The organism is Shewanella sp. 10N.286.45.A1 (assembly GCF_041470405.1).
GTDB lineage: Bacteria > Pseudomonadota > Gammaproteobacteria > Enterobacterales > Shewanellaceae > Shewanella.
In genome coordinates, this window is sequence record NZ_JBFRMK010000012.1 from 1 (window position 1) to 55,144 (window position 55,144).

General features: G+C 43.4%; 47 protein-coding genes and 1 other annotated feature. Of the genes, 23 read left to right on the plus strand and 24 right to left on the minus strand.

Going from position 1 to position 55,144, the window contains the following annotated elements; genetic code table 11:
- Positions 1-214 precede the first annotated feature (214 nt).
- A complete protein-coding gene (locus AB4238_RS00760) occupies positions 215-529 on the minus strand; it encodes a metalloregulator ArsR/SmtB family transcription factor (RefSeq protein ID WP_020913760.1) in 315 nt (104 codons plus the stop codon).
- A gap of 135 nt (positions 530-664) precedes the next feature.
- Between AB4238_RS00760 and AB4238_RS00765 the strand changes: the two genes are divergently transcribed.
- A complete protein-coding gene (locus tag AB4238_RS00765) occupies positions 665-2,068 on the plus strand; it encodes a M20/M25/M40 family metallo-hydrolase (RefSeq protein ID WP_372030646.1) in 1,404 nt (467 codons plus the stop codon).
- Positions 2,069-2,276: 208 nt separating this feature from the next.
- Here the strand turns inward: AB4238_RS00765 and AB4238_RS00770 are convergent, their stop codons facing one another.
- Positions 2,277-3,020 (minus strand): FadR/GntR family transcriptional regulator, encoded by a 744-nt coding sequence (locus tag AB4238_RS00770; RefSeq protein WP_372030647.1) that lies wholly within the window; start codon positions 3,018-3,020, stop codon positions 2,277-2,279.
- 400 nt (positions 3,021-3,420) lie between these two features.
- Between AB4238_RS00770 and AB4238_RS00775 the strand changes: the two genes are divergently transcribed.
- The 7 genes from AB4238_RS00775 (at position 3,421) to AB4238_RS00805 (ending at position 15,526) form a co-directional block, all read left to right on the plus strand.
- Entirely contained in the window at positions 3,421-5,733 is a 2,313-nt protein-coding gene (locus AB4238_RS00775) for a chondroitinase-B domain-containing protein (protein WP_372030648.1), read from the plus strand.
- A 5-nt stretch (positions 5,734-5,738) separates the two neighbouring features.
- Complete coding sequence (locus AB4238_RS00780; protein WP_372030649.1) at positions 5,739-8,021, plus strand: heparinase II/III family protein; 2,283 nt, start codon at positions 5,739-5,741, stop codon at positions 8,019-8,021.
- Positions 8,018-8,365: a cupin domain-containing protein gene (locus AB4238_RS00785; protein ID WP_372030650.1), complete on the plus strand. Its 348-nt coding sequence runs from the start codon at positions 8,018-8,020 to the stop codon at positions 8,363-8,365. Before AB4238_RS00780 ends, AB4238_RS00785 begins: the two co-directional genes overlap by 4 nt.
- Positions 8,362-9,654, plus strand: coding sequence for an MFS transporter (locus AB4238_RS00790; protein WP_372030651.1), 1,293 nt, complete (start codon positions 8,362-8,364; stop codon positions 9,652-9,654). The genes AB4238_RS00785 and AB4238_RS00790 overlap by 4 nt, the downstream gene beginning before the upstream one ends.
- 63 nt (positions 9,655-9,717) lie before the next feature.
- Positions 9,718-10,659: a sugar kinase gene (locus tag AB4238_RS00795; RefSeq protein ID WP_372030652.1), complete on the plus strand. Its 942-nt coding sequence runs from the start codon at positions 9,718-9,720 to the stop codon at positions 10,657-10,659.
- A gap of 708 nt (positions 10,660-11,367) precedes the next feature.
- Entirely contained in the window at positions 11,368-14,352 is a 2,985-nt protein-coding gene (locus tag AB4238_RS00800) for a TonB-dependent receptor (RefSeq protein WP_372030653.1), read from the plus strand.
- A 295-nt stretch (positions 14,353-14,647) separates the two neighbouring features.
- Positions 14,648-15,526, plus strand: coding sequence for an NAD(P)-dependent oxidoreductase (locus AB4238_RS00805; protein ID WP_372030654.1), 879 nt, complete (start codon positions 14,648-14,650; stop codon positions 15,524-15,526).
- 154 nt (positions 15,527-15,680) lie between these two features.
- Here the strand turns inward: AB4238_RS00805 and yaaA are convergent, their stop codons facing one another.
- Both yaaA and AB4238_RS00815 read right to left on the minus strand, forming a co-directional pair.
- Positions 15,681-16,454 (minus strand): peroxide stress protein YaaA, encoded by a 774-nt coding sequence (gene yaaA / locus AB4238_RS00810; RefSeq protein WP_372030655.1) that lies wholly within the window; start codon positions 16,452-16,454, stop codon positions 15,681-15,683.
- Positions 16,455-16,585: 131 nt separating this feature from the next.
- The gene (locus tag AB4238_RS00815) at positions 16,586-18,028 is read right to left on the minus strand and encodes an alanine/glycine:cation symporter family protein (RefSeq protein ID WP_372030656.1); all 1,443 of its coding nucleotides are present in this window, start codon (positions 18,026-18,028) and stop codon (positions 16,586-16,588) included.
- A gap of 425 nt (positions 18,029-18,453) precedes the next feature.
- Here AB4238_RS00815 and AB4238_RS00820 point away from each other — a divergent pair, with 425 nt between their 5' ends.
- The 5 genes from AB4238_RS00820 (at position 18,454) to AB4238_RS00840 (ending at position 25,536) form a co-directional block, all read left to right on the plus strand.
- On the plus strand, positions 18,454-20,820 hold the full coding sequence (locus tag AB4238_RS00820) for a phosphoketolase family protein (RefSeq protein ID WP_372030657.1): 2,367 nt from the start codon (positions 18,454-18,456) through the stop codon (positions 20,818-20,820).
- Between the two features lie 224 nt (positions 20,821-21,044).
- On the plus strand, positions 21,045-22,139 hold the full coding sequence (locus tag AB4238_RS00825) for an OmpA family protein (RefSeq protein WP_372030658.1): 1,095 nt from the start codon (positions 21,045-21,047) through the stop codon (positions 22,137-22,139).
- 364 nt (positions 22,140-22,503) lie between these two features.
- A complete protein-coding gene (tal, locus tag AB4238_RS00830) occupies positions 22,504-23,460 on the plus strand; it encodes a transaldolase (protein ID WP_372030659.1) in 957 nt (318 codons plus the stop codon).
- Positions 23,461-23,478: 18 nt separating this feature from the next.
- Complete coding sequence (gene pgi / locus AB4238_RS00835; RefSeq protein WP_372030660.1) at positions 23,479-25,116, plus strand: glucose-6-phosphate isomerase; 1,638 nt, start codon at positions 23,479-23,481, stop codon at positions 25,114-25,116.
- A 234-nt stretch (positions 25,117-25,350) separates the two neighbouring features.
- Positions 25,351-25,536, plus strand: coding sequence for a DUF3545 family protein (locus AB4238_RS00840; RefSeq protein WP_020913769.1), 186 nt, complete (start codon positions 25,351-25,353; stop codon positions 25,534-25,536).
- A 67-nt stretch (positions 25,537-25,603) separates the two neighbouring features.
- On the opposite strand, the gene AB4238_RS00845 is transcribed toward AB4238_RS00840, so the two are convergent.
- A complete protein-coding gene (locus tag AB4238_RS00845) occupies positions 25,604-26,143 on the minus strand; it encodes a hemerythrin domain-containing protein (RefSeq protein WP_372030661.1) in 540 nt (179 codons plus the stop codon).
- 227 nt (positions 26,144-26,370) lie between these two features.
- On the opposite strand from AB4238_RS00845, the gene nfo reads away from it, so the two are divergent.
- Positions 26,371-27,225: a deoxyribonuclease IV gene (gene nfo / locus AB4238_RS00850; protein ID WP_372030662.1), complete on the plus strand. Its 855-nt coding sequence runs from the start codon at positions 26,371-26,373 to the stop codon at positions 27,223-27,225.
- 20 nt (positions 27,226-27,245) lie between these two features.
- Here nfo and AB4238_RS00855 read toward each other — a convergent pair whose 3' ends face one another.
- The 4 genes from AB4238_RS00855 to thrA all read right to left on the minus strand — a co-directional run bounded on the left by AB4238_RS00855 (position 27,246) and on the right by thrA (position 32,543).
- Positions 27,246-27,536 (minus strand): hypothetical protein, encoded by a 291-nt coding sequence (locus AB4238_RS00855; protein ID WP_372030663.1) that lies wholly within the window; start codon positions 27,534-27,536, stop codon positions 27,246-27,248.
- Between the two features lie 258 nt (positions 27,537-27,794).
- Positions 27,795-29,078, minus strand: coding sequence for a threonine synthase (thrC, locus tag AB4238_RS00860; protein WP_372030664.1), 1,284 nt, complete (start codon positions 29,076-29,078; stop codon positions 27,795-27,797).
- Positions 29,079-29,148: 70 nt separating this feature from the next.
- A complete protein-coding gene (gene thrB, locus AB4238_RS00865; protein ID WP_372030665.1) occupies positions 29,149-30,081 on the minus strand; it encodes a homoserine kinase in 933 nt (310 codons plus the stop codon).
- The gene (gene thrA, locus AB4238_RS00870; RefSeq protein ID WP_372030666.1) at positions 30,078-32,543 is read right to left on the minus strand and encodes a bifunctional aspartate kinase/homoserine dehydrogenase I; all 2,466 of its coding nucleotides are present in this window, start codon (positions 32,541-32,543) and stop codon (positions 30,078-30,080) included. Before thrA ends, thrB begins: the two co-directional genes overlap by 4 nt.
- Positions 32,544-33,256: 713 nt before the next feature.
- Here thrA and slyD point away from each other — a divergent pair.
- Both slyD and AB4238_RS00880 read left to right on the plus strand, forming a co-directional pair.
- The gene (slyD, locus tag AB4238_RS00875) at positions 33,257-33,874 is read left to right on the plus strand and encodes a peptidylprolyl isomerase (protein WP_372030667.1); all 618 of its coding nucleotides are present in this window, start codon (positions 33,257-33,259) and stop codon (positions 33,872-33,874) included.
- Between the two features lie 110 nt (positions 33,875-33,984).
- Positions 33,985-34,359, plus strand: a complete 375-nt coding sequence (locus AB4238_RS00880) for a hypothetical protein (RefSeq protein ID WP_372030668.1) — start codon at positions 33,985-33,987, stop codon at positions 34,357-34,359.
- A gap of 7 nt (positions 34,360-34,366) precedes the next feature.
- Here the strand turns inward: AB4238_RS00880 and trpR are convergent, their stop codons facing one another.
- Complete coding sequence (gene trpR / locus AB4238_RS00885; RefSeq protein WP_372030669.1) at positions 34,367-34,642, minus strand: trp operon repressor; 276 nt, start codon at positions 34,640-34,642, stop codon at positions 34,367-34,369.
- 231 nt (positions 34,643-34,873) lie between these two features.
- Between trpR and AB4238_RS00890 the strand changes: the two genes are divergently transcribed.
- Positions 34,874-35,317: a cytochrome c gene (locus AB4238_RS00890; RefSeq protein ID WP_372030684.1), complete on the plus strand. Its 444-nt coding sequence runs from the start codon at positions 34,874-34,876 to the stop codon at positions 35,315-35,317.
- A 64-nt stretch (positions 35,318-35,381) separates the two neighbouring features.
- Here AB4238_RS00890 and AB4238_RS00895 read toward each other — a convergent pair whose 3' ends face one another.
- Positions 35,382-36,059 carry a cytochrome b/b6 domain-containing protein gene (locus tag AB4238_RS00895; RefSeq protein WP_372030670.1) on the minus strand — a complete coding sequence of 226 codons (678 nt, stop codon included), beginning with the start codon at positions 36,057-36,059 and terminating at the stop codon, positions 35,382-35,384.
- 309 nt (positions 36,060-36,368) lie between these two features.
- Here AB4238_RS00895 and hpf point away from each other — a divergent pair, with 309 nt between their 5' ends.
- Entirely contained in the window at positions 36,369-36,731 is a 363-nt protein-coding gene (hpf, locus tag AB4238_RS00900; RefSeq protein ID WP_372030671.1) for a ribosome hibernation-promoting factor, HPF/YfiA family, read from the plus strand.
- Positions 36,732-36,850: 119 nt separating this feature from the next.
- Positions 36,851-36,969: a sequence feature (Phe leader region), on the plus strand.
- A gap of 33 nt (positions 36,970-37,002) precedes the next feature.
- Positions 37,003-38,979: a prephenate dehydratase gene (gene pheA / locus AB4238_RS00905; protein ID WP_372030672.1), complete on the plus strand. Its 1,977-nt coding sequence runs from the start codon at positions 37,003-37,005 to the stop codon at positions 38,977-38,979.
- A 52-nt stretch (positions 38,980-39,031) separates the two neighbouring features.
- Here the strand turns inward: pheA and AB4238_RS00910 are convergent, their stop codons facing one another.
- The 11 genes from AB4238_RS00910 to ffh all read right to left on the minus strand — a co-directional run bounded on the left by AB4238_RS00910 (position 39,032) and on the right by ffh (position 50,231).
- Positions 39,032-40,312, minus strand: a complete 1,281-nt coding sequence (locus AB4238_RS00910) for a cation:proton antiporter (protein WP_372030673.1) — start codon at positions 40,310-40,312, stop codon at positions 39,032-39,034.
- Between the two features lie 38 nt (positions 40,313-40,350).
- Positions 40,351-40,689, minus strand: coding sequence for a hypothetical protein (locus AB4238_RS00915; RefSeq protein WP_371989301.1), 339 nt, complete (start codon positions 40,687-40,689; stop codon positions 40,351-40,353).
- A gap of 138 nt (positions 40,690-40,827) precedes the next feature.
- Positions 40,828-41,925 carry an FAD-binding oxidoreductase gene (locus tag AB4238_RS00920; protein WP_372030674.1) on the minus strand — a complete coding sequence of 366 codons (1,098 nt, stop codon included), beginning with the start codon at positions 41,923-41,925 and terminating at the stop codon, positions 40,828-40,830.
- An 89-nt stretch (positions 41,926-42,014) separates the two neighbouring features.
- A complete protein-coding gene (gene hcp / locus AB4238_RS00925) occupies positions 42,015-43,679 on the minus strand; it encodes a hydroxylamine reductase (RefSeq protein ID WP_372030675.1) in 1,665 nt (554 codons plus the stop codon).
- A gap of 423 nt (positions 43,680-44,102) precedes the next feature.
- Positions 44,103-45,242, minus strand: a complete 1,140-nt coding sequence (tyrA, locus tag AB4238_RS00930) for a bifunctional chorismate mutase/prephenate dehydrogenase (protein WP_372030676.1) — start codon at positions 45,240-45,242, stop codon at positions 44,103-44,105.
- A 14-nt stretch (positions 45,243-45,256) separates the two neighbouring features.
- A complete protein-coding gene (locus AB4238_RS00935; RefSeq protein ID WP_372030677.1) occupies positions 45,257-46,348 on the minus strand; it encodes a 3-deoxy-7-phosphoheptulonate synthase in 1,092 nt (363 codons plus the stop codon).
- Between the two features lie 336 nt (positions 46,349-46,684).
- A complete protein-coding gene (rplS, locus tag AB4238_RS00940; protein WP_020913791.1) occupies positions 46,685-47,038 on the minus strand; it encodes a 50S ribosomal protein L19 in 354 nt (117 codons plus the stop codon).
- A 36-nt stretch (positions 47,039-47,074) separates the two neighbouring features.
- A complete protein-coding gene (gene trmD, locus AB4238_RS00945; RefSeq protein ID WP_371989311.1) occupies positions 47,075-47,821 on the minus strand; it encodes a tRNA (guanosine(37)-N1)-methyltransferase TrmD in 747 nt (248 codons plus the stop codon).
- A gap of 15 nt (positions 47,822-47,836) precedes the next feature.
- Positions 47,837-48,367 carry a ribosome maturation factor RimM gene (rimM, locus tag AB4238_RS00950; RefSeq protein WP_020913793.1) on the minus strand — a complete coding sequence of 177 codons (531 nt, stop codon included), beginning with the start codon at positions 48,365-48,367 and terminating at the stop codon, positions 47,837-47,839.
- 20 nt (positions 48,368-48,387) lie between these two features.
- Entirely contained in the window at positions 48,388-48,639 is a 252-nt protein-coding gene (gene rpsP, locus AB4238_RS00955) for a 30S ribosomal protein S16 (protein WP_044556030.1), read from the minus strand.
- A gap of 218 nt (positions 48,640-48,857) precedes the next feature.
- Positions 48,858-50,231, minus strand: a complete 1,374-nt coding sequence (gene ffh / locus AB4238_RS00960; RefSeq protein WP_372030678.1) for a signal recognition particle protein — start codon at positions 50,229-50,231, stop codon at positions 48,858-48,860.
- A 394-nt stretch (positions 50,232-50,625) separates the two neighbouring features.
- On the opposite strand from ffh, the gene AB4238_RS00965 reads away from it, so the two are divergent.
- Entirely contained in the window at positions 50,626-51,414 is a 789-nt protein-coding gene (locus AB4238_RS00965) for an inner membrane protein YpjD (protein ID WP_220738975.1), read from the plus strand.
- A 120-nt stretch (positions 51,415-51,534) separates the two neighbouring features.
- Entirely contained in the window at positions 51,535-52,809 is a 1,275-nt protein-coding gene (locus AB4238_RS00970) for an HlyC/CorC family transporter (RefSeq protein ID WP_372030679.1), read from the plus strand.
- A gap of 42 nt (positions 52,810-52,851) precedes the next feature.
- Here AB4238_RS00970 and AB4238_RS00975 read toward each other — a convergent pair whose 3' ends face one another.
- The gene (locus AB4238_RS00975) at positions 52,852-53,391 is read right to left on the minus strand and encodes a DUF962 domain-containing protein (protein ID WP_372030680.1); all 540 of its coding nucleotides are present in this window, start codon (positions 53,389-53,391) and stop codon (positions 52,852-52,854) included.
- 271 nt (positions 53,392-53,662) lie between these two features.
- On the opposite strand from AB4238_RS00975, the gene AB4238_RS00980 reads away from it, so the two are divergent.
- Entirely contained in the window at positions 53,663-53,953 is a 291-nt protein-coding gene (locus AB4238_RS00980; RefSeq protein WP_372030681.1) for a hypothetical protein, read from the plus strand.
- Positions 53,950-54,624, plus strand: coding sequence for a Dyp-type peroxidase (locus tag AB4238_RS00985; protein ID WP_372030682.1), 675 nt, complete (start codon positions 53,950-53,952; stop codon positions 54,622-54,624). The genes AB4238_RS00980 and AB4238_RS00985 overlap by 4 nt, the downstream gene beginning before the upstream one ends.
- 73 nt (positions 54,625-54,697) lie before the next feature.
- On the opposite strand, the gene acpS is transcribed toward AB4238_RS00985, so the two are convergent.
- Positions 54,698-55,093 (minus strand): holo-ACP synthase, encoded by a 396-nt coding sequence (gene acpS, locus AB4238_RS00990; RefSeq protein ID WP_372030683.1) that lies wholly within the window; start codon positions 55,091-55,093, stop codon positions 54,698-54,700.
- Between the last annotated feature and the right edge of the window lie 51 nt (positions 55,094-55,144).

A 55,144-nucleotide genomic window follows, 5' to 3' on the forward strand; every position in this document is an offset into this window, starting at 1 on the left:
AGCCAATGCAAAGCAGAGGTGGAAAGATTGAGCGCCTCACGTAGTGCGGCTAAGGTAAAAAATTGGCAAAACGCTGTATGGTCAATTTTTAATGCACTTGGTATTACAAATTTCAGACAAAAAAATAGAGAGGATATCCTCTCTATTTTTTTACAACTAGTGAAACGTTAACATTAAAAGAAAACCTAACTTAGCTTTCTTCTTTTTAATGCTATTACGCTACCGTTTGTAAGCTTTCGCTGTAAATATTATTAAGTAGCTTAATAATCTCAGCAACTTCATCACTTTTTAACGAGTAATATACTGTTTGAGCTTCTTTGCGGGTTTCAACTAAATTGTCTTTACGCAACCACGCAAGGTGCTGCGAAAGCGCTGACTGGCTCAATCCCAATTTCTTGTTCATTTCACCAACGCACATCTCCCCTTCGTTAAGAAGATAGCACAGGATAAACAGACGACGTTCATTAGCCATCGCCTTCAACAATACAACGGCATGGTCTGCTCGTTGCTGCATTAATTCTATATTCATTACGAGCTATTTCTCCTAAAACAAACCGACGGCCTAATATAGCGTTGCCTTACAGATATAGTCGGGACATGAAGCACACTTTTTGCTAGATTGTTTTCAAAAATGGGACATAAGTAATAAAAACAAAGGAAACTCATGAAAAGTATCTATCTCAAACTTGCCGCCGGTGTTTTTTTAAGCAGTTTGCTGGGGTGCCAAACTCAACAAATAAACAGCTCAAATGAGGCAGTTTCCATGCAACTTCAACAGCAAGCATTAAGCTCAAATCTTGCTTACGAACTGGTCGAGTCATTAACCGTTGAAGTGGGGCCAAGACTTGCTGGCAGCGATAAAGATCTTGTTGCTGTGCAGTGGGCAGAGTCAAAACTTAACTCACTTGGTTTTGATAAAGTTTATAAAGAAGCAGTACAGGTGCCCGTCTGGCACCGAGGAGACGCCAAAGCTTCTATCGTAGCCCCTTTTCCTCAACCACTGGTGATCACCGCTCTAGGCGGCAGTGTCTCAACACCTGAAAATGGTATTGAGGCCAGTATCATTCGTTTCGACAGTTTAGCGGCTCTAAAACTTGCAGAGCCTGCTAAGGTACAAGGAAAAATAGTCTTTATTGATCATATCACTGAGCGTCACATTACCGGTAAAGGCTATGGAAAAAGTGTAGGTGGTCGCTCTAGAGGGGCTGTGGCAGCAGCAGAGAAAGGCGCTGTGGCGGTCATGATCCGCTCTATTGGCACCGATCATGACCGTATGGCTCATACAGGCATGATGAGATATAAAGAGGGCGTGGCTAAAATTCCAGCTGCTGCTATGTCTAGTCCTGATGCGGATTTGATCAACGCAATGTTAAAGCGTGATAGCAATATTACCATTAACTTGCAGCTTTCATCTCAAAACCAAGGCTTTGCCACTTCATACAACGTTATAGCTGAAGTCATTGGCTCCAGTAAACCAGAAGAGATAGTGCTGATTGGTGCTCATTTAGATTCTTGGGATGAAGGTACTGGCGCCATAGATGATGGCGCAGGCGTGGGTATTGTCACCGCCGCAGGAAAACTAATTCAAGATCTGCCCACAAAACCCACTAGAACGATAAGAGTTGTATTATATGCAGCTGAAGAGGTTGGGCTGGTCGGTGGTAAGGCTTATGCAAAAGCACACCAAGCGGAGCTGAATAATCATTATATCGCTGCGGAGTCTGATTTCGGAGCTGGCCGTATCTATCAAGTTGATTTTAGAGCGAGTGAAAGCGCCTACCCACAACTATTAGCCCTTTCAGCCCCCATGACCAACAATGGCGTTGTTTTAGGCACTAACAAAGCCTCAGGCGGCCCTGATATCTCAATACTACCTTCACTAGGGGTTCCTGTCGCTTCGTTAAGGCAAGATGGTACAGATTACTTTGATTACCACCACACACCCAATGATACGTTAGATAAAATTGAGCCCGATGCACTTAAACAAAACGTCGCAGCTTACGCTCAGTTTGCTTACCTAATGGCACAATCTGAATTAGATCTTCGTCCTGTACCCGCCAAAAAGTAACGATAAACCTGCTTTGCGCAAGTCAGTCGAGCTTGCAGTTTAACCTCTATAACAAAAAGGCCATCATCACTGATGGCCTTAATTAGATTGTCCGTCTCACCCTAAGCTAACCTTAGGGCAGGCAAAAAAACCGTGAAAGATCAACAGCCCCTAATGATCACTTTATTAATACTCAAGGCTAACCCAATAGCATCATCAGTAACGCAATTTACTCTGCGGTTCGATTGACTAAGTTATTGATCGAATATAAATCGCGTTTTTCACTATTTTTACGTCTAACTTCTTCTAATGCTTGTGCTTCAACGGTGTCAAATAACACATTGATAAGTCGATTAAAGTGACTATGCATTGCTTGCCTAGCTAACGACGCTTCGCCGGCCATCAGCGCTTCATAAATGGCAGTATGCTCATCCAACGTCTTTTGGTTATCCTTGCTACACACGCTGTTGTAATCAACGATAATGTCTTGACTAGAGGTTCTCAGTGCCCACAGATTCTGGAAAGAATTGATCAAAGCACTGTTACGGGTAGCGCCGGCAATAATCTGATGGAACATTTCATCTGCTTCTTCAACATATGAGCTGTTTTCCATCATCGTCAGTGTTTTCTTTAATTCGATAAGCTCTTGTGCGGTTATCGTTTTCGCTGCAAGTGCGGCAATTTCACCTTCAACCAACGCGCGAGCTTGGGTCAGTTCGAAAGCATTAACCTTACTCATCGGGTCCGATGTCGCTGCTGAATGTAAGACATATACGCCAGAACCTGTTTTAACTTCTATCTTCTCGCGAACTTCTAACGCAATAATCGCCTCACGTATTGTCGGGCGACTCACATCAAATTTCTCAGCTAACTCTCTTTCCGGCGGCAAACGACTACCAGGTGCATATTCACCGTTAACAATAGATGTTTCAATCTCATCAACTATGCGCCAAAACATACGCCGACTCTTCATACCTAGTCCTTAGACTGTTAAATCATTTACATTTCTATACAGTCCATAATATCGATTTACATTACCAACGCAAACCGAATTTTGCTTTATTTCATCAGAAACATTGCAACTTCACGCTCAAATCACCGCCCAAAACAAATAATATTGGTAATAACTATAAATCCAAATCACCTCAAAATTGGTAACACAAATCGGTTGACAACCATAATAGCAATTGGTTAGTGTCTAACCACTGTTAATTTTTTGTTTATTTTAGATTGAATTAACCACAAGAAATAACAACTAGTAAACAAACGATAAGTCGACAACTAAGTTACTGCATCACGATTAATAGGTCGAGCTGTAGCCCAATGGCTCAGTGAGGTTGGTTACTCAGACAACAATAATAAAGAGATTTTTCATGCGATTAAATCATCAAGCTGACAGTCTACTAACACGAAAATTGGTTTCACTTTCTGTTTTAGTTAAAACCGCCCTCTTTATTGCGGCGTGTATAAGTTCAGCCTCACTTTATGCCGAAACCTACACCGTAACTAACCAACAAGAATTCAGCCAAGCGGTCAGCAAGCTCACCGCCGGTGATAATGTCGTTCTTGCCAATGGCATTTGGGCTGACTTTGAGATTGTGTTTACTGGCAATGGTCGCGAAAATGCTCCCGTATCACTGTCAGCCCAAACCCAGGGGCAAGTTATCCTAACCGGTCAATCCAATTTGAAACTTTCCGGCAAGTACTTACATGTTTCAGGTCTGGTTTTTAAAGATGGATTCACCCCAAGCAATGAAGTCATTGCTTTTCGCACTTCAAAAAATCAGCTTGCTAACCATTCGCGTGTTAGCCAGGTGGTAATTGACAACTACAACAACCCCGATCGCCATGAATCGGATTCTTGGGTGTCGATTTATGGCAAGCATAATCGATTCGACCATAACCATTTAGTGGGAAAGCGAAATAAAGGGGTCACATTAGCAGTAAAACTCAACACCGCTGCAAGCCAAGAAAATCACCATAGAATTGATCATAACTACTTCGGCCCTCGCCCTATATTGGGCTCCAATGGCGGCGAAACACTGCGCATTGGTACCAGCCACTATTCAATGAGCAACTCATTCACTGTTGTAGAGAACAATTATTTTGACCGTTGCGATGGGGAAGTGGAAATTATCTCGGTTAAATCTGGTAAGAATATTCTACGTAACAACACCTTCTTTGAGTCTCGCGGCACCCTAACAATGCGCCACGGCAACGGCAATAACATTAGTGAGAACGTATTTATTGGCAATGGTGTTGATCACACTGGCGGGATCCGGGTAATCAATCGCGACCAGAGCGTTACAAACAACTATTTAGAAGGGCTAAAAGGCTACCGTTTTGGCAGTGGGTTGACTGTGATGAATGGTGTACCTAACTCGCCTATCAACCGTTATCACCAAGTCGTTAACGCCAATGTAAGCCATAACAGCTTTATCGACGTTGACCACATACACCTTGCTGCTGGCAGTGATAAAGAGCGCTCTGCCATTCCACTAAATTCACAGTTTAGTCACAACCTTTTTGTTAACCGTAATTCACAAGCCCCGTTTTCAATCTTTGATGATATCAGTGGTATTGAGTTTGCTGACAACCTCTCCAACCAATTAAATAATAACCCCATAAAACAAGGGATTAAAGCGGACGAGCTATCACTTGAACGTGCCAGTAATGGCTTGCTTTATTCGGCAAACGAACACAACGAAACTTTCGGTGCTAGCAAGCAGCTCACCCCGATAGCTAAAGACGCAACAGGGGTTAATTGGTATCCGAAACGCGAACCAGAAGTGGCATTTGATTCGGGCCAAGCCCATACCGTTAGTGACAGCAATGGATTAGTAGCAGCTGTTAAAACTGCAAGCGCTGGTGACACCATTGTTTTGACTGCCGGTGACTATGCAATTGAAAAAGTCATCAAAATCAATAAAACCCTGAGTATTGTGTCTGAGCAGTCCAAGCAAGCAACACTGACTTTTAGCCGACCAACCTTATTTGAAATTCAAAATGGCGGAAGTTTAAAATTGGCCGGGTTAACGATATCTGGAGAAAACAGTTTAGATTCGGCTGGCAATACTGTCGTGAGAACGAGCAAATGGGGCATGTTAACCAACTACCGATTTAGCTTGTTAGATAGTGATGTTAGTCAGCTAGACATCAACCACTCATTTCATTTCTTTGATTCTGGGGCACGCGCATTTGCCCGAGATATCACCATTGCCAATAATCGATTTAGTCATATCAGCGGCGATCTATTCAGACTCAATAAAGAGCGCGACGACTTAGGTATTTACAACGCCGAATACCTTACCATCGAAAATAACCAATTTACTGATATCAAAGGCGCACTGGTTAAATTGTATCGTGGCGGCACTGATGAAAGCACCTTCGGCCCCCACCTTATTTTCAACGATAACCAACTAACGAGTGTCGGTAATGGCAAGCGTAACAAGCAAAAAGCAAGTTTGTACTTACACGGTACTCAAGTGGCAAGTGTCAGAGGCAACAGCTTCACACAGAGCGCTGGTATTAATATTGAACACACCACGGGTGAGCCCATCACTGTGCTGACTGACAACCAATTTATCGATACTCAGCCACCGCAAGTTGCCGAACTCTATGCCGTTGGCACAAGTACCGCTGTGATCCGTAATAACACGACAACCTTTTCTAACGGCCATAAATAATCATCATGACTTATAAATACCTACCAAAACTAAATATATTCAACGCCCTAGTGATAATAGTGATGAGCTTGCCGCTAAGCGCTCAGGCTGCGAAGCTCAACCACCCAACATTGGTCGTCAATCAGCAAGATGTCGACACTATGCGCGAAGCGATTGAGCAGCCAGGGTTATTCCAGCAAACATTTATTGCTAAAAAGGCCAGTGTCGACACTTTTATCGGTCAAGCTACTGATGTACCCACCCCGACAGATGCCGGAGGCGGTTACACCCACGAAAGACACAAGAAAAACTATCAGCATATGTATGATGCAGGAATGATGTATCAACTCACTCAAGATCCTAAATACGCTGACTTTGTTCGTGACATGCTGTTGCAGTATGCAACGCTCTATCCAACACTACCTCGCCACCCCAAACGCAAAAGCAGTAATGAGGGCAAACTGTTTTGGCAAGGGTTAAATGAGGCGGTTTGGCTAGTGTACACAATACAAGCCTATGACTTTATTGTAGAGACACTGTCTCCCGCACAAATAGATAGTATTGAGTCAAATCTATTGTTGCCAGTCGCTCACTTTTTGTCGGTTGAATCTCCACACACCTTTAATAAGGTACACAACCACGGCACTTGGGCCACCGCAGCCGTCGGCATGACAGGTTTTGTCCTTAATCGACCTCACTTAGTGGATATCGCCCTTTATGATTTAGAAAAGTCGGGTAAAGGCGGATTTCTACGCCAGCTAGATGAGCTGTTCTCCCCTGATGGCTATTATAACGAAGGCCCTTATTATCAACGCTATGCATTATTGCCATTCGTGACTTTTGCTAAAGCGTTACAGCAAAACCAGCCTGAACGAAAGATCTTTGAATACCGAGATGGCATCCTGTTGAAAGCCATCTATAGCACCATAGAGTTAAGCTACAACGGTCTCTTCTTCCCACTGAACGACGCCATTAAAAGTAAAGGCATCGATACGATGGAGTTGGTTATTGCCGTTAGCATGGCATATGGATTAACCGCCGACAGCAATTTGGTCGATATCGCCAAGCAACAAGATACCATTCTATTAACCGGGGATGGATTAAAGCTCGCACAGGCGATAGCAACAAATACCGCCACACACTACCCGTTTAGCTCACGATTATTTACCGATGGTAAGCACGCCGATGAGGGGGCACTTGTGGTAATGCGCCACTCAACGCCTAGCCAACCGAGCGTGGTATTTAAAGCCACCGCACAAGGATTAGGCCATGGCCATTTTGATAAGCTCACTTGGCAGTTTTATGATGGCGGCAATGAAATTATCTCCGACTACGGCGCGGCGCGATTTTTAAACATTGAAGCCAAAGCTGGTGGCCGCTACTTACCAGAAAACAAAACTTGGGCAAAGCAAACTATTGCCCACAACACCCTAGTTGCAGATGAAACCAGTCACTTTGACGCCGATGTCAAGGTTGGCAACAGCAACCACCCAAGCATTAATTACTATTTTAGTGACACAAAAGTGACACTCGCCTCGGCCAATATTGCCACTGCATATGAGGGCATAGAGATCACCCGAACCATGGCATTAGCGACTATCGATTTACCACAAGGCCCTGTTCCTTTGGTGTTTGATATTGTTGATGTTAAAAGCAATGATGAACACCAATATGATCTGCCCGTGCACTACCAAGGGCAGCTAATTGACACCAATTTTAAGCGTATTGCAGCAACAACTGAGCTCAAGCCGCTTGGCACTCAAGCGGGATATCAACACTTGTGGTTGCGAGCGAAATCAGCGACAAATGCAAACACCGCTCAACCACCTATCAATCAAGTCACTTGGCTCAACGACAATGGTCGCTTCTACACTCACAGCAGTATTACTGACGGTAACGTAGAAATGCTGTTTACTCAGCTAGGAGCCAATGATCCAAACTTTAATTTACGCACAGAAAATAGCTTTATCCAACGGGTGGCTCAAGCCAAAAATCAGCGTTTTGTCAGTGTAATTGAGCCCCACGGTGAATATAACCCGTCGGCCGAATACACTTTAAACGCCACCAGCAATGTACGTTCACTGTCATTTCAAAAGCAAGACGATGTCAATGTCATCGGCTTCTCTTTGGCCACTCACAGCGGTGAAATCAAGCAGTACGTCTTGGCAATCTCAGATAAAGCACAATCTAACCACACTAAAAATAACCTTAAAACGTCAAACCTGAATAGCTTTTACTATAACGACAAGCCATATCGCTTCGCGGATAGATACCAGTTATTAGACATTACTCAGCGGGAGTCAAAATGACGCAAAGTAAACATTTTTCCTTTGGAAATGAAACTGAAATTGAAGATATCGGTGGCGGCCTAAAGCGTCAAATGCTTGGGTACAATCATGAACTCATGGCGGTAAAAATATGGTTTGAAAAAGGCGCTATTGGTTACAACCACGCCCATAGACACTCTCAAGTGACTTACGTTGTTGAAGGTGAATTTCACTTTAACATTGATGGCGTAACCCAAATTTTAAGGGCCGGTGACAGTTGTATGATCCCGCCTCACACAGACCATGGCGCAACATGTCCTACCGGTGGAATATTAATCGATACTTTTAGTCCAGCGCGCGAAGACTTTCTTGAGGCCGCATCATGAAAATGACTAATTTAAGATGGTGGGTCATTTTGCTCATCGCCCTGGCCACCGTGATCAACTATATCGATCGTTCTGCCTTAAGCGTGCTTTGGCCAGATATCGTCGAAGAGATTTTTCCAGATAAAACAACACTGGAACGTAAGCAAATTTATGCCAACATCTCCATTGTGTTCATTTTTTCCTATGCATTTGGCCAAGCCATTTTTGGTAAAATCTTTGACTGGCTCGGCACCCGGTTGGGTTTTGTGTTATCAATTGGCGTTTGGTCGCTGGCAACCGCAGCCCATTCATTTGCCCAAGGGGTATTAAGTTTCTCAATTTTCAGAGCCATATTAGGTGTGGCTGAAGCCGGAAACTGGCCAGGTGCAGCAAAAAGCAACGCCGATTGGTTTCCAACCAAAGAACGCGCCTTAGCACAGGGAATTTTCAATTCTGGTGCGGCCATCGGCGGCATCGTGTCTATCCCACTTATCGCCTATATGACCGTGTACTTCAGCTGGCAAATGGTGTTTATTCTTATCGGTTTAATTGGTCTGTTATGGCTTATCCCATGGATAATTTTAGTTAAAGCACCGCCTCAATCTCACCCATGGATCACTGAAGAAGAACGCGAATACATCCTCACGGGACAAAAATGTACTCCTGAGGAACAACCCGATGCCAAAGAATACAACCCAACGACCAAAGAGCTGTTATGCCATAAACAAAGTTGGGGCGTGATTATTGCCTCTGCAGCAATCGACCCGATTTGGTGGCTATTTGTTTTCTGGATCCCCATCTACCTTAATGAAGTTTATGGTATGGATGTTAAATCGATTGGTATCTACGGCTGGGTTCCCTATGTCGGCGCAATGTTAGGCGCTTGGTGTGGTGGTTTACTCGCTCAAAATCGCCTCAAAGCCGGCTGGAGTGTAAACCGCACGCGAAAATTCACAATCACCTTAGGTTGCCTGATCATGCTACCCGCCTTGCTTGCAATGGCTGATCCTGGTGCCCCCACCACAGCCGTGCTGATTATGGCAGTGATCTTATTTGGGTTTCAAACCGCTATTGGTAATGTGCAGACTTTACCCAGTGACTTATATGGTAAAAAGGCGGTGGGTACCCTCGCAGGCTTATCTGGCATGGCCGCCAAACTAGGCGCCTTGGGGTTAACGGCGCTCGTGCCCTACTTAACCGCTGATGGTAACTATACCCCAGCGTTTGTTATTGGCGCTTCGTTAGCCGTTATTGCAATTGCTGCTGTATGGATACTGATCCCTAAAATAGCGCCAGTTTGCAAGCGCTAAACAACGATATTGAGTGAACATTGGCAGTTAAATTTAGAGTTTTAAACAGATAGGGACCCGTTAATGAAGAACATTTATTTACTTGGCGAATGTATGATTGAGTTAATGAATACCTCGATGAATACCATGAAGCAATCTTTCGCCGGCGATGTTTATAACACTGCGGTGTATCTTAAGCGGGCGTTTCCAAAAACCAATGTTCACTTAGTCACCGTCGTTGGCACAGACAGGTTTAGTCAGAACATGATGACATGTTTTAAAGATGAAAATATTCAGTCGGATCTGGTATTTCAATCTAAAAACAAAGCGCCAGGGCTTTATGCTATCGATCTCGATGACAACGGCGAGCGTAGTTTTACCTATTGGCGAGAAAACTCAGCAGCTCGCCAGATTATGCAGCATATCAATGATGCTGCCATCGCTCAGCTTAGCCAAGGCGATATGTTTTTCTTTTCGGGGATCTCTATCGCCGTCATTGAACCGAATGCCCGAGCAAGCTTTTGGCATATGGTTGACCAATTAATACAAGCGGGCGTACAGATTGTCTTTGACCCCAATTATCGCCCTAGAATGTGGTCAAGCCCAGGCGAAGCCAAAGCTCAGTTCCAATTAGCCTTCGCAAAAGCATCAACAGTTCTACCAGGAGTAGACGATTTTGAGCAATTGTTCGCCATCGACACAGCACAAGGAGTTATCGACTCTTTGGCTCCTTACCCTATCACGGAACTAATCATCAAAAACGGACCAGCATCACTGATTGTGGTTACCCAAAGCCTAAACGATGGCCACCCCCAAGAGATACAAGTCAGCCCCGTTAAGCACGTGGTTGATACTACGTCGGCGGGAGATTCATTCAATGGGGTATATTTAGGCGCGAAGCTCAATGACATCAATGACTTCGAGGCTATCAACATGGCAGCACAATCTGCCGCCTATGTTATTCAACATAAAGGCGCCATAGTAGATAAGATCGGCTTCGACGAGTTTTGGCAAGCACGATTTTAATCATTCGCCCCACCTATCTAAACGGTTCACCTTATAGTTTTACTGATTAAGGTGAGCTTACTGCTCTTTCGTAAACGACTCCTCCCTATCCCTCGCTGCACTTTTCCTGCTAACTTCACCACAGCTACTCAGCACTAAGACTCTCCGTAACGGTTTAAGACATTCAGCCGCACAGGCAACCTTTTGTAATACCAATTTCCAATTCAAGATTACCCATTATTGAGTTAAACGAGTTCCCAAGCGTTAGATCACTCACCCCGTGCCCACAATGAATCCGCGAAAAATAGCAGCTTGCACACAAGACAAATCACAGGAATAAAATCAAATAACTTACAACCAAGAAACTCAACGTAAGATATTAATATTAAACAGAAAATACGACAATACAACCATGAACACTAAGCCCAACTAGCAGAGTTTATTTCTTTCAAAGTGATGAATTCTTAATTATTTTCTTTTACCAAAAAAATAACTGACCTCCTCCTTAAACGCCAAAATACTGATAAATTTAAATTATTTAACCAATTCTTGAGTAAAAGTGTTTACATAAAAACAACTTACCCAGATGTATGACAAAATACATTTATTTGGTAATAACAATTTGCATTAACCGGTTGGGTGTTATATAAATGTTACCAGTAGTTAAAAACACAGTAATTGGTAATACAACATCACAACATAATTGAAATTGCGTTTTTGGGGAAGACAATGAAACTGAATCAAATAAGTGCCATGTTTAGTCATGCCAAAAGTAGAAGAAACAACCGAACTCTTTTTGGTGCTGCGCTAACTGCACTGTTAAGCATGCCAGTTGTTGCAGCAGAGCCAGCAACTGATGCACAACAATCAGACACCAGTGAAATTGAAGTTATCACGGTAAAAGGTATCTTTGGTAGTTTAAAGGCTGCCAATTTGATCAAGCGCACTGATGACCGCATTGTCGACGCCATTGTTGCAGAAGATATTGGTAAGTTACCAGACAACAATATCGCCGAAGCTCTCCAGCGCGTAACCGGCGTGTCCATTGGCACTGATTTTGGTGTGGGCGAATCTGTAACAATCCGCGGCGTTTCCGAAAACCTAATTCTATTAAATGGCCGCTCCACCGCGGGATCAGGCCGAGGCGGTATTGGATTAGATGATTTTCCCTCTAGCTTCCTAAAAACCGTAGAAGTCATCAAGTCGCCCACGCCAGATATGATTGAAGGGGCGCTCGGTGGCACGATCAACATGGAAACCATTCGTCCATTAGAACTCACAGAGCCGCTAGTGGCGATTACACTTGATGGCGAATATTCTGACAAAACAGAAAATACAGCACCTAACCTCTCTCTCGGTATCGGCCATAACTGGGATTTAGGTGACGCAGGTACTTTTGGTGCATCAGCAAACATCGCTTACTTAGATCGCGAATTACGCCGCGATGAATACTTCAACAAAGTCGACCTTCAAGATAATATCGATATTGATGGTAACGGTACAGTAGATGATTCCGGTGGCCCAAATGGCAAATACCTACGCCGAACACAAACAACGGTTGAACAAAAAACAGAGCAGCGTGAACGTACTGCATACGGGATATCTCTTCAGTGGGCGCCCGTCAGTGAAGAAGTTAATATCTATTTAGATCTCAATGCGACCAAACTTGACGGCGGACAATCTGCTTACTCTATTCTTGATGTGGGTGGTAGCTCTGTCGCCAGAAGTGACTCATACTACGACGGTAACGGTCAATTGCATAACTATGACTTGGATGGTGTGCTCGTTATTCCAAAAACTTGGAGTGACTTCACCACATCAGATACCACCTCTAATGCCATAGGCGGTGATTGGTTTATCACCGATGATATTGAGCTATCTGCTGAGTATTCACTGTCAACATCAAAAGAAAAGCAGACCGCGAACGAATTTAATTTACGCCCCATTGAGCGTACCGATCCAACATTGGATTTAGTCACCCATACCAGTACCGGGAGTTCAACGACGGGCAACGGCATTCCCGCATATATGTATGCTGATCCCGGAATGCTAACCAATCCAGATAACTTAGTTTTTCGGGAGTTTTTCCACAAAACCTTAGAAACAGATAACGAAGAACAAGCGTTGCGGTTTGATCTTAAAATCAGCGATGTGGGTGTCGATTGGATTTCAGCGGTTAAAGTTGGGGTGCGTTTTACCGAACGTGATTTCACTGCTAATCGATATGATCTAAAGCCGGTTAATGGCAATACCACCCTTAAAGATTCTTATAAGAAAGCAGTCAATGCTGATGGCCTATACAGCCCAATATGGACCGATAACCCACTGCTAACCGACAGTTTTAAAACCGTCAATATGAGCAACTCATTTGACCAAACTGGTATCGCTGGCCTAAACGACATGCTGACATACAATGTCTATGATAGTGACCTATTGCAAAACACTGAAGCGACCTATGCGCTTGTGCAGCAAATATTACAAGATACATCTTATGCAATGACGGGCTCACTGGCTGACAACATAGTTGAAGACAACGGTGCCTATAAAGAAATTAATGAAAAAACCGGTGCGATATATGCACAATTGCATTTAGAGTTTGATGAGTTAACCGCCGTATTCGGTGGTCGTTATATTCAAACCGAGCTGGAATCGAGTGTTGTTGCATCAGTTGATGCTAACGGTAACAGAATGCTTGAAACTGGTAAAAACGATTATTCTGACTTCCTACCTAGCTTGAATGTGACTTACACACTCACAGACGAGACTTTGATACGCTTTGCAGCTGCTAAGGTTATGCGTCGTGCTAATTTTAGTGAGCTCAGCCCTGCGCTTTCTATCGATAACTCTCTGGTCACCGGTACCCAAGGCTCTTACCAATTAGAACCTTATCGCGTAACCCAGTATGACCTTTCAGTTGAACACTACTTTGATAATGGCGGTATTATTTCGGCAGCGTTATTCTATAAGGACGTCAACTCCTTTACACAAACTGACAGCAGCTGTTTAGCCGACCCAAGTACCATTGAAGGGCAAAATACTACCGAGTGGAGCAATGTGTGCTTGCTCGATACGGCAGGTCAAAGCCAAGGTAATGTCAATTTTGCAACTGAGGCGCAAGGCTTAGGCTATGTTAACGCTGAAAAATCAGCAGGCCGCACTGGTATTGTGGTAGACACCGACGTGAACGGTGGCAGTGGTGAGGTGAGAGGCTTAGAACTTGCTTACCAACAGCAACTGACCTTTTTACCCGGCTTCTGGGCAGGCTTTGGTGTGAACGCTAACTATACCTACGCCGACAGCGAGCAGCCAGATGGTAATCCGCTACTCAATATTTCTAAGAACACAGCCAATGGTCAGCTTTACTGGGAAAACGAACAATTGCAATTCCGCTTAGCTTATAACTGGCGTGACCGTTACTTATACTCGCAAGCAGAGAAACGAGTTCAAACGGTGGGCACATTAGGTTACAACGTATTTAACCAAAATGATCCAACAGCAGATAACTTTGATGCCACAGTAGGTAATAACTACCGCGAAGCCAGAGGTCAGTTTGATTTCTCTGCAAGCTGGGATATTAATGAGCACTTCACCCTAGTCGGCAACGTGGTTAACCTCACTGGTGAGCCCATTGAATATACCACCGAGCTCGGTTCAGTCTGGAAGTACAGTGAATCAGACCGTCGCTACACATTCGGCGTTCGAGCTAAGTTCTAACGACTCCGCTTACAGAGCCTACCCCACAGATAGGCTCTGAGCTTTTCCTTAACATAAAACTTAATCCCCTACTGTTAGCTTACTGTCCTTAACACTGCTGGTAGACAAAACTCAACGCGCACACTATTACCAAAAAACAAACATTGGTAACAATGATTGGTTGACAACAACAAAAAACCTGTAATAACATGATTACCAGTAAATGAGTAAGTTGGTCTGCAAGGAAAAATGATTGCCAGTTACACCAACCTTCAACTTAAAAAATTTGGTTTTCACATAATATTAGGAGTTAGATATGACAAAGCCTGTCATCGGTTTTATCGGACTTGGTCTCATGGGCGGCAACATGGTAGAGAACTTGCAAAAGCGTGGCTTTGAACTGCAGGTAATGGACCTCAATCAGGACGCGGTTGATGCCTGCATCGACAGAGGAGCCACCGCCGCAAGTTCAGCAAAAGCATTAGCGGCTTCCAGTGATATCGTCATGCTTTGTCTTACAACTTCAGCGGTGGTAGAAAAGCTAGTGTATGGTGATGATGGTATTCTTGCAGGCATCAAACCGGGTGCGGTATTGATTGATTTTGGTACCTCAATTCCAGCTTCTACCCGCAAAATTGGTCAGGACTTAGCCGCCAAAGGTGCCGGTATGATTGATGCACCACTCGGTCGCACCCCAGCTCACGCCAAAGACGGTTTGTTAAACATCATGGCTGCGGGTGACTTAGACACCTTTAACAAGGTAAAGCCTGTGCTTGAACAACAAGGCGAGAACGTGTTCCACTTAGGTCAGTTAGGTGCCGGTCATACCACTAAGTTGATCAACAATTTTATGGGTATGACCACCGTTTGCGCTATGTCTCAAGCATTTGCCGTTGCTGATCTTGCCGGTGTTGACCGCCAGCAGCTGTTTGACATTATGTCGACAGGCCCCTCTAACTCACCCTTTATGCAGTTTTGTAAAAACTATGCAGTCGACGGTGTCAGCGATCTTGGATTTTCTATCGCCAATGCCAATAAAGATTTAGGCTACTTCTTGAAAATGCTCGAGGATTTGGGCACACAGTCTAAGATAGCAGAAGGCTCATCTGCCAATCTTAACGCGGCTTTTGATGCGGGTATGGGTAACGGCAATGTACCGGAAATCTTTGATTACTTTCTCAAGCTTAACAAGTAAATTTAACAGCTAGGATCACTACCGTTTAGTGCTCTGCCCACTAAACGGTAGTTTATCAACCTCAAACACTAGCCTTTCATCCTTACAGCGCATTTAGACACCATCGCACCATGACAACACTTTACAGTCCCCAGTGAATATAATGCCCGACAGCTTATTGCTCTTCGCGCAAGAACACAGGCGCTGTAACCGTAGATTCCGCTTCACTATAATAATAACCTGCACTATCAAATTTGATCAGTGCATCCAATGATTCAACATTGTTGTCCAGAATATAACGCACCATCATGCCGCGTGCCTTTTTGGCAAAAAAGCTGATCACCTTATATTGACCGTTCTTTTTATCCTTAAAGACTGGCGTCACTAAGTTTGCAGTCAGCTGTTTATGCTTAACCGCTTTAAAGTACTCGTTAGAAGCAAGGTTGATAATGGACTCGTCACCTTGAGCGGCAGTTGTCCGATTTATTTCATCAGTAATAATATCGCCCCAGAACTGATAAAGGTTTGTCCCTCTAGCATTACTTAAGCGTGTTCCCATCTCCAATCGATAAGCTTGCATTAAATCTAAAGGTTTCAATAATCCATATAAACCAGATAAGATCCGTAGCTGCTGCTGCGCTTTCTGTAAGCTAGCTTCTGATAGTGTATCAGCATCAAGCCCTGTATATACATCACCTCTAAAGGCAAACACAGCCTGCTTAGCATTATCGGTGGTAAAATTAGGATCCCAACTGCTAAACCTTGCGACGTTGAGACCAGCAATTTTATCACTGACCTTCATTAAAGAGGCGATATCGCTTGGCGTTAACTTACGGCAGACATCAATCAGTTGCTCACTTTGCCCCAACAGCGTAGGAATTGAATAACTTTGAGTCGCAGCTGGATTTTCAAAGTCTAATGTTTTTGCAGGTGAAACCAAAATTAGCATGTGAGGCCCTATACATAGATATTGTTAAACTGTGACAATCATACTGATCAAAAACAAAAAAACCACGCTTATAAAGCGTGGTTTTTTAGATTGCGTTAATTCAACTTACCGCATCATACTTAAACTCTCATTTAAGACTTGGTTGTAGCGCCCTGTTCATCAGACCATTCACCAGTCTCAACACCCTTTATTTCTGGGAATTGAGTGGCATCAAATGTAGGAAGCAAACCTTGCTTGATTTGACGCTCGTAATCTTTAACGACAGCAATTGCGACTTTAGACAGCATCACAATTGCAGCAATATTGACTAGAGCCATAAGTCCCATAGAAACATCTGCAAAGTTCCAAACCAACTGCAGCGAAGCTACAGAACCAGTCATCACCATCGCCAATACTAGACCGCGGAAAACATAAAGAATTTTCTTGCTCTTGGTCAGGAACATGATGTTGTTTTCTGCATAACTGTAGTTAGCAATAATTGATGAGAAACAAAATAGTATTATCGCGAATGCGATGAAGTATGCTGACCAACCACCTAGCTCATTGCTAAGCGCTAACTGCAATAGACCAATACCTTTCTGCTCACCAGGGTTATCTAACACACCAGACAATAAGATAATTGCCGCCGATGCACTACAGATAACGATTGTATCAACAAATACGCCAATCATCTGTACAAAGCCTTGTGACGCAGGGTGGTTCGGGTTTGGCGTTGCAGATGCAGCAATGTTAGCCGCACTCCCCATACCCGCTTCGTTTGAGAATAGACCACGGGCAATACCCGCCATCATTGCGCCCATCGCGCCACCAGCGGCTTCTTCCCAACCAAATGCACTCTTAACAATTAACGTTAGTGCAGCAGGTACTTGATCAATATTAATGACCAAAACAACCATTGCGATTGCTAAGTACGCAACGGCCATCACTGGCACGATAAGCTCTGACGCACGTGCAACCTTTTTCAAACCACCACAAATGATGTAGGCAGATGCCATTACAATGACTAAGCCAACAAGTGTCTTATCCAAACCGAATGCGTTATTCAATGCATCAGTCATGGTGTTCGCTTGTGCAGCATTGAAAGCAAAACCAAAAGCAATAATCAGTAGAATGGAGAAAAGTATTCCCATCCACTTCTTACCTAGGCCTTTTTCCATGTAATAAGCAGGACCGCCGCGATATTGCCCGTCACTGTCTTTAACTTTGTAGACTTGAGCAAGTGTTGACTCAATAAATGCGGTTGCCATACCAAGAAGTGCAATTAGCCACATCCAGAAAATAGCACCAGCGCCACCTACAGTTATCGCAACTGCAACACCAGCCATATTACCGGTACCTACACGTGCAGCCATTGAAGTACAAAAAACTTGAAAAGAGGAGATGCCATTGACTTTTTCGCGTCCTTGGAGCACTAACTTAACCCCATGGCCAAACAATCTAAACTGTATAAAGCCCAAGCGAAGTGTAAAAAGTACGCCAGCAGCGACTAATACATAAATAAGTAAGCTACCCCACAATACGCCGTTGACGGCGTTGATTGTAGATTCAACTGCATTAATTAACGGTTCGAACATAATTATTATTTATCCCCACGACAAACATAATCGAGCGTTGTGACACTGGATTAGGTTTGGCTTGTGTTTATCCTTCCTAATGTATTTAAATGCCAGCAGATTTTCTTTTTGAATTATCCATACGTGATTAAATTACCGTCACGTCTGCTGCATTCCGCGCTGCAAAATAGCATAGCATTGCTTTAACCCTGAGTGATACAGATCACACATCATCATTTAGCTGACATCCGAATCACAGGAACTTTTAAACATATCTAACTAAATTAACCAAAATAACACATCATTTACATCTAGCTTTACTACATTTATCAGTACAAATTACTTTCTATAAATAAGATGTAGGACACGTTTTTGTAATAAAATTACAAATATAGTAGTTCCCATCAAATTTGTTTAACTTTCTGATTACGTAAATGGGGTTATTTATGTCACATCAACAAGAGATCGTTTCCTTAAAGAAATTCGTTAGAGCAACTAACTTTTTGGCGACATCACAAATTTACCTAAAGCAAAACGTGCTACACAAACGTGCTTTAGCTCACACTGATATTAAGCCAAGACTACTTGGTCACTGGGGAACATGTCCAGGTATTAACTTTGTATACGCAAACGTTAATAGACTGATTACTAAGCACAACCGTCCATTTGTATACCTTGTTGGCCCGGGTCACGGTTTCCCAGCAGTACAAGCTAACCTCTTCATGGAAGGATCTCTTAGTCATTTTTATCCTGACACTATTCCATACAACGAAGATGGTATCACTGATATTTGCCAAAAGTTCTCTGCAGCATATGGCTACCCTTCTCATGCAAACCCTGAAGCACCAGGTCAAATTTTAGAAGGTGGTGAACTTGGTTACTCACTTTCAGTTGCGTGGGGTGCCGTACTCGATAACCCAGATTTAATTGCAACTTGCCTAATTGGCGATGGCGAATCTGAAACAGGTCCACTTGCTGCTTCTTGGTATGCAAACCGTCTGGTTTCACCAAAGAACAATGGTGCTGTACTTCCTATCGTACATATCAATGGCTACAAAATTTCTGGCCCTACTCGTATGGGAAGAATGAGCCATGAAGAACTTGATCTAGAATTCCGTGGTCTTGGCTACCACCCAATCATCGTTGATGATGAACTAGAACAAGATGTCTATGAGCAGATGACTGCAGCAATGGACTTATCTTATGAGATGATCAGCGACATTCAGACACGTGCTAGAGCTGGCGAAGATGTTGTTAAGCCGCGCTGGCCTGTCATCCTTATGCGTACCGCTAAAGGTTGGACTGGTACTGCAGAGTATAATGGTAAGAAGCTTGAAGGTAACTGCGAGTCACACCAAGTTATTGTCAACAAGTGTGCGACTGATAAAGGTCACCTTGACGCACTAAACACTTGGCTTGCCAGCTACAAATTTAATGAGCTTTACAGTATTAACGAGCAAGGTGAGCTGATCTTTGACAAAGACATTCAGTCTCTTATTCCACCTAAAGAACTCTCTTGTGGTCGTCAGCATCTAAGTTATGGTGGTGAAGTGGTTCGCGCTTTAACCAACCCAGATCTTGAAAAATTAGCCTACGGTCCTGAAACACCTCGTGGTCAACGTGGTCTATCAATGTTCAAGATGGGCGAGTGGATGCGTGATGCATTTAAACTTAACCGTGACCAGCGTAACCTGCGTATCTTCTGTCCAGATGAAACCTACTCTAACCAGCTACAAGCTGTGTTCGAAGAAACTGACCGTGCATGGCAGTGGCCTATCGAAAGCTGGGACGAAGACATGTCTCGTGATGGACGCGTGATTGAGTTGCTATCTGAAAACCTACTTTTCGGTATGCTACACGGTTACACAGTAACTGGCCGTCACGCGATGTTCCCAACTTATGAAGCTTTCTCACAAGTTGTTTCGTCTATGGCTGACCAATACTGTAAATACGTTTACGCTAGCCAAGGTGTACATTTCCGTAAACCAGTGCCTGCATGTAACGTAGTACTTTCATCACTGCTTGAGCGCCAAGACCACAATGGTTACTCTCATCAGAACCCATCTTTCCTAGGTGCGATGTTAGAAAAACATCCAAAGATTATCTCTGCTTACCTTCCTGCTGATGGTAACAGTACTCTTGTTTATACTGAGCGTGCATACGCTGACCGCGACAAGTTAAACATCTTAGTTGCTGGTAAGAAAGATCTTCCACAGTGGCTAACACTTGATGAAGCACGTCAACAAGCTAAAGACGGTGTCATGGTTTGGGATTTTGCTTCTGATGAAAATCCAGACGTGGTCCTAGTGGGTTGTGGTGACTACGTGACTCAAGAAGCGATGGCGGCACTGGTACTTATCAGAGAGATATTACCACGCGTACGCATTCGTTTTGTGAGTGTCACAGAGCTTACTAGTAGCGGCTTAGGTAGCTTAGACTTCCAAAGCAAGCCATGGTTGATGGATGAAGTATTCACAGCAGATAAAGGTGTGGTATTCAACTACCACGGCTACCCGAATACGATTAAGAAACTCGTGTTTGACTACAAAGGCAGCGACCGTTTCAGAATCAAAGGCTATGAAGAAGAAGGTTCGACAACAACACCGTTTGATATGGGTGTGCGTAACGGTACTTCACGTTACCACCTTGTTATTGATATGGCCTACAAACTATTCCAGCAAGGCGTTATTGATGAGACTCAACACGTCGCATTAACGACAGATATGCTGCAACGTTTGGTTGACCACAGAAACTACATCAAAGCCAACGGTGTTGATCCGATAAGCATTGAAAACTGGGTGTGGACGCGATAACCCCTCCTTAAATTATCCCAAATCAAAAGGTGCCTTCTCAAGAAGGCACCTTTTTTGTTATCCACTTAAGCATTTATATTAACAATAAAGTGGAAAATGTTACATTTACGACGGATAATATTGTCAGCCAGCTATAAAACCAAAGGATCTCCGTGACAAGTGCTGGCACTACCTAAGACTTAAGTAGACGGGGGAGTTTTATAAATAAAACATAAGGATTACCAATGATGAACAAAACTCTACAAGCAGTATTACTGACTTCAATGCTACCTTTCGCTGCTAGCGCAGCAGACGGCATGAGCCCTTGGTATGTTGGTGGCGGTGTCGGTATTAACAACTACGAGCCCAATTGCGATCAAAAAACCATGAAAGCCTGTGGCGATGATGAGCGATATGCATGGGATGTGTTTGGTGGTTACCTATTTAGCGACTACTTTGGTGTTGAATTAGGTTATCGCGATTTAGGTCGCGTTGAATGGGTAGATTACTCAGACAAGCTCAATGACGTCGGCGCTCGAGGTATGAACCTAGGTTTAGTTGCCTTTTGGCCATTTGCCAACCGCTGGAGCTTATCAGCAGAAGCTGGCGCACTAAACTACCTTATCTCCAACAAAAAAAATTATGGCAGCGAATACTACAGTGATAGCGGCGTAGCCCCCTATATTGGCGCAGGTATTGGCTACAACATTACCGATAACCTAAAACTGCAAGCTAAGTATCGTCGATACGAAAATCTAGACGAAGATAAGTGGAAAACATTAGAGATGGAGAGCAACTATTGGGGACTTGAGTTAAGCTACCGTTTCGGCAGCAAATCTAAGCCAATAGTACCTGTAGCGGTTGTGGTTGGTGATGCTGATAACGATGGCGTCAATGACGATATCGATCAATGTTCAGATACTCCAGCAACTCATAAAGTTGATAGTGATGGTTGTACTATCTATCGAGATGTTGAAGATAAATTCGAGGTTGAAGCTAAATTCGCCAGTAACTCCGCCACTGTAAAAGAAGCATCTTACAGCGACATTAAGAAGCTAGCCGAATACATGAATAAGCACCCAAATTCAGAGGTCACCATTGCTGGCCATGCCTCAAATACTGGTGCTGCGGATTACAATATGGCGCTGTCTGAACGTCGTGCGATAGCCGTTGCAGATCTACTTATCAATGAGTATGGCATAGCACCTGGAAGAGTATCATCTAAGGGTTACGGCATTACCCAACCGTTAATTGAGGGAAGCTCTAAAGAGGCTAACCAAGCTAACCGCCGTATCGACGCGCATGTGAGTGGAACGGAAATAGTACCAGTACTGAAGTAAACACGATCTTATTATTTCGATAATATTTGATATCGTATTTGTTAGGTGATTTTGACAAGCTCACAGTTTTATAGCTGTGGGCTTTTTGTTTAATTGCTGCAGCTACTATACTCAACAACTGAGGTTTAGCGCATTACTCAATATTTTTGTTTTAGCAGCCTATAGGACAGAAATTTCATCAGACTGCAAGAATCAAACGTTAATATTGGTAGCTATATTACCAAAGAAAGCTGTTTTACTGATTTTTTGCAACTTTTCTGTAATTTTTTTTCATATTTTAGTTGGAATGATCATTAAAATGGCTTTTAATACCTGCTAATTAACCATCAAACTTATGCTGCTCATTGAGAAGGATGTAATTCACATGGCGAACACATTAGAACAACTTAAACCCATCACGACTATCGTGGCGGATACTGGTGATATTGAAGCCATAAAACGTTACCAGCCAGAAGATGCTACAACGAACCCATCGCTCATCCTAAAAGCATCACAAATCCCGGAATACAGTGGCCTAATTGACAATGCTATTACTTGGGCAAAAAGCCAAAGTGACAATCTTGAACAGCAGATTGAAGATGCAGGTGACAAACTTGCGGTAAATATTGGTTTAGAGATCCTTAAAATTGTTCCTGGTCGCATCTCTACTGAAGTCGATGCGCGTTTATCTTTTGATAAAACAGCCTCTATCGCAAAAGCACACAAGCTTATCAAGTTGTACAAAGAAGCGGGTATCGACAAATCACGTATTTTGATAAAACTTGCCTCTACGTGGGAAGGGATCTGCGCAGCTAAAGAGCTTGAACAAGAAGGGATCAACTGTAACCTAACGCTACTATTTAGTTTTGCTCAAGCTCGAGCTTGTGCAGAAGCTGGGGTTTACCTGATCTCTCCATTTGTCGGCCGTATTCTTGATTGGTATAAGAAAGATACAGGACTTGAGTATTCAGCAGCAGAAGATCCAGGTGTTGTGTCGGTAACAAGTATCTACAACTACTATAAGCGTCATGGCTTTAACACTGTCGTTATGGGAGCAAGTTTCCGTAACACAGGTGAAATCATCGAACTTGCTGGTTGTGACCGACTCACTATTGGTCCAGCGCTGTTAGAAGAGTTATCAAACAGCAATACACCTATCGTACAAAAATTGCTACCTGCAACAGAAACGGTTGCGGCCGAGCCTGCTATGTCTGAAGCACAGTTCCGCTGGGAATTTAATGAAGACCCAATGGCTGTAGAGAAACTAGCTGAAGGGATCCGTAACTTTGCAGTAGACCAAGGTAAACTTGAAGTCATGCTTAAAGCAGAGCTATCGTCTTAAAGGAATAGGACTACTAAAATGACCGAACTGACTCAGCTTGCCAGTTGGCAAGCACTTCAGCAACACTGTAAAACCGTGCCGCACATGCGCGAGCTGTTTAAACAACAGCCACAGCGATTCGATGATATGTCTACCAAGGCATGCGGACTGCTTTTAGATTACTCTAAAAATAGAGCTTCAACAGAAACTTTGTCACTGCTTTTTGCATTGGCAAAAGAATCTAAACTTGAAGAAAAAATCAAAGCCATGTTTGCCGGTGACACTATTAATAATACTGAGCAGCGAGCAGTACTACATACAGCACTTCGAGCGCCAAAAGATAAGGTCATAAACGTTGACGGTGTCAACATTGTTGCTGAAGTTCAGCAAACCTTAGACAAAATGGAAAGCTTTGTTGGCTCGGTAACAACAGGTGAGTGGAAAGGCTATACAGGCAAGACCATTACTGATGTTGTGAGCATTGGCATTGGTGGGTCATTTTTAGGTCCTAAAATAGTCTCCCAAGCGCTGCGTCCATATTGGACTGGCCAGCTAAATTGTCATTTTGTTGCCAACGTTGATGGCACATCAATTACTGAAAAGCTTAAAGGGCTCAATGCAGAAACAACATTGTTTGTCATGTCCTCTAAATCTTTCGGCACCCAAGAAACATTGACCAATACATTAAGTGCTAAAGATTGGTTTTTAGCACAGGGTGCTACCCAATCAGATGTTGCTAAGCACTTTGTTGCCGTTAGTTCTAATGTTGCTAAAGCCACTGAATTTGGTATTGACGCTAATAACATCTTCCCAATGTGGGACTGGGTTGGCGGACGTTACTCACTATGGTCAGCAATTGGTTTACCTATCGCACTGCTTGTTGGTATGGACAACTTTCGTGAGCTGCTTGCTGGTGCCCACGAAATGGATAATCACTTCCTAGAGACCCCGATCGAAAGCAATATGCCGGTGATCATGGGAATGTTTTCTCTGTGGTACGGTAATTTCTTTAATGCACAATCTCACGTAGTACTGACATACGATCATTACTTACGTGGCCTGCCTGCATACTTCCAACAGCTTGATATGGAAAGTAATGGTAAATCTGTCACGCTTAATGGCACTGATGTGGACTACAGTACTGGACCTGTGATCTGGGGCGGTGAAGGCACGAATGGACAGCATGCCTACCACCAGCTACTTCATCAAGGTACTGCACTTATCCCAGCCGATTTTATTATGCCGTTAAATAGCCATAATCCAATTGGTGAGCACCATGTTCAGCTAGCCTCAAACTGTTTTGGCCAAACCCAAGCATTAATGCAGGGAAGGACTTTCGACGAAGCATTAGCTGAATTAAGCGGTAGCTCATTGTCAGATAGTGAAAAGCAGCTTATTGCGCAACACAAAGTGATGCCAGGTAATAAACCGAGCAACACACTGCTAATGGACAAGCTTACGCCTACAACATTGGGCGCGCTGATTGCACTGTATGAGCACAGAACTTTTGTTCAAGGTGCGATATGGCAGATCAACTCTTTTGATCAATGGGGTGTAGAACTAGGTAAACAGTTGGGTAATGATGTGCTGGACAGATTAACAGCCCAATCTGATGCTACAGATTTAGATTCCTCAAGTAATGCGTTAATTAACCTATTCAAGCAGAATAAAATTTAACCATTCGGTCTAATAGTTAATAACACTAAAAAAGCCAGTTTCGACTGGCTTTTTTGATTTTCATCGCCAACACTCCCAAACAAACATGAATAAAATTCAAGTTTATCAAAATTAACACCTTTCTCTAGACACTGAAATTTCATACTCGATTAACACAAATGAAACATTTATGTTGCACCATACTTGAAAAACATGCTATTTATTTGATGACAAAATAAACAACAGGAGGTTGCCATGAATCGACTTGATTATGGTAGTGCGCTAGATAGTATAGTTGAGAAGCCAAGCCGCTCGAGAAGCTCCAACAAAAAGCGGAAATGGCGTGAAATTGAAGCTCTAAAGGAAAAGCACCGTTTACTTAAAGAACTTCAAGACATTGACACCAGCTTTGAAGGTGAATTGGACACCCTCCTGATGTAACAAAACCAAAAAAAGAGCGTTGATTCGCTCTTTTTTGTTTTTAATACCAACTCCACAAATAACGCTGCTACTCATCAGCCTCTATATACTCTTTCAACTCTTCAAATAGCACGTTATCGCATTCACTGAATAACGGATCATCTATAAGCCTTGCATCGCACATCTGCACAACCGTTTGCCAATCAGATTCCGTTATCACGTTCGCCCATTTGGGGAAGACTGTCGACTCCTCAAAGTCCATGTGCGACTGTTGCAACGCGACATAGCTTGCTAAGTCACCGACGAGTTGCTCTTTAGACACCACCACATCGCTTAATATAAGGTTCAAAGTGGCCATTAATGAGGCTGATGCATCGACAAGTTTCTTATGTTCCGAGGTGAGCGTTTCGTTAATATGCGCCCCACCCAACTTGTTCCAATAGAACTCAGAGATCACTTCCTCCAGTGGATGGTGGCTGTGTTCAGCGTAGCTCTGCATATATTCAACAATATCTCGAACTAAGTTGTAATTAATCCCTTCACCGGCCGCTAGCTTAATGTGTTTGGCCTTTAAAATCTTAAGCAAAATACCAATATGCTTGTGATCGTGCATGAGTCTGGCTAGCATAGTTTTCTCCACCCGAATTAAGCCCCACTAGATACAATATTAGTAAACCGTACGAATAACACCCAACTATAACAAAATGATAAATAGCCTGTTCGTGATAGAGATCAACAAAATAAGATGGTGATACAATCACTTACTTACTTATAAGTATCTGTAAATATCGAGCCGTTACAGAATTATTCCAACTCAAAATTTGTTAGGAATGGAAAATAACAGGAATCATGACAATGTTAACAAGTCATCTCATCGGCGCACATGTCAGTGCTGCAGGTGGCATTGCCAACGCCCCCAAAAATGCCGTAGCGATAGGAGCGAATGCTTTCGCACTGTTTACCAAGAACCAGCGTAGATGGGTAAGTAAACCTCTAGATGAAGCACAAATAGCATTGTTTCAACAAAACTGTGCAGAAGCTAATATCTCAATGGATGCCATTCTCCCCCATGACAGCTATCTCATTAATCTAGGCCATCCCGATGATGAGCTACTTACCAAGTCGAGAGAGGCCTTCTATGACGAGATAGCAAGGTGCGAACAAATAGGCTTAACACTGCTTAACTTTCACCCTGGCAGTCATCTAAGGCAGATAGATACAGACAAGTGCTTATCGCGCATTAGTGAGTCGATAAACTTTGCACTGTCGCAGTCAACCAAAGTCACTGCTGTCATCGAAAATACCGCAGGTCAAGGCTCTAACCTTGGCCATAGCTTCGAGCAGCTGGCGCAGATAATTGATGGCGTTGAAGACAAATCACGTGTTGGTATCTGTATTGATACGTGTCATATGTTTGCCGCGGGCTATGACATTCGCAGCCAAGAGAGCTGTTTGTCAGCCTTTAACCTGTTTGATGAAGTTGTCGGTAACCATTATTTGAAGGCAATGCACCTAAACGACAGCAAGACCAAGCTTAATAGCCGAGTGGATCGCCATCAATCACTAGGCAAAGGTGAAATAGGTGCTGAGGCTTTTTCAACGTTAATGACGCTTGAAGCTGTAAGAGGGATCCCACTGATTTTAGAAACAATAGACGCCGATCTTTGGCCAGCTGAAATTAACTGGCTACGGAGTTTAGTGCCACAATAGATAAGCAGAAAGGAGCGAAACTAAAGTAAACACTTATAGATCACCGCAACCACCCTAGTGGGTTCACCTTGGTCTATTTGCAACCATACTATATGCGTGCCTTGGATCTCTTCACCCTGCTTGATGGCGCTGAGCTTTGCATCGGCCAGCGCATTTTCACCTCGCCCAAGACCTGTAACCATGGCAAAGCTATCACAGTGAGTCACTTCAAAGTCGTATGCTTCGTTTATTCTATGGTAAAGCTCAAACTCTTCGCTCGCACAACCACTTAATAGAGTAACTAATAATATACTGACAAAGAAACGTAACACCGATATGCACCCACAAGGAAAACTGCGCGCATAATATAGAAAATGTTGAGTAAAAAGAATGGTACAAATAACACTAAGGTGGTTTGAGATGATACATTTAGAATCACTTGTGAAAACGCAAAAACCACTCTACCGCTTTCATAACAACCTCCCCACACAAAGCCGCGTTACAACACAGCTAACGCACATCTAAACCACAAAAAAAAAGAAGCTATAACAGCTTCTCTTTTGTGTTAATTGGAGCGTACTAGAAATTTATTAACCTAATACACTAAACAAATGAGCCTTCAAAACTTCAAAATCAGCCGTAAGTTCTGCCGACAAAATAGTCTTAGGCACTACATTTTCAAGTGCTGTAGGAAGAGGGAGTTCAATCTCTAACACTTGTTCAACCACTTCGTTAAACTTAGCAGGGTGCGCAGTGCCAAGGAAGATACCTTTTTCATCTGCAGACATTGTTTGATTCAATGCAAAAGCTGCAATTGCTGCGTGGGGTTCAGATAGGTATCCCGCATGATGTAGCGCTTTAACTGAATCACTGGTATCTGCTTCAGAGACTCCAACGCCTTTGATATCAGCCAAAGACCAGTTCATCGACTTAACAATCGCTTCGACTCTAGGCCAGTTACTTGGCTCTGCCACATCCATTGCATTAGACATGGTTGCAACCGTTAGCTGCGGCGACCACTCACCATTATCAAGATAACGTGGCACGGTATCATTACTATTCGTCGCAGCAACAAAGCGCTTAACGGGCAGTCCCATCGCTTTAGCAAACAAACCAGCAGTTAAATTACCAAAGTTACCACTCGGCACTGCAATAACTGGATCGTCACTGTTACTTTGCTTGTACTGTGCAACAGCCTCAAAATAATAACAAATCTGTGCCAGTAAACGACTAATGTTGATTGAGTTGGCAGAGTTAAGGTGCAAGCCATCGCGGATATCGCTGTCTTCAAAAGATTGCTTCACTAAGGTCTGGCATGCATCAAAATCAGCGCTTACCGCGACAGTATGGATATTGCCACCTAATGTAGTAAACATCTTCTCCTGCAACAGGCTGATCTTGCCTTTGGGGTACAGAACGACAACATTGATATTATCAAGTCCGTAAAATGCATCAGCAACCGCTGCGCCAGTATCCCCTGAAGTCGCGGTTAGAATGTTTATCTTTTCATCTTTCGCTAATTCATTTAGACATTGCGCCATAAAACGGGCACCAAAATCTTTAAAGGCTAACGTAGGGCCATGGAAAAGCTCCAAGCTGTAAAGATTTTTGTCTGCTTGCACCAATGGCAGCTCAAAATTAAATGCCCTCTCAACCAGTCGATCAACCGTCTCTTGTCCCAATTCTGACGCAAGCCAAGCTCCAATGACTTTTTTACTACGCTCAACGAACGGCAAGGCAAGTATGCTATCAATATCTTCTATGCTAGGGATGCTTTTTGGAAAGAAAAGCCCACGATCTTTTCCAAGCCCAAGTTTGACCGCTTCTGTAAAGCTCACGACTTGTGAGGGATGCTTTAGGTTGTACAATTCCATGACTATTTCCTTTAATTCTTTATATCTATTAGCTAATTGCGCTTCACTAGGCAAAAGCGTAAAAATCTATTTAGACGCGACGCGCCCCTAAATCATCAATTTTACAAATATGAGAAAAACCCAACTGTGGATCGATGTAGTTTTCATCTAACCACTGCTTGGCAGCTTGCGCAGTTTCCACATCATCAGTAATGGTAAACAGAGTCGGGCCGCTGCCGGAGATCCCCGTCGTTAACATGCCTAACTCATTAAGCGCCAATTTAGCTTGCTGATATTGCGGGATCTCCGCGGCGCGGTATGGCTCTGCAAGCACATCTTTTAGCACCGCAATTGCAAGCTTGTCATCTTGCTTATAACAAGCATGTACAAACGCACTTAAATAACGACCAAAATCGATAGCTGTTTGCTTTGAATAATGCTCAGGCATCAAGTCACGCATACGTGCTGTTGATAGCGAAATGCCCGGATATGCAACCACCCAATACCACTGTTTAAAAGTCGGTATAGGTTCGCAAATGGCTTGCGGAGTCTCTAGCATTAACTGCAAACCGCCTAGAAAACAAGGCGCGACATTGTCGTAATGCACAGAGCCACTAATCTTACCTTCAAAGTCACCCATGAGTTTGAGTACTTGCTGCTCGGAAAATGGTTGCACAAAATACTCATTGAGTGCCATCAATGCAGCAACAACTGAGCTAGCACTAGAGCCTAAACCACTACCAACAGGTAGGTTCTTCTCCAGTGTCAGTTTAAGCCCTACATTTTGTCCTAAATGCTCAAGGAAAAAAACAGCACATTGATACACTATATTGTCATTTTGATTGGCCGGAAGCTTGTTAGCCCAATGGCCAACAACCACTAGCTCAAGCCCTTGCTCAGCGCGCTCAACAGTGACCTTATCACCGAGTAAGCTACCATCAACAGGTGCTAACGCGCCGCCAAGTAAGTCAAAACCCACCCCAACATTGCCCATTGAAGCAGGGGCATAGATTGTTACGCTCATACACCCACCTCACGTGTCCAGTTCAACGTCCTTAAGATATCTGCAAAAGCACCTGCCGCAGTGACATCAGTACCTGCGCCATAACCTCTTAATACAAATGGGATTGGTTGATAGTAACGGCTATAAAATGCCAAAGCATTCTCGCCGCCTTTGACGCTATATAGTGGGTCACTCGCGTCCACTTCAGCTATTTTGACTTTGCAGCCGTCATCATCAATCTGTCCGACATAACGCAAAACCTTCCCTTCGGCTTTTGCGGCCTCGATACGTTGTGCGATAGCAGCATCAACAGCAGGTAAATTCGCCATAAAGGTGTCAACATCGCCCGCTGCATCAAATGACTCAGGTAAAACGGATTCCACATGTATGTCTGACAACTCAAGCTCCATGCCTACTTCGCGAGCCAAAATCAGTACTTTTCGCGCAACATCCATACCACTTAAATCATCGCGCGGATCAGGCTCTGTAAAGCACTTATCTCTGGCAATGCTTGTGGCCTGGGATAGCGTCATCCCCTCATCTAACATACCAAATATATATGATAAGCTACCCGATAATATGCCATTAAAGCGCAGCAGTTTATCACCGGCAAATAACAACTTTTTAAGGTTGTCGATAACAGGCAACCCCGCACCAACGGTTGTTTCATAAAGGAACTGACGGCGCTGCTTTAACGCCGTTTGGCGCAGCGCACGATAATAATCCATGTCACGAGTATTAGCCTTCTTATTCGGCGTAACTACATGAAGCCCGGCATTCATTACCGCAAGATATTGATCAGAGATAATCTCACTAGAAGTACAATCCACAAGCACTGGGTTTAACAACTGTTGCTCTTTAGCCCACAGCAGCATCTCTTCAATATTGGCATCCTGCTCTGTTTCAGCTAACAATCCCTGCCAGTTAGACAAGTCGATACCTTGAGCATCTAATAGCATCTGTTTAGAGTTAGCGATACCGCATACGCGTACGGCAATATGCTGCTCTTTTAACATCTGACGTTGTTGTTTAATCTGCTCAAGTAAACCGGCACCAACATTACCGCAGCCAACAAGGAATACATCTAAATAGTGCTGCACATCAAAGAAAGATTGATGACAGGCAGATATCGCATGTTTAGTTTTTCGCTGCTCGACCACTGCTGAAATAGAACGCTCAGATGACCCCTGCGCAATAGCAACAATATTGACAGTGGCTTGCGCCAACGCTTGGAAGAACTTGGCTGCAACACCTTTATGGGTGCGCATACCATCACCAATTAGAGAGACAATAGCCAATTCGTGACGCATCTCGATAGGCTCTAGTAGTTCACTCTTAAGTTCTAGGTCGAACTCCTGCTCTAACGCATACTTCGCTTTAGCAGCATCTTCAGTAGCAACACAGAAGCTGATACTGTACTCAGATGAACTTTGTGTAATCAAAGAAACTGACACCCCAGAACGAGATATTGCGCCTAATATACGGCTCGCCATCCCTACCATCCCTTTCATACCGGGTCCTGAAACGTCAAACATAGTTTGATCATCAAGATTAGAGATAGCTTTTACATTGAGTCCGGTTTCATCAGGCTCGTTTGATACTAGAGTACCAACTGCTTCAGGGTTTAACGTATTTCGGATGTAGCAAGGAATGTGGTATTGAGCAATTGGAGCCACAGTTTTTGGGTGTAAAACTTTTGCACCAAAATAGGAGACTTCCATCGCCTCTTGATAACTCATTTGTGAAAGAAGCTTGGCGTCAGCAACTACACGAGGGTCAGTATTGTATACACCATCGACGTCGGTCCAGATCTCACAGCAGCTTGCTTCAAGACACGCTGATAGTACCGCAGCAGAATAATCTGAGCCATTACGCCCTAAAGTGACTATCTTACCATCGCTGTCTCCAGCGGTGAAACCAGGCATAACCCACACATGAGCAACACTTAGATCTAGCGCGCCAAATCGCAGTTTACTTGCTTCAATATCAACCACCGATTCCAACCGCGGACCATGTCCTACCAGCAGAGATTCAGGTTCCAATATCGCAGAGGAGTAATTAGCGGCCTTCATCACTTCAACCATTAATGCAGACGACAGTTTCTCACCGCCCACTAACACTGCAGCCTCAACACTCTCAGGACACTCATTGAGTAGGCTCATACCCGCAAGCTTATCGCTCCAAAAACTCATCTGCTGCTGCAGTCTATTCGCTAAGTGTTGATTTTGTTCATCAGTTAAAGCGCTTGAAGCCTCACCATACAAAGCAATAAAGACCTGCTCTACTTTGGCCAACACGGCTTTATAGTCGCCACCTTTAACTGCAACTTCTACCATTTCAATTAAACCATTGGTAACCGTTGCTGGCGCAGATAATACCACTGCTGTACTTTCTGATTTTGCAGACTGGACTACAATATCGGCTGCTGTTCTAAATCGCTGCCAATTTGCAAGCGAGGTTCCACCAAATTTCATTACTTTCATCGAAAACTCCTTGTACCGCGCCACGTTAAGAAACAAAAAAGCCCGCTCCTTTGTGGGGAGCGGGCTTGATATTTAACTTATATCAGATTGTGCTTAGCCCGCCCCCACGTTGGTAATAGTGGTGGTTGTAATAATCGTGGTGATCATTATCTGATGGCTAGACATATAAATTAGGTTTAATCCAATTGGAATAATTTGTGTGCTAACAGAATTGCTTTTTAACCAAGAAGTGTCAACCCCTAAATTTTCATTATTGTTATTAATAGCCATTTTCTCGAGTAAACCGCAATAAAGCGCTATAAATAGCAATTTGAATAAGCAGTCGTTAATACTCTCTTGCCCCAACAAATGTTACGTTAACGTAAACATAAAGCAGAGCTATACATAAGGTGCTGTTAAAAAACAATTTATATACATTTCAAATAATGATAAAAGTCAAAATACGCTCACTATATAGATAACAGTCAACTTTTATAATATAGGCTCATTTTTACATTTTAGCCTCTAGGGCTGAAGCGGGGATCTAGCGCAATTGCTGATAAAATTAAAAAGCACTATTTATGATATTTAGCTATAAGAGGCGACTAACCCTTTTTATTAAGCCCAATCTATTCCTAATAAAGATGTGGCTTAGGTAGCATAAGTCGATCCAATCTGTCGCAAATTGACACAATCCAAGCTAGAATGCGCGCAAATTACCGATTGGAGCCAATATGAAAATCACCGAAAAATGTGCAGTAAGCATCCATTACCGATTATCAGATGCAAAAGGCCAGCTTGTAGAAAGCTCTTTTGAAGGCGAGCCGATGCTATATTTGCACGGTGCAGAAAATATGATCCCAGGCCTAGAGGCAGCTCTTGAAGGTAAAGAGCAAGGTGACGTACTCGATGTAACTGTAGATGCAGAGCAAGGCTATGGCGCATACCATGATGGTCTATGCCAAGAAGTCCCATTATCAGCTTTTGGTGACATCGAAGATATCGTACCTGGCATGCGTTTCATAGCTGAAACAGAAATGGGACAACGTCCAGTTCAAGTGACAGAAGTTAAAGATGACGTTGTTATCGTAGATGGCAACCACCCTTTAGCAGGCCAGACTCTGAGCTTTAATGTTGAAGTGCTAGAAGTACGCGCAGCGACAGAGGAAGAGGTCGCTCACGGTCACATTCACGCAGCAGGTTCTAGCTGTGGCGGACACGAACATTCCCATGAAGGTGGATGTTGTGGTGGCGGCGAGCACAACCACGAAGGCGGTTGTTGCAGTGACGACGAAGCCAAAGAAGCTAAAGAAGGTTGCGATGGCAACGGTGGCTGTGGTTGCAGACACTAAAGCTATCTAGTTCTTTAGACTGATTTAAGGCGCGTTTCATTACAAAAATGAAACGCGTTTTTTTTATGCTCTACACTCTGTAGCATCATTTTGCGCAAAAGGAATTGCCAATGCTATCGAAACCATTTTATGAAGCTTTACCTTACAGCTATGTCGCTATCGGTAGCTTAGGAATATTAATACTCGATCAAGCTTTTGCGCAATGTTTAGCGGTTTTGCTCTATCTGTGGGGGAGTAGAATCTATTCTCTACGCTCTAGGAATCGCCGTACCGATGTAAAAAAGCGACGCAAGAAAGGTTGGATACCAGGTCCGCTATATGAGCATATTCCAGCAATCTGTTTTCTTAGTGCGATATTACTAAGCCAACACCATTCAAAGCTTGCGCCTATTTTGGCACTTTGCCTATGCAGCTTTGCTCTCTACATATTCTTTCGACGAGTCGGTTACCGTAAACATAAGATTTTTGCCGCTAAATGCATGTAGACAAATCTTACAGTGTTAACAGCTTTATCTGCTGCCGCTGCTCCTCTGTCATATGCTTAAGGTAATTAGAACAGCGAGTAATGGTAGCAATACTAATCTGATATTCCTGAGCGATTTGTCTCTGGCTCATCTCTTTATGCAGTAAGGTTTGAAAAACCTTTAATCGCCCAGCAACGGCACTGCGCTCCTCTTCAGTCAACAGCAGTTCAAACAGCGTTACAAGCGCGCTATGATCATTTTGTGCCATGACTTTATCTAAAACTAAATCCCACTCTGCGCGCATTTCAGCCTCAATGGTGTACTAGTGCATCATTACATTAAGTTTATCAGGATTCGATCTCCAGTCACGCATTTTGATTCAAGAAATTTATCCGCCGTATAAGGCTCAATTGTAACTAAGCGTAACTTTGTTCAAAAACGAATGGAGTCAGCTAGCCAAAAGTAGGTACAATGCGTGCAACAAGTCGCATAACATAATAAAAACGTGAGAATAACCATGAAAAAATCATTAAAGATGAGCCTTATCGCACTAGCAGCAACAGCAACGATAGCAACCGGTGTACAAGCCAACAATTTTAAAGAAGCTGACGATGCTATTCATTATCGTCAATCCGCTTTTGGAATGATTGCCTATAACTTTGGTGACATGGGCGCGATGCTCAAAGGTAAGAAAGACTTTGACGCCAGCGTTTTCGCCATGCGCGCGACAAATGTTGCAGCTCTTTCAAAGCTACCACTTGAAGGATTTATCAGTGGTTCAGACAAAGGTGAAACTGAAGCACTTGCAAAGATCTGGAGTGATAAAACTGATTTTGATGCCAAAATGAAGACTTTCCAAGAAAATGCTGCAGTGCTTGCTTTAGCTGCAGAGAAAGGCGACAAGAAAGAGATCAAAAAAGCCTTTATGAATACAGGCAAAAGCTGCAAAGGTTGTCATGACGTTTACAAGAAAGATTAAATAAAAAGAGCCAGCTTAATTTAAGCTGGCTCTTTCATTTCACTGTTTACTATAAAAAAACCACCTACAACATATCGATAATCGGTAACATCAAGTAGTTCAATACCAACCCACCTACCACCAGCACAATTACAATTGCTTTCAATACTGATGCAAATGCTAAAGTCGGCGCTTTAACTTCTGGCAGGTGTTTATAGCCGCTAAACATTGCCATTATAATTTTGTCACCTTTAACCATATGCACGCCTACCGCTAAAATATGGATAGCAGCTAATATCAATATCAGATCAAAGTTCTTCTTATGTAGCCAAGTTAACCAAGCAGCAGTATCACTACTGACACTACTATATAGTGGTCCCTCGGTAAAAATCTCATCCGTTGCGAATAGTCCGCTCACTAGCTGTAAGCTAACAAGCGAGATCAAAGCCACAACCATATAGCCACCAACCGGATTATGCCCAACACTCGCAGAAATCCCATGCTGCTTAGTTTGCTTTAGATAGTTAAACACCGTTTTAGGAGATCGAACGAAATGGCTAAACCGAGCTGTATCACTACCTATAAAGCCCCAAAGTAGTCGCATGGCAAGCAAAATCATTAAACTGTAAGCCAGTAGTTGGTGCCACTCCATCTCTCCAGACTCCGCTGTCCACCATAAACCACCAAGCAAACACAACATCCCCCAGTGAAAGAGTCGTGTCGGAATGTCCCATACTTTAACTTTGACAGTGTTTTGCGTCATCAATGATCGTTCTCACAAATTAATTGGTCTTTTGTGAGCATTATATATTGAGCTGAGGGTAAGAGCTATGGGGTTATTTACGCTAAGAATTTTTGTGAAACGGCTAATTGAGTGAGTCCTTATCCATTCAAATATGAACCTGTTTCTCGGGGTTTTCAAGGAAATTTTGGCAGTTATTGACTATATTTGTCTAAGTGATCAAATAAAAAGCGAACGATTTAAAAGACAGTGTGAAACGTGATTTAGATCACGACTTTCGTTAGTGAGATTGTTAGTCTGAATTCAAGGAAACAACAAAAGGTTCGACATATGATAAAGATTACTAGCAAGCACTTCGAAGTTACTGAATCTATCCGCGAACGTATTGAAGCAAGATTAGCAAAATTAGCACGACACGATGTGCAGCTTATTAATCCACATGTAATCATACTACAGGAGAAACAAGGTTTTAAGATTGAAGCTTCTGTCTGCATTCCAAGTGCCAAATTATTTGCCCAGGCGAAACATGAAGACCTATATGCAGCAATCAATGCAATGGGACAAAAGCTGGAGAAACAGCTAAATCGCCTAACACACAAACCAGAAAGCCAACGTCATGCAACACTTAAAAGAGAAGATGATGCCATTGATGACGGTTTTGACGACAACATAGAGGAGGAATACGCAGCTTGATTTCATTATTAACTTTTGTCCAAAAGCGCACCTCTGGTGCGCTTTTTCTTACAAAGTTTTCAAATAGCCCAAGTTTTGATTGACAGTAAACCTTCTCCGCTTTAGTTTAATTCCATGAACAAAATCCAAACTGCGTTTTTTACTTTCTTTTTTATGCCCCCCACCCTCGGAGGCGGAATTTCGGTGTAAAAACGAAAGTGAAAATTCCAAAGCCTCCCACACGGGAGGCTTTTTTGATTCTAAGCGCACTAAATAAGATGTAGAGGCACTAATGAGCAAACCACAACCTTTAAACCACACTCGAGAACAGATAACGTCTCTCGACAATGATCTTTTAGCTCTGCTGGCTAAACGTCGAGAATTAAGTTTAGATGTTGCTCGTAGTAAAGAAGTGGATATTAGACCTATACGCGATACGATCCGTGAAAAAGAACTGCTTGCTCGCCTCGTTAAGCAAGGCCGCGAACAAGGGTTAGATGCGCATTATGTTATCTCGCTTTATCAAAGCATCATTGAAGACTCGGTTTTGAACCAGCAAGCCTACTTACATGGCCGCGCCAACCCACAAACTCAACAGCAACAATATTGCGTCGCTTATCTTGGAGCTAGAGGTTCATACTCCTATCTAGCAGCAAGCCGATACTGCGACAGACGCCAAGTAGAAATGCAAGATTTAGGCTGCCAAAGCTTTGATGAGATAGTGCAAGCGGTTGAATCTGGCCATGCAGATTATGGCTTTCTGCCAATAGAAAATACCTCTTCAGGTTCAATCAACGAAGTATACGATGTTCTGCAACACACAAGTTTAGCCATTGTCGGCGAAACGACCATTGAAGTAGGACATTGTCTGCTAGCGAAAAGTGGCACCAATATCAATGATGTAAAGACTGTTTATGCTCACCCACAACCCATTAGTCAATGCAGCCGATACCTGAGTCAACATGGTGATTTAAAGCTAGAGTATTGCTCTAGTAGCGCTGAAGCAATGGATATGGTTTGTAATGCTCAAGATAACAGTGTTGCTGCGATTGGTAGCAGTGAGGGCGGCGCTTTATATCAACTTGAGGCTATCGAGAGTGGCCTAGCCAATCAAAAAATCAACCAAAGCCGTTTTATCGTTGTCGCCCGTAAAGCTGTTGATGTTCCTGAGCAGTTACCTGCAAAATGTACCTTGATTATGGCCACAGGACAAAAGCCAGGCGCCTTGGTCGAAGCTTTATTGGTGTTAAAGGCTAGAAACCTAAACATGAGCAAACTAGAGTCACGTCCAATACCAGGTACTCCGTGGGAAGAGATGTTCTATCTAGACATCGACGCTAACCTTTCAAGTGAACCAATGCAAGCGGCTCTAAAAGAGCTAGAAAGAACCACACGCTTTATAAAGGTATTGGGCTGCTACCCATGTGAAACGGTTAATCCAACACAACTGACCAATAGCCAATTAATGATTGAGCCTAGCACATCAAAGGTAAGCACTATAGCGAGCACTGCATCGACCAAAGAGAAACGCTATAGTAAAGAGTATAAAACCCAAGCAACCGAGATAGTTTGTGGCCAGCTCAATATAGGTAACAACCATTTAGCCGCCGTTGCTCAACTGCATTTGCCTTTCGAAATTACCGCGTTCGAGCAACGTGCCAAAACACTAAAAGAAGCTGGATTCCAAGCAGTAGTGATCCAAGGTTTAAGCCAGCAAAGTGAACTGCTTGTATCACTATCTCAATTTAAAAAGACCTTAGATCAGTTTGGGCTCGTATGTATTTTAATGGTTGAACATGAAACTGATTTAGCCGTAGCAGCTCAGCTAGCTGATGCGATTATATTATCAGGCACGCAAATGTATAACCAAGCAATACTCACTCAGTTAGGGTCACTGTTACTGCCAGTCATCGTTGAGCGCAATACCATGGCCAGTGTCGATGACTTGTTAGATGCTGCTGAAGTGGTATTGAGTCAAGGCAATCAGCAGTTGGCCCTATGTGAGTCAGGGGTAAGTACACTGAATAATTCAGGCAAGCCGTCTCTAGATTTAGCAGCGTTAGTACAGCTTAAAACTGCCAGCCATCTACCTGTACTGGTCAACCCTAGCTACGCGGTCGAAACTGCGCAGCTAGCAGGCTTTAGCACCGCAATTAAGCAACTAGGTGGCGATGGCATCATAGTCAATCTCGCCAACGTTGAACAGGCTGGTAATAGCGAGGAGCAACAAACACTACTTAACGATCTACTCAACAATTTATACCGTTAAAATCCGCTAATATTAACGGCCGTAAGCACTTATGCTCACGGCCGTTATCGTGTTACATCGTGCCTTTATCTTCGGCATTGCTCTTATCAATAAGACGAGGAATAGTTGTACCTTGAACCAAGATGGAAAATACTACCACGGCGTAGGTCATCACCATCAATAGCTCTCGCAAATCAATACTTCCCCCTGATGCCAACATCACTCCTGTAGGTAAACTCATCGCCATAGCTAAAGCTAAGCCACCTCTTAGCCCACCCCAAACTAGAATTTTTTCAGCAAAAGAGTTGTAATGTTTTACTCGGCGAAAAGCCAAATATGGCAAGTAAACACTCACTGAACGGCCTAGCAGCACAATAGGGACTGATAACAACATAAACCACCAAAGCTCAGCATCGAAATCAATAAGCAGCAATAATAGACCTAACAGCAAGAACAGAAGTGAGTTAAAGAAAGATTCAATCAACCCCCAAAAACTCTCTAGCGTTACGCACTCGTTCTTTTTAAGCAATTTAGGAATACTCAAATTACCAGCAATAATCCCTGCCGTGACCATGGCTAAAGGCCCTGAAACGCCAATCATATCTGCAACCACATAACCAGCAGTGGGCAGCAATAGAGTCATCAACAGATACTGAGTTTTGTCTTCAGAGAAGCCCAGCATAAAATGTAAGCCTGCGGCGAGAATAGCACCATAAATGACGCCACCAACCGCTTCTTGTAAAAATAGACCTGCAATACCCGTGACCGTCAACGGCTCAGTGGAAAAGGCGACCTGTGAGATTGCAACAAAAATCACTAAGCCTATACCATCATTAAACAATGACTCGCCTTCAACTTGAGTCGCAACATCTTCAGGCGCACCGAGTTGCTTGATAATAGCCAACACTGCTATCGGATCGGTTGGTGATATGAGTGCCCCAAACAACAAGCAGTAGCTAAGTTGAAGCGGTAAACCTAATAAACTGGAAACCCAATAAAGCACACCGCCAATAACAGCCGTCGAGATAAGCGTGCCGGCAAAGGCTAGAATGAATATCTCCCAGCGTTGCTTTTTAAGTACCTGCAGTTTTATTTGCAGCGCGCCGGCGAACAGCAAAAAACCCAGCATTCCGTTAAGCAACAGCGCTTTAAAATCTAGCTGTTCGAGATCTGTTACCAAACTTGAATAAACCGATACCCCAAAGATCTTTCCTGCCGCTAAGATGAGTAGGCTCAACAATAAGGCTAATGCTGTGATGGTAATGGTTTCTTGCCATCGGTGTAAGCGGGAAGATATTAGTGAAATAACTAAAGAAAGCGCAGATAGCAGACAAAGGATTTCATAACTGGTCACAGGCAACACTCATAAATTAACGCTAGGCAATGGAAAGGTTAAATACAGCGACCTTCGATTAGGCTCAACCAGCCTTTAAAAATCCGGCCACTAAACCACACAGCACCAGCAACATATAGTGTTGTACTTAGCCAAGGTTGATTACTTAAGTAGCCGACGGCCATAACCAGCAACATACTGATAATCGACCACCGCTGCCATCTAAGATGGGATGCCAGCATAGAGCTTAGGGTATTTGGACGTTGGTTTAAGTTAATACATAAGCTTAGTACTGCGGGGAGTAATACAATTGGGAAGCAGGCCATTAGCCCGTAAAGCATATGAGCAAGGCTTTTGTCTTCTAAAGGTAAAGCTTCAGTATGCGTTGTTGATACCATATTCCACTCCACCAAAAAAGAAAAGGCAGGCGTAAATTACATCACGTCCTGCCTTTAACCTTACTTTCTCATTGTGAGTTTCGCAACTTTCACTACTGATTTATTTGGAATTACTTAACATTCTTCACTGAGCATGGCTTAAAGTTCTAGCGTGACGTTAGACTTCAACTTAGTTGAGCAAGCTAATACGTAGCCTTGTGCTATCTCATCTGCAGTCAATGACATTTGGCTGGTTGATTCAGTTTCACCCTCTACAACCTTACATTTGCAAGCACCGCAGACACCTGAACGGCATGCAGCAATAATAGGTAGACCTTCGGCCTCAACACCATCAAGCACAGTTTGCTCACTAGAAAGTGCCCGAGTTCTGTCGCCAATTTGTAACATAAAGCCGTTCTTTTCATCACTTACAACAACCTCTTTTGCCGCTGCAAGCTCACCAAGATCGCCTTTAAACGAGCCAAAGCTTTCTTGATTAAACTGCGCCATATTGAAGTTTAATGATTCAAGTAGTGCTTTGACTGCCACCATATAAGGCTCAGGGCCACACACAAATACAGTGCGACTCTGAAAATCTGCAACAAGGCGCTGCAAATTGTCAGCTGATAACCGTCCAGCTTCAGCATCGACATAAGCGCATGGCTCATTATCTAGAGTCTCTAACAGATAGTTAAGCTTAAACTGGTCACTGCGATCAGCCATCTGCTCAAGCGATTGCTTGAAAATCAGATCTTTAGTTGACTTAGCACTATGTAGAAAAGCGATATCAGGGCTAATTTGCGTATCAGCTAACCATCTAGACATCGAGTACATCGGCGTGATCCCGCAGCCAGCACTTAGAAACAGATATTTATCAGCTTCGATATCTATCAGGTTGAATGCACCATCAGGGCCAAGCGCGCGCACAACATGGCCAACGTCTAGGTTGTTAGCAAGATAGTTAGATACTTTGCCACCTTCAATCTGCTTAACTGTAAGCACAATCGAAAATGGGCGAGATGGTGATGAGCTGATAGTGTAGCTGCGACCGATTTTCTCACCATTAATCTCTAGCAATAATGTGAGGAACTGTCCCGGCTTAAAGTGAAACTTTACCGGTTTTACCCCTTGGAAGCGAAAACTGATGACATCGTGCGTTTCATGCCACTTTTCGACACAAACCAATTGATGTTCGCCAGCCTGCCATTTCTCAGCGGTAAAAGGGGCATTGGTTTGCCCATTCGTACTATTAGTCATATCACTTTAACCTAGTCAATATTACTGATATAAAAATGGCCACATATGAATGGCCATTTTTACTAACTCATCACCAACTAAACGCGCAGTTATGCCACGTTTAGAATGCGATTAAGATCCGCTTCTACAGTTGTTGTAGTGCGCAGTCCAAACTTCTCTTCTAACACGTTGGCGAGGTTTGCAGTTAGGAACGCTGGCGCCGTTGGACCAGTAAGAATGTTCTTCACTCCTAGAGATAGTAACGTAAGCAATACCACAATCGCTTTCTGCTCAAACCAAGACAGTACCAAGGTCAAAGGAAGCTCATTGATGTCACATTCAAATGCTTCTGAAAGTGCAATTGCAAGTTGGATTGCTGAGTAAGCATCGTTACACTGACCAATATCCAGTAAACGTGGGATACCGTTGATATCACCAAACTCAAGTTTGTTGAACTTGTACTTACCACAACCTAAAGTCAGGATCAGTGAATCATCAGGCGCTTGAGTAGCTATATCAGTGAAGTAGCCACGCTCCTCTTTATCACCGTCACAACCACCAACCAAGAAGAAATGCTTAATAGCACCACTCTTCACATTATCAATCACGGTTGGTGCCGCAGCCATAAGTGCGTTACGAGCAAAGCCTATAGTGATTAGATGGGGGATCTCATCATAAGCAAAACCTTCTAAAGCCTCAGCTTTAGCGATAACAGCACTGAAATCATCACCGATGATGTGACTAACACCAGGCCAGCCAACAATACTACGAGTGAAGATTCGGTCTGAATAATCGCCCACACTAGGGTCGATAATACAGTTAGAAGTCATAACTACAGCGCCAGGGAAAGTCGCAAACTCTTTCTGTTGGTTCTGCCATGCACTGCCGTAGTTACCTACAAGGTGCGGGTATTTTTTCAATTCTGGGTAAGCAAGTGCTGGTAACATTTCACCGTGAGTGAATACGTTGATGCCCTTACCTTCAGTTTGTTGCAAGATAAGCTCTAGATCTTTCATGTCATGACCAGACACTAAAATCGCTTTACCTTTTACAGATTTGGTGTTCACTTGAGTTGGCTCTGGGTGACCAAATGCATGAGTCTCGCCTTCATCCAACATCGCCATAACGCGGTAGTTTAGCTGACCAATTTGCATTGCAGTTTCAAATAGCTTGTCACCATCTACAGAATCTTCACCAAGGAAGGCCATGATTTCGTGGAATTCGCCAGCGACTTCATCATTAGTTTGGTCAAGAACGCGAGCATGCTCCATGTAAGCCGCGGCGCCTTTAAGGCCGTATAAGCAAAGTAAACGTAAACCCATGATATCTTCATGGACTTCATCTTTACCACGGTTAGGTGCAGCTTGAAGAGCTTGTGTTAGCATCTCAGGTTTAGTTGTGCCAAGTACCAACTGCATTGTTGCTGTTGGTGCCTTAGCTTCAATATTAAGCTCTGCACATTTAGCTTCATAAGCTGTTTGTAGACGACTACGGAAAGTGTTTGCTTGTGCAGTGTACTCAATAATACGATCATCATCGAAGTTAACATTCGTTAGCGTCGCAAAGAATGCCTTTGGCACAAAAGTGTCAATCTCATGATCGATAACACCGACTTCACGTGCACGTACAGCGTATGCTGATACACCTTGAAGAATGTAAATCAGAAGATCTTGCAGGTCTGATGTATCAGACGACTTTCCACACATGCCTTGAGTGTAACTACAGCCATTGCCCGCAGGCGTTCTAATTGTTTGCTCACATTGAATACAAAACACTACACTTACTCCTAATACTTAATACATGCATATAATTTGCATCTTTAAAGCTAAGTCTACGCCGATTGAAAAATTGCAAAAGCACTTTTTATAGACAAAGAGTAAAACTATGAAAGAGATCACTTTAAGTGATGGCTAAATTATACAAATTGACCGATATTGACTTGTTAATTGATATAGATAAGAACGGGTCTGATAACGCCTCTCATTCCCACTATCTTTAGCGCGAATGAAGTTGGTATCAGCATCATATTTTGACACTCTTTATTCCCGAGCAAGTTTGTTTCAACGTCGAAGTTATCAAAGCGAATTTTGATGGTGAGTATAAGAATGATTTGTTATCGGCAATAATTGACTGTTTTAACATCAAAACAGAAAAAGGAGCCGCAGCTCCTTTTATCTCTCACAAAAACTCAAATCAGATTAACCTGTTTTCATGTCATTTACTGATTGTAGCATCGCCCTACTTTCACGCTGGAACTGCGGTGCAAAGTCACCGAACCACTTTGCAACCTCTTCAAACTGCTTAACAAAAGCCTCTCGGTTGCCAGACTTTAGGATCTGCAATGCCTGTGAGTAATTATCAAGGTAGTCACTAATAGCAACTAAACTATCCTCTTGAGCAAAGATGATGTCAGCGTAGAGTTCTGGACTCTGGGCAAACAAGCGACCTACCATCGCCAATTCTAAGCGGTAAATAGGCGAGCTAAACTGCAACAGCGACTCAATATCAGCTTCCTCTTTATAGAGGTTAAGCCCATAAACAAATGAAGAGAAATGGCGCATCGCCTGCACCAGTTGCATCGCTTTGTCATGCTTTTCAGGCTCTGTCTCAACAATGCGTGCACCCCAGATTTTAATCTGTTCGATAAGCCACTGGTATTCAGACTCACCGCGGCCATGACAAACCACAACAACCTGCTTAGCAAGGCTACCTACATCAGGGCCAAACATTGGGTGTAACCCCATAACTGGACCACTATGGGCTGCTAACATAGCTTCAACAGGCGCACTCTTAATTGAAGTTAAGTCTGCAAGAATACAGTTACTCGGCAATTGAGTCAGCTTAGTGGCAATCAATTCACAGGTGATATTGATAGGCACGGTAACAATAACGAGACCAGCGCCGTCAAAAATAGTTTGGCTATTGACCCAATCGTCTTTATCTAATGACTTAACTTCATAGCCAGATAATGTAAGCATCTGCGAAAATAAACCGCCAAGCTTACCTTCACCACCAACAATGACCACGTGTCCTAAATCAGCTTTAACTTGCTTGAAGCCAACATCCTTTTCATTAAGGTAAGACTCGCGCATTAAACGCCGTAAAATATCTTCAATAAGTTGCGGCGCAACGTCCATCGCTTGTGCTTCCGCGCGCCTTTTAGCTAACATATTCGCTTCGCGTTGCGGTGCATAGATAGGAAGGCCTGCACCGTGCTTTACGGCGCCTACTTGCGCGACTAAATCTAAACGCTTTCTGAGTAAGTGCAGTAATTGCTGGTCAACGCCATCAATCAAGCCTCTTAGGTTTTCAAGCTCTGCAGTGGTCTTCTCGTTCATGACTCTCTCTTTCATCAGCCGTTTGCTACTTTCAGCATATCAAACCTTGTAGGCAATACAGAAGCTAAGTCTGCCGCTCCACTGCGCAATAATGTATCAGTCGTCTGCCAATCGATACATGCATCGGTAACAGATACGCCATAAGCAAGTTCATTAACCGGCAAATCACTACTCTGCTTGCCCGCATTAAGGTGGCTTTCAAGCATTACACCAATAATCGACTGGTTGCCATTAACAATTTGCTTGAATACATCTTCACACACTGGCGTCTGCTTATTATGATCTTTTGAAGAGTTACCGTGACTACAGTCGACAATCAAACGTGCATTTAAATTGGCTGCATGTAACTGCTGCTCACATTCAGCAACACTCTTTGCATCATAGTTTGGCGCTTTACCGCCGCGCAAAATCACGTGCCCGTCTGGGTTACCGGCAGTTTGCAACAAAGCCACCTGACCCTTTTGGTTTATTCCCATAAAACGGTGGCTGCTAGCGGCTGATTCTAACGCGTTTATTGCCACCCCTAGTTTGCCGTCGGTACCATTTTTAAAGCCAACCGGCATCGATAGCCCCGATGCCATCTCACGGTGAGTTTGTGATTCTGTTGTACGTGCACCAATTGCCGACCAAGTGATCAATTCAGACATGTACTGTGGGCTAATAGGGTCAAGTGCTTCAGTAGCTACCGGTAGCTCAAGTTCAGCAAGCCAAATCATTAATTCACGAGCTTTACGCAAGCCTTTATCAACATCGAATGATTCATCCATATCCGGGTCGTTGATCATCCCCTTCCAACCTACAGTGGTGCGTGGTTTTTCAAAGTACACTCGCATCAGCACGTAGAACTGATCACCCAACTCATCATGCAGTTTTTTCAGTTTCAGCGCGTACTCTTTAGCGGCATCAATATCATGGATTGAACAAGGTCCAGAGATCACCAACACTCGATTGTCTCTTTTGTGAACAATATCCGATACAGTTTTACGCGCATTAATCACGTATTGACTAGCATGTGCAGATAGCGGCAAGTCACGTTTTAACTCCTCTGGAGTCACCAACACTTTCTCTGAACTAATATGTACGTTGTTAATTGTATCTTGCTGCATGCTTATCACCTGATTGAAGTCTTCTACTGTTGCAAACTAATTTGCAGAGTTAACCGTTAATTTAATCTTTTACTGTAACGCCGTAATGCTACACCATTACACTTTAGAAGCACTATGCCAGCGAGTAAGGCTAAGATCAAGCAGCAAATTTAAATAATGAAAATTATTGGTGTTGGTTTAGCGCTTCGATGAGATTGGAGTATCTGATCCAATGCATTGCTTATGAGTATTTAGAATCGGAATAAAATCGTAGCCAACAAAAAACCGCCATATAGGCGGTTTCTCGTGCGAACACTGCATCTTTTTTTAGCTAAACTAATTATTACTAAAAAGTAATTACTTAGTTGAAAGCTTCTCACGGATACGTGCAGACTTACCTGAACGCTCACGTAGGTAGTAAAGCTTAGCACGACGAACACGGCCGCGACGCTTAACTTCGATGCTAGAGATGATTGGGCTGTGAGTCTGGAACGCACGCTCAACACCTTCACCATTAGAGATTTTACGTACTGTGAATGCAGAGTGAACGCCGCGGTTACGCTTAGCGATTACAACGCCTTCAAACGCCTGTAGACGCTCTTTACCGCCTTCTACAACACGTACTTTTACAACTACTGTATCACCGGCACCAAATTCTGGTACGTCGGTTTTCATTTGCTCTTCGTTGAGCATTTTGATGATGTTATTCATTAAATAAACTCCATACTAGTAATAACTGCGCTTCGACTAAGCATCTTGTTTGATGTCGTCAACAAATTCAGCTAAAAGCTGCTCTTGTTCGCCAGTCAGAGCTAGATTTTCAAGTAATTCTGGTCGTCTTAACAAAGTTCTTCCGAGACTTTGTTGCAAACGCCAGCGTCTAATATGTTCGTGGTTGCCACTTAGTAACACGGCTGGAACATCCAGCCCATCCATACTTTCAGGACGCGTATAGTGGGGGCAATCCAGTAAACCGTCAGAGAAGGAATCCTGCTCTGCCGAAGCCTTCTTTCCTAGCACGCCAGGAACAAGTCTCGATACTGAATCAATCAAAGTCATCGCTGGAAGTTCACCGCCCGAAAGCACGTAATCTCCAATTGACCACTCTTCGTCCACTTCAGTTTGTATAATGCGCTCATCGACACCTTCGTATCGTCCACACACTAAGACCAAACTGGATGATTTTGCTAACTCTTCAACGCCTTGCTGTGTCAGCTTACGGCCTTGAGGAGAAAGGTAGATCACCTTTGCCTCTTTTCCAGCTGCAGCTTTCGCTGCATGGATGGCATCACGTAGAGGTTGCACCATCATTAACATGCCAGGGCCACCACCGTATGGGCGGTCATCCACTGTCTTATGTTTATCATGGGTGAAATCACGAGGATTCCACGTTTGCATCTCTAGCAATCCTTTACTAACTGCACGACCCGTTACACCAAAGTCTGTTACGGCACGAAACATCTCCGGAAACAGGGTTACTACCCCTAACCACATCTGCTCTACCTCGACTTAAAAGTCCGGATCCCAATCCACTAAAATCTGTTTTGCCGTCAAGTCCACCTTTTGGATGAACTGTTCGGTAACAAAGGGGATCATTCGTTCCGCTTTGCCAAAGCCATCTTTTGCGTTTGCTTTAACGAGAAGTACGTCATTTGATCCTGTTTCCACGATCTCCTGAACTTTACCCATGTTATAGCCTTTGGTATTCACCACTTCACATCCGATAAGATCTCGCCAGTAGAATTCATCTTCTGGCAAAACTTCCATCTGTTCAGGGGTGACGGCAATCTCACAATTTGTAAGAGCCTGAGCCTGATCCCGTGTTTCTACGCCTTCAAGACAAGCGACTACCGCTTTACCTTGCATACGCCACTGGAGGACTTTAACCTCACGCCATTCACCTTGCTCTTTTAACAACCAAGGAGAATAATCAAAAATACCTTCAACAGAATCGGTATAGGTAGTGATCTTCAACCAACCTTTAATGCCGTGACTTGAACCTAATTTCCCAAGTACGACGGGTTCTTGTTTACTGCTCATCAATCTATACCTTAACGCTATTAAGCAGCTGCTTTACGAGCGTCTTTGATCAATTTTGCTACACGGTCAGATGTAGCAGCACCGTTAGAAACCCAGTGCTCAACACGGTCAAGATCTAAGCGTAATGCTTCTTCTTGGCCACGAGCTAATGGGTTAAAAAAGCCAACGCGCTCGATGAAACGACCGTCACGGGCGTTACGGCTGTCAGCAACAACGATGTTATAAAATGGACGCTTTTTTGCGCCGCCACGAGCTAAACGAATGGTAACCATGCGTTTTGTATCCTCTAATGATTTGCTTTTTATCAAGCAAAAATAAAAACTGAAACTCCGTGTTCGCGGAGAGCCCCAGATAGAAAGCCGGCAGATTTTACCTGACTGACCGGCGAATGCAACCGTAATCGACGTTTATTACGCCAAAAACGATTTACTGGCTAGAATGAAAACTCATTCTAGCCAGTAAAATTTTGTACAGGACGTTTAATAATAGACTAGCGGCCCGGCATTTTCATACCCGGTGGTAACATACCGCTCATACCACGCATCATCTTTTTCATGCCGCCTTTAGATGACATTTTTTTCATCATCTTCTGCATTTGAGTAAACTGTTTAAGTAAACGGTTTACATCTTGAATTTGTGTCCCAGACCCCATAGCGATACGACGCTTACGTGATCCCTTAATAATATCTGGACGTTGACGCTCACCGGGAGTCATTGAGTTAATAATGGCTTCCATTTGTCCGGTCATCTTACCGTCTTGAACTTGAGCAAGCGCTTCTGGTGGCAGTTGGCCAACACCAGGCAGCTTCTCAATCATGTTCATCATGCCGCCCATGTTCTTCATCTGCTGCAGCTGCTCACGGAAATCTTCTAAGTCGAAACTACCGCCCTTTTTGACCTTAGAGGCAAGTTTCATCGCCTTTTCTTGGTCAACGCCGCGCTCGACTTCTTCAATTAGCGATAATACATCGCCCATACCAAGAATACGCGAAGCAATTCGGTCTGGGTGGAAAGCTTCAAGCGCGTCGGTTTTCTCACCAACACCCAAGAACTTAATCGGCTTACCCGTAATATTACGAATCGATAATGCTGCACCACCGCGAGCATCACCATCCACTTTCGTCAGGACAACACCGGTTAGCGGTAGCGCTTCATTAAAGGCTTTAGCAGTATTAGCCGCATCTTGACCTGTCATGGCATCAACCACAAACAGAGTCTCAACAGGATTTACTGTCGCGTGAAGGTCTTTAATTTCGTCCATCATCGCTTCATCAACGTGTAAGCGACCTGCCGTATCGACAATCACTACATCAATGAATTTAAGCTTGGCATGTGCAATCGCAGCTTTTGCAATATCAACTGGCTTTTGGCTGACATCAGATGGGAAGAATTCTACTTCCACTTCTTCAGCTAAGGTTTCGAGCTGCTTGATTGCGGCAGGACGGTATACGTCAGCACTGACAACCAATACAGATTTCTTTTCTCGCTCTCGCAAAAACTTTGACAGTTTAGCGACACTGGTGGTTTTACCCGCACCTTGCAGGCCGGCCATCATAATCACTGCCGGAGGTTGAGCTGATAGATCCAAAGCCTCATTGGCTTCGCCCATCGCATTTTCTAGCTCACTCTGGACAATCTTAATAAACGCTTGTCCTGGACTTAGGCTTTTAGAAACCTCTTGTCCGACAGCACGCTCTTTTACGCTATTAACAAATTCGCGCACAACCGGTAAAGCGACATCAGCCTCAAGCAGGGCCATACGAACTTCGCGCAAAGTTTCCTTAACGTTTTCTTCCGTTAAGCGACCACGGCCACTGATATTCTTCAGCGTACGTGACAATCTGTCAGTTAAGTTCTCAAACATTATCCAGTTCTTTACCGTTTTAAATTGATATTGATGGGCAGTATTATAGCGATGCCCAGATATTATGCTACTCAATGAGCCAAGTAACTTGCCTTACAGCAGCCCTATCGACGACATTTTATGAAAAAACTGACCTAAGACATAGATTCAGCCTATTTTTGCAACCAATGTCACTGCCCAAATAACCCAAGCTCATGTTAACCTAACCACTGGGTTTATGTGATTAAAACCCTAGGGCTTAAGAATAGAAACTTGTACGTTACGATTTGTGATTCAGTAATTTAACTTATGGATGAATCAAGTTAATATAGATAGCGTTTAGTCTGCTTTGACTTTTGGTTAGGGCCAACAAGCTAATACAACAATTAGCTCACAAACAATAGGTTAATACTCAATGGTTATTTTTTCAGCTTCAGCCATGTTTTTTTACAGTATTGCTTTGGTTCTCGTCGCGACTCGCCTTTTTCACGCAGATGGACCAAACAGGAAATTAGTTGCGGGGGTTGCAGCTATAGGTGTTGTGCTACATGCAGCTGCCCTTTCACAAGCGGTATTTACTGGTGATGGGCAAAACTTTAGCCTGACCAATGTCATCTCTTTGGTGAATTGGATTATCACCTTTAGCTTTACCATATTGCTGTTTCGTCTCAAGGTTATCGTTGTGGTACCTGTGGTTTATGCCTGCTCGGTGATCTCCGTCGCCCTTTTATGGCTTGTTCCACCAGAATACATCACTCACTTTGAGATCCACCCAGACGTATTAGTACATGTTGTATTGTCACTAATGGCATACAGTGCCTTAATGATTGCAGCGCTTTATGCTATCCAATTAGCCATCATTCAACATCGACTAAAAAACAAAAAGCTGATTATGACGTCAGCAATGCCGCCATTAATGACGGTTGAAAAGCAGCTTTACCACTTAGTGATTGTCGGTGTCATCCTATTAAGTTTAGCACTGGCAACGGGCTTCATATTCCTTGATGACATGTTCGAAGAGGGTAAAGGCCACAAAGCGATTTTGTCTATCCTTGCATGGTGTGTGTATATAGGTATGCTAGCGCAGCAATATTGGGTCGGTTGTAAGATTAGAACAGCCGTTGCATACACCTTGACTGGCGGTGTTTTACTATCGCTCGCCTACTTTGGTGCCCGTATTGTTAAAGAGTTAATCCTCGGCTAATCCCACTCTCGTCAGTTGGCTCAATCGATTCAGTATTGAGCCAAACTTGACATGTTTTCGAAATATCTGTAATTACTAATTTTTTACGGTTTTAATTAATCCACAGCGGAGCTCCAACTCTTGGACGAAATATCCACTGGCGTACTATTATCTGTTCTGTTCGTCTTGATTTTACTTTCAGCCTATTTCTCAGGGTCTGAAACAGCCATGATGAGCCTAAATAGATACCGTTTACGTCATTTGGCATCAAGCGGCCATAAAGGCGCTATTCGCGCGACAAAGCTACTTGAGCGCCCTGATAGATTAATTGGACTTATTCTGATCGGTAACAATCTGGTCAATATCCTCGCCTCCTCTATAGCAACTATTATCGGTCTGCGCTTATTTGGTGACGTGGGTATTGCGATCTCTACCGGTGTATTAACAATGGTAGTGCTGGTTTTCGCCGAAGTGACCCCAAAAACCTTTGCCGCGCTGCACCCGGAGCGTATCGCATTTCCGTCTAGCCATATTCTACGTTTACTGCTGATAGTGCTGCTTCCATTTGTAAAAGCGGTCAATCTTATTACTTCTGCAGTACTGCGACTGGTCGGTATTCGCTCGACAAAAACCTCAGACGCACTAAGCCAAGAAGAGTTGCGCACAGTAGTACACGAAGCTGGAGCATTGATCCCAAGACGTCACCAAGAGATGTTGCTGTCAATTATGGATCTGGAAAAAGTCACCGTTGAAGATGTAATGGTGCCTCGCTCAGAACTTTACGCCATTAATATCAATGACGAGTTTAAGAGTATTAATAAGCAGGTAATTCAAAGCCCACACACTCGCGTTTTGCTATACCGAGATACTGTAGACGACGCAGTTGGTTTTGTTCACCTACGCGATGCACTGCGCCTGCAATCAAAGGGGCAATTTAGTAAATCTTCGCTTCTACGTGCCGTTAAGGAGCTTTATTTCATCCCTGAAGGCACACCACTGAATGTGCAGTTGAGCAACTTCCAGCAAAATAAAGAGCGTATTGGGCTGGTCGTTGACGAGTACGGTGATATTCAGGGCTTAGTCACCCTTGAAGATATTCTCGAAGAGATTGTTGGCGATTATACCACCTCGATGATCACGACTCCGAGCGAAGACATTAACGAACAACAAGATGGTAGCTTTCTAATTGAAGCCAGCATCAATATTCGTGAGCTTAATAAAGAGATGGATTGGCAGTTTCCAATTGATGGCCCTAAAACCCTTAACGGCTTGATATTGGAACATCTCGAAGAGATCCCAACGGTTAAAACCAGCATGCGCATTGCCGGCTACCCCATTGAGGTAATAGAGCTGGGCGATAACATGGTGAAAACGGTGCGGGTGCTGCCTCAGCACTATACGCAGCCAAAAACTTAACTAAAAACGCTAACCAATCGGTTAGCGTTTTTTTATTATCATTTAAGTAGCTTTCTTCCCAGCTTCTAACGCTCGGCGCTTATCCCGTGCGATGGGTGTGATCTCAGCTAACAGCTCTTTTTCAAAACCAAGCTTAAAATACACTTCCGCCATCAAAAAGAATGGTCCAATTAATAACTGATTCAAGTCATCCACAAAAGCTGGTTTTGCCTTTTCATATTTATGACCGATAAACTGAATAATCCAACCAATAACAAAGGTGGCTATCGCGAGGTAGCCGGCACCAGCATATTGAGCAACAATACTAGAAGTGTAAAGCACTGGAATAATGAACAAAGTTAAACCAAACGCTAATTTTGCGTGCAACAAGAAGTAATACACCAATACCAGGGCAGCAAAAACAGTCGCCACGTTAAAACTAATAGCGGGGTCATCAAATACAGTAAAGTTGATTGGGATAAGATTGAAGCCTACAAAAGCTGACCAGATGATCAGCGGCACGCCAAAGAAATGAGTTTTTATATTGCTTGGGTTTAAGTGCACACTTTTATAGGTCGACAGCTGCTCTACGGCGGATTTCATCGGAATATCTCCATGTTTATATCAGTCTAATTATAGTTGTTATTTAACTTATCCTTAACCTAATGGATTTTATCGACGATTAATAGAGTAAATATTCAATGCAGTCCCTTACTCGTCATTTGACTTGAAGATCGCAATGAAAACTCACAAAAAATGATTTCTAACATCAGACTTGATTAAGTCGTAAATGAAGTTTTAACATTCAAAATGATTGTTCTACACTCAGTAAAGCAACCTTACTATTTGTCACCGTCCTATAGGGAAATTTGATATGACCCAGCTATGCCAACGCGCTCAGTCAGGCGTTTTATCTAACCCGTCGACACACCTAGAGTATCTCACTTTTTGCCTCAAACAAGACTCAACCAGCATCACTACCCAACAAATAAACCAACAAGCCATTAGCGATTGCATCGCTGCAATAAGTGGTATCGAAAAATCAATTAACCAAAAGGACTTAACCGCAGGGCTCAATATTTCAATAGGTTTCTCAGCCAATGCATGGTCGCGACTATTTCCTTCCTATCCAACCCTGCAGAACTTCACTCCTTCAAAGAGATGAGTGATGGTGATCGGCTATTCCCTGCCACTGCCGGTGATGTATTTATCATGATTAAGTCAGAACGTATCGATCTAAACTTTCAGGCCGCGAAGTACATAATGAAGAGCTTTAGTGAATTAGCCTCACTCGTTGAAGATATCCAAGGCTACAAGTATCTAGATAATCGAGACATGATTGATTTTGTCGATGGTACTGAAAACCCTAATGGTGAAGAACGCGCCATGGCAGTGCTGGTAGCAGAAGATAACGATCTTCATCAAGGCGGTAGCTATTTGCACGTTCAACGTTATGTTGACAGGCAGCTAGACTGGGACAATCAGACCACTGAATACCAAGAGCAAGTAGTGGGTCGTACCAAAATGGATAATGTCGAACTAACCGACGAAGAAAAGCCTGTATGGGCACACAACGCTAAAAGTAAAGTTGAAGTCGAGGGTTTGGAAGTCAAAATGCTCAGGCAGAATCGTCCTTATGGGAACGCCATGGAACATGGCACCATGTTTATAGGCTTTGCAGCTACGCCGACCATTATTGAAACGTCGCTCAGTCAAATGATCCATGCCGATGAATACGGCAATTATGATCGTCTATTAGACTTCGTAGATGCTAAAACGGGTTGCCTATACTTTATGCCGTCTAAGACCTTTCTTGAACAGTTTGATGATGGTTAAAATAACTGCTCACAGTAATCCAATGACATAACGCACGAATTAATTACTTTGGCCTAGATGTTAACTCATAGTGCTAGCTTTCAAGGATAACCGTAGCGGTAGCGTAGTGTTTTTCATCTGCAATCGAAACATGACCGCTCTTACCGCCAAGCAACACTAACCTTTGTGCTGCGCCATCGGTAAAAGTAATCTTTGGTGCTCCATTATCATCATTACTGATCTCGATATGTTGAAATGACACACCGCGGCCAATACCAGTACCCAGCGCTTTTGCTGCAGCTTCTTTGGCCGCAAAGCGCTTAGCCAAGTAACGGCCAGGATTGGAGGATTTGATAAAAATATCAAGCTCTGACGGCGTTAACACTCTTTTAGCCAAACGATTAGTTTGTAGCTCCTTCTCGCCAGCCACTGGAACGCGAGCCTCTATGCGCGCAATCTCAACAATATCCGTGCCCAAACCAACAATCATAAATTACCTTTTTTACTAACAAAAGCCGAGCATAACTTATACCAATTGCAT

Coding starts and splice junctions, on each gene's coding strand:
- AB4238_RS00975 (WP_372030680.1), bottom strand. CDS start 53,391: ATGAAATCCGCCGTAGAGCAGCTGTCGACCTATAAAAGTGTGCACTTA.
- AB4238_RS00965 (WP_220738975.1), top strand. CDS start 50,626: ATGGTTATTTTTTCAGCTTCAGCCATGTTTTTTTACAGTATTGCTTTG.
- slyD (WP_372030667.1), top strand. CDS start 33,257: ATGAAAATCACCGAAAAATGTGCAGTAAGCATCCATTACCGATTATCA.
- hpf (WP_372030671.1), top strand. CDS start 36,369: ATGATAAAGATTACTAGCAAGCACTTCGAAGTTACTGAATCTATCCGC.
- AB4238_RS00845 (WP_372030661.1), bottom strand. CDS start 26,143: ATGCTAGCCAGACTCATGCACGATCACAAGCATATTGGTATTTTGCTT.
- AB4238_RS00790 (WP_372030651.1), top strand. CDS start 8,362: ATGAAAATGACTAATTTAAGATGGTGGGTCATTTTGCTCATCGCCCTG.
- pgi (WP_372030660.1), top strand. CDS start 23,479: ATGACCGAACTGACTCAGCTTGCCAGTTGGCAAGCACTTCAGCAACAC.
- tal (WP_372030659.1), top strand. CDS start 22,504: ATGGCGAACACATTAGAACAACTTAAACCCATCACGACTATCGTGGCG.
- thrC (WP_372030664.1), bottom strand. CDS start 29,078: ATGGAATTGTACAACCTAAAGCATCCCTCACAAGTCGTGAGCTTTACA.
- thrA (WP_372030666.1), bottom strand. CDS start 32,543: ATGAAAGTAATGAAATTTGGTGGAACCTCGCTTGCAAATTGGCAGCGA.
- AB4238_RS00840 (WP_020913769.1), top strand. CDS start 25,351: ATGAATCGACTTGATTATGGTAGTGCGCTAGATAGTATAGTTGAGAAG.
- AB4238_RS00895 (WP_372030670.1), bottom strand. CDS start 36,059: ATGACGCAAAACACTGTCAAAGTTAAAGTATGGGACATTCCGACACGA.
- AB4238_RS00775 (WP_372030648.1), top strand. CDS start 3,421: ATGCGATTAAATCATCAAGCTGACAGTCTACTAACACGAAAATTGGTT.
- AB4238_RS00780 (WP_372030649.1), top strand. CDS start 5,739: ATGACTTATAAATACCTACCAAAACTAAATATATTCAACGCCCTAGTG.
- AB4238_RS00880 (WP_372030668.1), top strand. CDS start 33,985: ATGCTATCGAAACCATTTTATGAAGCTTTACCTTACAGCTATGTCGCT.
- nfo (WP_372030662.1), top strand. CDS start 26,371: ATGTTAACAAGTCATCTCATCGGCGCACATGTCAGTGCTGCAGGTGGC.
- AB4238_RS00915 (WP_371989301.1), bottom strand. CDS start 40,689: ATGGTATCAACAACGCATACTGAAGCTTTACCTTTAGAAGACAAAAGC.
- AB4238_RS00920 (WP_372030674.1), bottom strand. CDS start 41,925: ATGACTAATAGTACGAATGGGCAAACCAATGCCCCTTTTACCGCTGAG.
- ffh (WP_372030678.1), bottom strand. CDS start 50,231: ATGTTTGAGAACTTAACTGACAGATTGTCACGTACGCTGAAGAATATC.
- thrB (WP_372030665.1), bottom strand. CDS start 30,081: ATGAGCGTAACAATCTATGCCCCTGCTTCAATGGGCAATGTTGGGGTG.
- AB4238_RS00805 (WP_372030654.1), top strand. CDS start 14,648: ATGACAAAGCCTGTCATCGGTTTTATCGGACTTGGTCTCATGGGCGGC.
- trmD (WP_371989311.1), bottom strand. CDS start 47,821: ATGTGGTTAGGGGTAGTAACCCTGTTTCCGGAGATGTTTCGTGCCGTA.
- AB4238_RS00800 (WP_372030653.1), top strand. CDS start 11,368: ATGAAACTGAATCAAATAAGTGCCATGTTTAGTCATGCCAAAAGTAGA.
- tyrA (WP_372030676.1), bottom strand. CDS start 45,242: ATGAACGAGAAGACCACTGCAGAGCTTGAAAACCTAAGAGGCTTGATT.
- AB4238_RS00825 (WP_372030658.1), top strand. CDS start 21,045: ATGATGAACAAAACTCTACAAGCAGTATTACTGACTTCAATGCTACCT.
- AB4238_RS00795 (WP_372030652.1), top strand. CDS start 9,718: ATGAAGAACATTTATTTACTTGGCGAATGTATGATTGAGTTAATGAAT.
- AB4238_RS00765 (WP_372030646.1), top strand. CDS start 665: ATGAAAAGTATCTATCTCAAACTTGCCGCCGGTGTTTTTTTAAGCAGT.
- acpS (WP_372030683.1), bottom strand. CDS start 55,093: ATGATTGTTGGTTTGGGCACGGATATTGTTGAGATTGCGCGCATAGAG.
- AB4238_RS00820 (WP_372030657.1), top strand. CDS start 18,454: ATGTCACATCAACAAGAGATCGTTTCCTTAAAGAAATTCGTTAGAGCA.
- rplS (WP_020913791.1), bottom strand. CDS start 47,038: ATGAATAACATCATCAAAATGCTCAACGAAGAGCAAATGAAAACCGAC.
- rimM (WP_020913793.1), bottom strand. CDS start 48,367: ATGAGCAGTAAACAAGAACCCGTCGTACTTGGGAAATTAGGTTCAAGT.
- AB4238_RS00985 (WP_372030682.1), top strand. CDS start 53,950: ATGAGTGATGGTGATCGGCTATTCCCTGCCACTGCCGGTGATGTATTT.
- pheA (WP_372030672.1), top strand. CDS start 37,003: ATGAGCAAACCACAACCTTTAAACCACACTCGAGAACAGATAACGTCT.
- AB4238_RS00815 (WP_372030656.1), bottom strand. CDS start 18,028: ATGTTCGAACCGTTAATTAATGCAGTTGAATCTACAATCAACGCCGTC.
- AB4238_RS00785 (WP_372030650.1), top strand. CDS start 8,018: ATGACGCAAAGTAAACATTTTTCCTTTGGAAATGAAACTGAAATTGAA.
- AB4238_RS00980 (WP_372030681.1), top strand. CDS start 53,663: ATGACCCAGCTATGCCAACGCGCTCAGTCAGGCGTTTTATCTAACCCG.
- yaaA (WP_372030655.1), bottom strand. CDS start 16,454: ATGCTAATTTTGGTTTCACCTGCAAAAACATTAGACTTTGAAAATCCA.
- AB4238_RS00890 (WP_372030684.1), top strand. CDS start 34,874: ATGAGCCTTATCGCACTAGCAGCAACAGCAACGATAGCAACCGGTGTA.
- trpR (WP_372030669.1), bottom strand. CDS start 34,642: ATGCGCGCAGAGTGGGATTTAGTTTTAGATAAAGTCATGGCACAAAAT.
- AB4238_RS00935 (WP_372030677.1), bottom strand. CDS start 46,348: ATGCAGCAAGATACAATTAACAACGTACATATTAGTTCAGAGAAAGTG.
- AB4238_RS00760 (WP_020913760.1), bottom strand. CDS start 529: ATGAATATAGAATTAATGCAGCAACGAGCAGACCATGCCGTTGTATTG.
- AB4238_RS00770 (WP_372030647.1), bottom strand. CDS start 3,020: ATGAAGAGTCGGCGTATGTTTTGGCGCATAGTTGATGAGATTGAAACA.
- rpsP (WP_044556030.1), bottom strand. CDS start 48,639: ATGGTTACCATTCGTTTAGCTCGTGGCGGCGCAAAAAAGCGTCCATTT.